This window comes from Orlajensenia leifsoniae (genome assembly GCF_004570845.1).
Lineage (GTDB): Bacteria > Actinomycetota > Actinomycetes > Actinomycetales > Microbacteriaceae > Orlajensenia > Orlajensenia leifsoniae.
In genome coordinates this window covers 618,271-674,231 of the sequence record NZ_SPQZ01000001.1, presented here as the reverse complement: position 1 = coordinate 674,231, position 55,961 = coordinate 618,271, and the positions used below count along the sequence as shown (strand labels likewise).

The following is a 55,961-nucleotide window of genomic DNA, read 5'->3' as shown; positions in this document are numbered from 1 at the left end:
CGGATGTAATCGCTCTCGCCTGCACGGGGGCCGGCGACGATCACGGTGTCAGCGCGCCACTCGGCAGCAGCCTGAGCGACACCGTTGACATCGGAGATGACGGGGATGTGGCGATCGCCGGCCACGAGGTCGGCGATGTTGTCTCCGTCGAGTGCTGCTCCGACCACGACGAACGTGGCACCGGACTTCTGCTCGACCTGCTGGGCGACGTACTCGGCGTCGGCGCGATCGCCGACGATGATGGCCCGTGCGAGGTAGTGACCGAAGCGACGCTGACGCAGCAGCCACTTTCGGCACAGCCAGCGCATCGCGACGACGCCACCGAGGCCGAGCGGCAACGCCACCAGGAAGTAGATGCGTGCGAAGTCGACCGTGAAGACGATGCATCCGATCGCGAAGAGGCCGAAGGCGAGTGCCGTGGCGTTCGTGACCCGCTTGTATTCGAGTGCGCCGACGCCGACGGTGTGCGAGCCCCGCGTGTGGAAGGCGGCCAACGAGGCCAGCCAGATCGCCGCGAGCGCGACCGGGCCGACGCTGTACGACAACAGGTTCCCGACGGGGGCCCCTGTGGTCAGCAGTCCGGTGATCAGGGCGGTGCCGATGGCGAGGATCACGATCACCGTGTCGGAGGTGCGCAGCAGGTCGCGGTAGCGACGTGCCCAGACCAGGCCGGACAGGTGGGTGTCGACGTGCTGGTGGACACCAGACGTCGGGGGCGTCTCGACGAGACGAAGGGTACGCGGCGACTGGGCCGCCGCAGCGGGTCTGGCTCGACTCTCGCTCATTCAGACACCGCGTTCCGGTGGCTGGACGGCGCGTAGGGGGCGCGTGGTCGTAGGGGTGGAGTGGTGGCTTCAGGTAGGCAGAAGCCAGCGCAAAGTGCTGACATGGCGGTTCGTTCCCTGCATTTCGGGTTTACAGGTACTGCATCGGGTTTGTGCAAGCTGAACTGTGCTCAGCTATGCATGGTTCGACACTATCGATCCACGGGGTCGGGGAATGACCCCAGAGTGGGGGTAAGTTCCGGTTCTGGTCAGGTGAATGATGTTGACAACCGGACGGCGGACGCCGGGGTGCGAAAAAGCCCCCGATCCGCGTGGACCAGGGGCTTGTGGTGGCTCCGACGGGCGTCGATCCCGTGACCTCACGATTTTCAGTCGTGCGCTCTACCAACTGAGCTACAGAGCCTAGGCATTCTCGATGCCGCTTAAAGGAGAAGCCCTCTCTTTCGAAAGGGCTTGTCGCCTTTGCGACCCTGACGGGACTTGAACCCGCGACCTCCGCCGTGACAGGGCGGCACGCTAACCAACTGCGCTACAGGGCCTCGATGTGAAACCATTCTATATTCAATTTTGAGATCCGATTTCTCGGTGACCCCAACGGGATTCGAACCCGTGTTAACGCCGTGAAAGGGCGCCGTCCTAGGCCTCTAAACGATGGGGCCGGATGAGCCACCAAGCGATGACCACCGACGCATAAGCATACGGTGTGGCGCGCGACGTGACAAATCGAGCAGGGAATCACGTCGACGAGCCCGGAAACATGCGGATGCATCCGATTCTGCGACTGGCGCAGGATGAGCCGGATTTCGACCTGCCATCGGGTTAGATTCCTCGCGGCGGTTCCCGTCGACGCGCTCGGCTGCCATCAGCCGGTCGTTTCGCCGCTGTTGTTAGTGTTAAAGAAGTGACCAGAGTGATCGCGCGTCCCCCCAGCGCGATCGAATGGGGATTCATGGAATACCGCGAGCGGAAGTACGGGCTTCGCCGGCGACGACCGGACGCGAGCTCGCGTCGGCCGCGCCTGCGCGTCGGTGCTCGAGTGGCTGCCATCGCCGTCGTCGTCGCGCTGGCCATGACGGGCGGCCTCGTGTCCCCGGCGGCCGCCGACGAGTACCCCACCTGGGATGACCTGCAGAAGGCGAAGTCGAACACGTCGGCCGCTGCAGACAAGGTCGCCCAGATCACAGACCTCATCGCGCAGATCGAGGTGCAGGTCGCCGAGACGCAGGCCGAGGCCGAGAAGCGCGGCGCCGAACTCCAGGTCGCGCAGGACGCCTACGACGAGGCGGTGCGGAAGGCCGCCGAGATCCAGGCGCAGGCCGACGCGAGCCAGAAGGAGGCCGACGCAGCCACGGCGCAGGCCGGCCAGCTCGCGGCCCAGCTCTATCGCACCGGAGGCACCGACCTCACCGCCAACCTCATGCTCGATCAGGATGCCGAGAAGTCCGACGCCCTGCTGTCGCAGCTCGGCAGCATGAGCAAGCTCGTCGAGCGCAGTTCGGAGATCTACGAGTCGGCCCGCACAGCGGCCAACACGGCCAAGTCGCTGGGCGAACAGGCCAAGGTCGCGCAGGGTGAGCGCGAGAAGCTGCGCATCGCCGCCGAGAACGCTCTCGCTGCCGCGATCGAAGCCCAGCAGGCGGCAGAGGCCGCCCTGGCCGAGTCGCAGGCCAAGAGTGCAGAACTCGCAGCCCAGCTCGCCTTCCTCCAGGACACTCAGGCCAAGGTCGCCACCGCGTACCAGAAGGGCGTCGAGGAACGAGCCCGCCTGGAGCGCGAGCGTCTGGCCCGCGAGGCCGCGGCTCGGGCGAAGGCCGCAGAAGAGGCCGCCGCTGCAGCTGCTGCCGGCGGTGGCGGAGGAGGAGGCGGCGGTGGTGGCGGCTGGAACGGTGCCGGACTGCCCGGCGGCTACGTCTCACCGCAGAGCCTGTGGGGCGTCCCGGCGGGAGGGCCGATCACCGACGGGTACGGCCCGCGTGCGTCGCTGTGCGGCAGTGGCGGCTGCAGCGGATCGTTCCACTACGGCGCCGACATCGGCGCCGGATGCGGCGCCCCCATCTTCGCCGCGGCCAGCGGAACCGTCGTCTACGCCGGCTACCTCGGCACCTACGGCAACTACGTCAAGATCGACCACGGCGACGGCATCTACACCGGCTACGCGCACATCGCCTACGGCGGAACGTATGTCGGCGTGGGCCAGCACGTCAACGTGGGGCAGAACATCGCCGGCGTCGGCACCACGGGTGCCTCGACCGGATGCCACCTCCACTTCGAGGTGTACCAGGGCGACTATCGCATCAACCCGTTCCCGTGGATGGCCGGACTCGGAGTACCGCTTGGCTGAGAAGGACCGCTCCCGCGGATCGCGACTGACACCGTTCTCGCTGTTCGCCGTGCTGACGGCCGGTGCTGTGACGGCATCCGTCGGCATCGTCGCCCCGGCGCTCGCCGACCCCGGGTACCCGTCGTGGGACGAGATCCAGACGGCGAAGAAGAACGAGGCCACGAAGAAGGCCGAGATCACCCGCGTCACCGAGCTGCTCGCCGGGCTGTCCGCGGCCGCCGAGGAGGCGTCGAAGCAGTCGCAGATCGCCGCAGAGGCCTACCGGAACGCCCTCGAGGCGCTGGCTACGGCGCAGGAGCGCGAGAAGGACCTGCGGTCGCAGGCGGATGCCGCAGCCAAGACGGCGAAGACCTCGAAGATGCGCGCCGGGCTGATCGCGGCGCACCTCGCGCGCTCGGGCGGGAAGGACCTCTCGGTCGACCTGTTCCTCAACGGCGACAAGGCCGAGGACCTGCTGCACCGACTGGGATCGGCGTCGAAGCTGAGTGAGCAGTCTCAGGAGATCTACACCGAGGCCCTGCAGGACGCCAACACCGCGACGGCGCTGGCCGCTGAGGCCGACTCCGCAGCAGCCGAGCGCAAGAAGCTCGCCGCAGACGCCGAGACGAAGCTCGCGAGCGCGCAGGTCGCCGCGAAGGCCGCCGAAGACGCCTATGCCGAGCAGGTCAAGTACTCCGACGAGCTGTACAGCCAGCTGGCCACGTTGAAGGACACGACGGCCGCGCTCGAGAAGGACCGCATCGAGGGGATCGCCGCAGCCGAGGCCGCAGCCGCCGCAGAGCGAGCGGCCGCTGAGAAGGCGGCTGCCGAGAAGGCGGCCGCCGACAAGGCCGCGGCCGACAAAGCCGCTGAGGACGCCGCCAACAACGGCGGCGGCGGTGGTGGAGGCGGCGGTGGCGGTGGTGGCGGTGCCCCGGCACCCGCGCCGGCCCCTGCACCGGCTCCAGCCCCCGCTCCGGCACCGGCTCCGAACGGCAACCTCGTGGAGACCGCCATCGGCTTCGCTTCAGCGCAGCTCGGCAAGCCGTACGCCTCGCCCGGCGACAGCTGGAACACCTGGGACTGCTCCGGGCTCACCAAGGCCGCCTACGCGGCGGCGGGCTCCTACATCGGCACGCACTCGGCCACCAACCAGTACTGGACGATGGCCGGACAGGGGCGCCTCGTGCCCTATTCGCAGCGCCAGCGCGGCGATCTCATCTTCTGGGGCAGCGGCGGCGACTACTACCACGTGGCCATCTACCTCGGCGGCGACCGCATCCTCGAGGCAGCCGACTGGGGCAAGCCCGTACGCGAGTGGTACATCTGGGGCGGCTACGACGTGGCCGGCATGGTCGGTCGTCCGGGCTAGTCCGACTCCGCTCCGGTGGGACGCAGGAGGGGCGAGCCGCAGCCCGCCCCTCCTGATGGATCCGTGTTCGAGAAGTTCTAGTGCTTCTCGTGTCCGGGGAACGCCTCGATCGACTTCTGGATGATCGCCTCGGCCTCAGCCGCGTTGCCCCATGCCTCGACCTTGACCCACTTGCCGGGCTCCAGGTCCTTGTAGTGCTCGAAGAAGTGCTTGAGCTCGTTCTTGGTCTGCTCGGGCACGTCGTCGATGTCCTGGATGTGCGCCCAGCGCGGGTCCTTGGCCGGCACGACGATGACCTTGGCGTCTCCGCCGGCCTCATCGCTCATGTCGAGGTAGCCGACGGGGCGGACCGAGACGCCGACGCCGGGGTAGACGGGGTACTCGAGGAGCAGGAGCGCGTCGAGGGGATCGCCGTCATCGGCCAGGGTGTTCTCGAAGAATCCGTAATCGGTCGGGTACGCGAAGCTCGTGAAGAGCACGCGGTCGAGGTAGACGCGCCCGGTCTCGTGGTCGACCTCGTACTTGTTGCGGCTCCCCTTGGGGATTTCGACGACGACGTCGTATGCGGCCATGTTCTGTTCTCCTTGAGTGTCGGGAAAGTCGGCTTAAGGTTACTGGATGGAGTCCGAGCGCCGTCCCCGGCTGACCCCCGCCATCGCCGACGTGCGCCGTGCAGTGCGCAGCTGCATCGATGACCTCGCCCCGGCGACGACGGATGCGCTGCTCCTCGTCGCGCTGAGCGGCGGCGCCGATTCCCTCGCCCTCGCCGCGGCGACAGCCTTCGAGGCGCCGCGGTCGGCGATGCGCGCCGGCGCAGTCGTCGTCGACCACGGGTTGCAGGCCGGCTCGGCCGCGGTGGCGGAGCGAGCTGCGGCCCAGGCCCGGGCACTCGGCCTCGACCCGGTGCTGGTGCGCCGGGTGGACGTCGCGGCGGCGACGGATGGCGGAGGTCCCGAGGCCGCAGCCCGGGACGCCCGCTACGAGGCCCTGAACGCCGCCGCCGCCGAGACCGGTGCTCTCGCCGTGCTGGTCGGCCACACCCTCGACGACCAGGCCGAGACCGTGCTGCTGGGGCTCGCTCGGGGCTCAGGGGGGTCGAGTCTGCAGGGCATGGCTGCGGCATCCGGGATCCTGCGGCGCCCGCTCCTCGGCATCCGTCGATCGACCACTCGCCAGTTCTGCACCGACGCCGGACTGGGCGCCTGGGACGACCCGCACAACGACAGCGACCTCTACGCGCGGGTGCGGGTGCGCGCGCGCGTGCTGCCCGTGCTCGAGACCGAGCTCGGTCCCGGCATCGCCGAGGCCCTCGCCCGCACGGCGGAGCAGTTGCGTGAGGACTCCGAGGCGCTCGACTCCATGGTCGAGGAGACCATCGAGGAGATCTGCGAGCCGGCCGAGGCCGGAATCGCGGTGTCGGTCGGCGCCCTGGCGGCGAACCCGGCCGCGCTGCGGCAGCGCATCATCCGTCACGTGGTGGACAGCGAGTTCGGCGTGAGTCTGAGCCGGGTTCAGACTCTGGCTGTCGCCAGGCTGGTCACGGACTGGCACGGCCAGAAACCGCTCGATCTGCCGGGTATTAGAGTGAAACGCGACGGCGGACTGATCGTGTTCACCGCAGCGTCGACTCCCCTCTGATCACACCCGGATCACCCTGATCACACCCTGATCGACCCAAGCGGAACGGAAACCCCAGGCCATGGAAGCCCACGACATCGACGGCCAGCTCACCGAGATGCTGCTGAGCGAAGAAGACATCCACGCGAAGCTCGCCGAGCTCGCCCGGGTGATCGAGGTCGACTACGCAGACAAGAACGTGCTCCTTGTCGGCGTGCTGAAGGGCGCCGTCATGGTCATGGCCGACCTCGCCCGTGAACTGCGCATCCACGCCAACATGGACTGGATGGCCGTCTCGTCGTACGGCAGCGGCACCCAGTCGAGTGGAGTCGTGCGCATCCTGAAGGACCTCGACACCGACGTCACCGGCCGTCACGTGCTCATCGTCGAGGACATCATCGACTCCGGGCTCACGCTGAGCTGGCTGCAGTCCAACCTGGTCACGCGCGGAGCGGCGTCGGTCGAGATCTGCGCCCTGCTGCGCAAGCCGGATGCCGCCAAGGTCGCCGTCGACGTCAAGTACCTCGGCTTCGACATCCCGAACCAGTTTGTCGTGGGCTACGGCCTCGACTACGCCGAGAAGTACCGCAACCTGCGCGGCGTCGGCATCCTCGCGCCGCACGTCTACAGCTGAGGTCGGATCTCGCCCGACCCGCAGCCCCGGACGCACGAGTTTCAGGCCGTTCATAGCCTTCGCGATGAGCTGAAGCTATATTGACGCCATGCGACTCCCGATCAGGCCGCTTTCCGGGCGTTGGCCCGCCCCGCTGCAGAAGGCATTCACCCGGTTCTTCTGGCGCGACCCCAGCGTCATCCTCGATCCGGATGTCTCCGCGGAGGACTTCCGCCGTGCGATGTCGGCGATCCACGTCGGCGAGACCATCAAGATCACCGAGGGGGACAGGCACCCGGCTGCCGACGCCCTCATCATCGACAACATCGACCTGACGGATGCCGTCATCGTCGACATCGGCGCATCGGACGGGTCGACCTCCGTCGACCTGATCGGCAAGCTCCCGACCTTCGGCGAGTACATCATCGCCGACCTGTACTTCCATCTCACCGCGCGACGGTCGGGCGGTCGCACCTTCCTGTTCGACCAGGCGGGGGAGTGCATCCTCGTCGTCGGTCCCCGTGCCGTCGCGTGGCCGAGCCTGTCCGGGTTGGTGCGGCGGCTGTACTCGCGCCGGATCGCCCGATCGCTCCAGCCCGACGTCCCGGTGGAGCAGGTGCTCCTGCTGAACCCCGATGCCCGAGCACTGATGGCCTCCGATCCCAGGGTCACCTTCCGCCAGCATGACGTCTTCACCCGCTGGGGCGAGCCGAGGCCGACCCTCATCAAGGTGGCCAACCTGCTCCGTCAGCTGTACTTCTCGGATGACATGCTGCGCGCCGGGGTCGCCTCGGTGCTCGACAGTCTCGACGAGGGCGGCTACTTCCTCATCGTCGACAACTCGCGCATCAAGGACATGCCACCGAGGGCGGGCCTGTACCGGAGAACCGGAGACCGCTTCGCCGTCGTCGAGGAGACTCCCAACCGGCCGGAGATCGGCGACCTCATCGAGAGCGTGAGACTCCCGTCAGCGGTGGCGCGGTCGGAGTGACGCTCGTCGCGCCCCGGCGCTGCGGCAAGCCGTGAGCGAACATGGAGCAAGTGCACAGCGCCCGGGCGATACCCTCAGAGCACCATGAACGTGAAGAAGCTCCTGCGCGGACCATTCCTGTACATCATTCTGGCCATCATCGCCGTCTGGATCGGGTCCAGCCTGATCACGATGTCGGGCTTCCGCGAGGTGTCGACCCAGCAGGGACTCGAGTTCCTGAACGACGGCAAAGTCGCGAGCGCGAAGATCGTCGACGGCGAGCAGCGCGTCGACCTCACTCTCACGAGCGCCGATCCCAAATACGGCGAGCAGGTGCAGTTCTACTACGTCACCCCGCGCGGTGAAGAGGTCGTCGACGCCGTGAATTCGGCCAAGCCCAAGGACGGCTTCACCGACGAGGTTCCGCAGCCGAACTGGTTCCTCTCCGCGCTCGGGTTCCTCCTTCCGCTCCTGCTCATCGGCGTCTTCTTCTGGATCATGCTGTCGGGCATGCAGGGCGGCGGCAACAAGGTCATGCAGTTCGGCAAGTCGAAGGCCAAGCTCGTCACGAAGGAGAGCCCGCAGGTCACCTTCGACGACGTCGCCGGAAGCGACGAGGCCCTCGAGGAACTGCAGGAGATCAAGGACTTCCTCAAGGAGCCCGCGAAGTTCCAGGCCGTCGGAGCCCGCATCCCCAAGGGCGTGCTGCTCTACGGCCCTCCCGGAACCGGTAAGACCCTCCTCGCCCGCGCCGTCGCCGGCGAGGCCGGAGTCCCCTTCTACTCGATCTCCGGTTCCGACTTCGTCGAGATGTTCGTCGGCGTCGGCGCGAGCCGCGTGCGCGACCTCTTCGAGCAGGCCCGCCAGAACGCACCGGCCATCATCTTCGTCGACGAGATCGACGCCGTCGGTCGCCACCGTGGCGCGGGCATGGGCGGCGGTCACGACGAGCGCGAGCAGACCCTCAACCAGCTCCTGGTCGAGATGGACGGCTTCGACCCGAAGACCAACGTCATCCTCATCGCAGCGACGAACCGTCCCGACATCCTCGACCCCGCGCTGCTGCGTCCCGGCCGCTTCGACCGCCAGATCGGTGTCGACGCCCCCGACCTGCAGGGCCGTAAGAAGATCCTCGAGGTGCACGGCAAGGGCAAGCCGCTCGCCAAGGGCGTCGACCTCGAGATCGTCGCCCGCAAGACCCCGGGCTTCACGGGAGCCGACCTCGCCAACGTTCTGAACGAGGCCGCCCTGCTCACGGCGCGCTCCAACGCCCAGCTCATCGACAACCGTGCGCTCGACGAGGCGATCGACCGCGTCATCGCCGGTCCGCAGCGCCGCACGCGTCTGATGAAGGACAAGGAGAAGCTCATCACGGCGTACCACGAGGGCGGCCACGCCCTCGCTGCCGCAGCGATGAACTACACCGACCCCGTGTCGAAGATCACGATCCTGCCGCGCGGTCGCGCCCTCGGCTACACGATGGTGCTCCCGCTCGAGGACAAGTACTCGATCACGCGCAACGAGCTCCTCGACCAGCTCGCCTACGCCATGGGCGGCCGCGTCGCCGAGGAGATCGTCTTCCACGACCCGACCACCGGTGCCTCGAACGACATCGAGAAGGCCACCGCCACCGCACGCAAGATGGTCACCGAGTTCGGCATGAGTGCCGACGTCGGAGCCGTCAAGCTCGGCCAGTCGCAGGGCGAGGTCTTCCTCGGCCGCGACATGGGCCACCAGCGCGACTACTCCGAGCGCATCGCAGAGCGCGTCGACGCCGAGGTGCGCGCGCTCATCGAGAAGGCGCACGACGAGGCGTGGGAGGTCATCAACGAGAACCGCGACATCCTCGACCACCTGGCCCGCGAGCTGCTCGAGAAGGAGACTCTCGACCACAACGAGATCGCCGAGATCTTCAAGGACATCAAGAAGCTCCCCGAGCGTCCGCTGTGGCTCTCGAGCCAGTCGCGTCCGTTGTCGGAGCGGCCTCCGATCGACTTCCCCACGCCTGCACCGATCGACGAGACGGTGACGGATGGCGGAGTCGGGTCCGACACCGAGGCTCCGGCCGCACCGGCCCCGGCGCGCACCCGCGCCGTGAAGCCGCGTCCGGCGACGGCGTAGACCGGGAGCGCGTGTGACGGGCGTCGATCGGCCACGCATCGAAGCCGCCGTGACCGAGCTGCTGCTCGCGATCGGCGAGGATCCCTCTCGGCCCGGGCTCGTGAAGACCCCGAAGCGCGTGGCGGACTCCTACGCGGAGTTCTTCGGCGGGCTCGAGGTCGACCCCGTGTCGCACCTGCTCGACGCCGTCCCGCTGGGCTCCAGCGACGACGGCCTGCCGCAGACCAGCGACGCCGTCATCGTGCGGGGGATCGACTTCAGGTCGATCTGCGAGCACCACCTGTTGCCGTTCGTCGGCATCGTGCACGTCGCCTACCTCCCCGGTGAGCGCATCGTCGGACTGGGCAAGCTGGCCGACGTGGTCGAGACCCTCTCCACGCGACCCCAGTTGCAGGAACGCCTGACCGAGGAGATCGCCGACGCGCTCGAGACCGGGCTCGCCGCCCGGGGCGTCCTCGTGGTGATGGATGCCGTTCACAGGTGCGTCGTCGCCCGCGGCTCGCGCCAGGCCGGCAGTTCGACCGTCACGGTGGCCAGCCGAGGCGAGCTGACGGACGCCGTCGCCCGGGCCGAGCTCATGGCGCTCATCGGCGAATCCCCGCGTGGCTGAGATGGCGGCATCCGTCGACACCGTCATCCTCGGTGTGCTGAACGTGACCCCTGATTCCTTCAGCGACGGCGGCCGCTGGGTCGACACCGACTCCGCCATCGCCCACGCTGAGGCGCTGGTGGCCGAGGGCGCCGACCTGATCGACGTGGGCGGGGAGTCCACACGCCCCGGCGCCGAGCGCGTCGACCCCGTCGCCGAGCAGGGGCGAGTGATCCCCGTGATCGCCGCCCTCAGCGCGGCGGGCATCGCCGTGAGCGTCGACACCATGAACGCGTCGACGGCGGTCGAGGCCGTCACCGCCGGCGCCGCAGTCGTCAACGATGTCTCGGGTGGTCTCGCCGACCCCGACATGGCGGCAGCCGTCGCCGACCTCGACGTGCACTACGTCGCGATGCACTGGCGCGGGCACTCCAAGCACATGAACGATCTCGCCCGCTACGGCGACGTCGTGACCGACGTGCGGTCGGAGCTCGCCGCCCGGGTCGACGCCCTGCTGGCTGCCGGCATCAGATCCGACCGCATCATCCTCGACCCCGGCCTGGGCTTCGCCAAGCGTGCCGAGCACGACTGGGAGCTGCTCGGCAACCTCGGCGAGCTCGCCAGTCTGGGGCATCCGCTCCTCATCGGGGCGTCGCGCAAGCGGTTCCTCGGACGTCTGCTGCCCGCCGACGCGCCGGTGGCCGACCGGGATCTCCCGACGGCCGTGGTGAGCGCCCTGAGCGCTCGCGCCGGGGTGTGGGGCGTGCGCGTGCACGACGTTCTCGGCACGCGCCGCGCCCTCGACGTCGTGCGCGCATGGCAAGGTGGAGAGCGTGGATAAGACGCTCGACAGCATCAGCATCACCGGACTGCGCATCGACGCGCACCACGGGGTGTTCGAACACGAGCGCCGCGACGGCCAGGAGTTCGTGATCGACGCGACCGTGTGGCTCGATTTCGCGGGGGCAGCGGCCGATGACGAACTGGCGCAGACCATCCACTACGGAGAACTGGCCGTCGAGATCGCCGAGGCCGTGCGCCGCGATCCCGTCGACCTCATCGAGACCCTGGCCGAGCGCATCGCCGCCACGGTACTGGCGCATCCCGCGGCCCATGAGGTGCGCGTCACAGTGCACAAGCCGCAGGCCCCCATCCCCGAGCGATTCGACGACGTGTCCGTCAGCATCACCCGGGGTCGCGCGTGAGCGCCGGGCCGCGCGAGGGCGACGCATCGGCGGAGACCCGCTCCGTCCTCGCTCTCGGCAGCAACCTCGGTGACCGCGCCGAGCAGATCGCCACGGCCATCGCCGAGATCGCCGACACCGACGGCATCCGTCTCACCGCCGCATCGAAGCTGGTGGAGTCGACGGCCGTGAAGCTCACCGGCACGGACGATCAGGCTCCCCGATACCTGAACGCCGTCGTCAGCATCGCCACGACGCTCGACGCCGACGCGCTGCTCCACGCGATCAACGCGATCGAGGCCGATCACGGTCGCACCCGCGACGAACGCTGGGGCGACCGCACCCTCGACATCGACATCATCACCTTCGGCGACGTCGGCTCGGACGACGCGCGACTGACTCTGCCGCATCCGCGTGCCGCCGAGCGCGCCTTCGTGCTGGCACCCTGGCTCGAGATCGAACCGGATGCCGTTCTGCCGGGCCTCGGTCGCATCGACGCCCTGCTCGCGGCCCTGCCGCCCACCGATGCCGTCGCCGTGTGGCCGGCCGACTCCGGATGGACGACACGATGACCCGCACGCATCCGACGACGCTCATAGCCCTCGCCCTCGTCGGCCTCGTGGTCGGCTATCTGGTCGAGCTCGGTACGGCCGCGACAGGACGAGCCGTGTTCGTGCCGCCCCTCTCCCTGCCGATCGCCCTCGTGGCAATCGCCGCTGTCGTGATCGGCTTCGCCGTGCCCATCCGCCGTGCCGTCACGGGCAGGTCGAAGGAGCGCATCAACCCGTTCCGCGCGATGAGGGTCGCGGCCCTCGCGAAGGCATCGTCCCTCGCCGGAGCCCTCCTCCTCGGCGGCGGTCTCGGGGTGCTGGTCTACCTGCTCACCCGCACGGCTATCCCTGGCCTCGGCTCGATCTGGATGGCCGTCGCCTCGGCCGTCACCGCCGCGCTCCTGCTGGCCGCCGGCCTCATCGCCGAGTACTTCTGCACCATCCCGCCGAGCGGCGACGATCCGGACGACGAAGTTGGAGCCCATGCCTGAGACCGACCATGACGACGATGTCGCGATGACGAGCGCCGGCCCGGAGGATCACGCACCCGACTCCGCGGCTCCCGCGGAGTCGACCGATCCGCGCATCGATCTGCCCGGAATCGCCTGGAAGCGCGTCTCCCCGAAGTACCTCGTCGCGGGACTCGTGCAGCTCGGCATCGCGGCCGTGATCGTCTGCGGCCTCGTCGCCGTCGCCTGGCTCGCGTGGGACTGGACGTGGGCCGGATGGGCACTGCCGTTCGTGGCCGTGTTCTTCATCATCAGCATCGTCGTCGAACCCCGTAGAGTGCGCTCGATCGGCTACGCCCTGCGGACGGACGACCTCGTGTTCCGCCGGGGCATCATGTTCCAGCGCTTCGTCGCCGTGCCGTACGGCCGGATGCAGCTCGTCGACATCACTCGCGGGCCGGTGTCGCGCGCCCTCGGCCTCGCCGACCTGCGCTTCGTGACCGCCGCGGCGGCGACGGCCGTCGCCATCCCCGGGCTGCCCGAGGCCGATGCCGAGGAGTTGCGCGATCAGCTCGTGACCCTGGCCGAGAGTCGCCGGGCCGGACTGTGAACCTCACCGACGGCGAGTGGCACCGCCTGCATCCTGCGTCGCCGCTTCTGCGCGGGGGCATCGCCTTCGTCGCCATCGCCGGCTTCGTGATCGCCAACCTGCGTGAGCGGCTCGTCGAGATCTTCTTCCATGTGCCGAGCTACGGCGACGATCCCCTCGACGACATCTACGCGCGCGGCCTCGTGGGCTGGGCACTCCTTGCGGTGCTCGGGGTCCTCATCGTGATCATCGCCGTGTTCTACCTGTCGTGGCGCATGCACAGCTTCCGGGTGACCGATGATCTCGTCGAGGTGCGCAGCGGCCTGCTGTTCCGCACGCACCGGCGGGCCCGTCTCGATCGGGTGCAGGGCGTGACCATCACCCGCTCGCTGCTTCCGCGACTCTTCGGCGCAGCCAAGCTCGACGTGGCCGTGGCGGGCAACGACGGCAATGTGCAGCTCGCCTATCTCGGATCGGCCGCGGCGGATGCGCTGCGTCGCGAGATCCTGCAGCTCGCCTCGGGGTTGCGGGCGAGCAGGGACGCTGCCGTGCTGCCCCCGCCCGCACCCGGTGGCGAGACCGCCACCAGCGCCAGCGCCGACGTCGACACCGCGACAGGAGCACCGGCATCCGTTGCCACAGGCATCATCAACCAACGCGTGAACGAGTTCCTCGCGCCGGAACTCGACGCCGATGTCGCCCCGCCCGAGTCCGTGGTGCGCATCCCCGTCGTGCGGCTGATCGGATCGGTGCTGCTCAGCGGATACACGGTCTTCCTCCTGGTGGCGGGGGTCGCGCTCATCGTGGGTGTCGCGAACGACGCCGTCTGGCCGGTCTTCGCCGTGCTCCCGATCCTCATCGGCAGCGTGAGTTACTACTGGAACCGGGTCACACGCATGCTGCGCTACAGCATCGCGGGCACGCCCGATGGTGTGCGCGTCGGCTACGGGCTCCTCTCCACCAACAACGAGACGCTGCCTCCGGGTCGCATCCACGCCATCGGCGTGAGCCAGCCGCTGCTCTGGCGGCCGTTCGGCTGGTGGCGCATCCAGGTCAACACGGCGAGCCGGGCGCGCAGCGACGGCCAGAACCGCGACCACACGACGGTCATGCCCGTCGGAAAAGCCGAGGACGTCTCGCGGGTGCTCGGCCTCATGCTGCCGGCCTTCGTCGGCGATGACGCTGCCCTCGTGATCCGCGCCGGGCTGGTTTCGCGGGGCGACGACGACTACTCGGGAGCCCCGCGCCGGGCTGCCTGGCTGCGACCGTTCTCCTGGCGTCGCACGGGCTTCAGGGCGGCATCCGGCGTGCTGCTGCTGCGCCACGGCCTCGTGTCCCGACACCTCGCGATCGTGCCGTACGCCCGGGTGCAGAGCGTGTCGCTCTCCCAGGGGCCGCTGCAGCGATCGTTGCGGCTGGCGGCCGTTCAGGTTCAGACGGTGTCCGGGCCCGTCATCGCATCACTCGACGTCGCCGACGCGGCCACGGCCGTCCGTCTGTTCGCCGAGGCCGGAGCCGACGCCGTCACCTACGCGGCCTCGGACACGAGTCACCACTGGAGCACGTCATGAGCCCGTCCGCGGCAGCATCGCCCTCGTCCAGGGCCGGTCGGCTCGGCGTCGGCATCATCGGGGCCGGTCGGGTCGGGCCCGTGCTCGGCGCAGCCCTCGCCGGAGCCGGTCATGCCCTCGTCGGCATCTCCGCCGTCTCGGAGGCGAGTCTCGAGCGAGCGGATGCGATGCTCCCCGGGGTTCCCGTCCTGACGGTTCCCGAGGTGGTCGAGCGCAGCGAGCTCGTCATCCTCGCGGTGCCCGCAGCCGAGCTGCCCGCCCTCGTCTCCGGCCTCGCGGCGACGGGCGCCTGGCAGCCCGGCCAGCTCGTGCTCCATACGGCGGCGCAGTACGGAACCGAGGTGCTCGCCCCGGCGCTTCAGCGCGGAGCCATCCCGCTCGCCGTGCATCCGGCGATGACGTTCACGGGCACCAGCCTCGACATCTCGCGACTCGGCGAGGCCTGGTTCGCCGTCACCGCCCCCGCCCCCGTGCTGCCGATCGGGCAGGCCCTCGTCGTGGAGATGGGCGGAGAGCCCCACATCGTGGCCGAGGCCGACCGCCCCGCGTACGCCGAGGCCGTCGAGACGGCGGTGTCGTTCTCGAGCGCGATCGTCGATCAGGCCGCCAGGCTGCTGCGCGGCATCGGCATCGAGAACGCCGGCACATTCATCGCCCCGCTCGTGCGCTCCTCGGTCGAGGCGGCTCTGGCCCGCAGCGGCGCGAGTACCATCGATGTGGCCGATCTGCTGGCCGACACCGGAGGCGGGTTCGACAACCCTCCCGCATCCGAGGAGTGAGATGAACCGCCCGTCCCCGACAGCCTCGACGATCGCCGTCGCCCCGACCGTCACGGTTCTCCCGACCGTCGACTCCGTACGCGAGAGCGTGCGCGCAGCCCGGGCATCCGGTGATCGCATCGTGCTCGTGCCGACCATGGGCGCTCTGCACGCCGGGCACCTGGCCCTCGTCGACAGGGCGCGCGAGCTCGGTGAGACCGTGATCGTGTCGATCTTCGTGAACCCGCTGCAGTTCGGCGCCGGCGAGGACCTCGACCGCTATCCGCGCACCCTCGACGCCGACCTCGAGGCGCTCGACGCCCACGGCGCCTCCTTCGTGTTCGCGCCGTCGGTCGACGAGATGTATCCCACCGGGGCCGTCGAGACCCGGGTGAGCGCCGGCCACGTCGGGTCGCTCTACGAGGGCGCAGCGCGGCCGGGCCACTTCGACGGCATGCTCACCGTCGTCGCGAAGCTGCTCGGCATCACGCAACCCGACGTCGCCGTGTTCGGCCGCAAGGACGCCCAGCAGGCGTTCCTCGTTCAGCAGATGGTCGCCGACCTCAACCTGGCGACGACGATCGAGGTCGTCCCCACGGTGCGTGAACTCGACGGGCTGGCGCTGTCGAGCCGCAATCGTTTCCTCTCCGACGAGGAGCGTCTCGCGGCGATCACCCTCTCCGAGGCCTTGCGCACAGCGGAGAACACGGCCTTCGAGGGCGTCGCCGAGGTGCTCGCCGAGGCGGCTGGGGCGTTCGGGGATCACGACGCCGTTAAACTGGACTATCTCGTCGTCGTCGATCCGGCGACCTTCCTTCCGGTCGACGACGATTTCCGCGGCCCGGCGACGGTCCTCGTGGCCGCACTGGTCGGGGAGACCCGACTCATCGACAACACCACCATCACCCTGAACTGACGCGGGCCACCAGGCTCGCACCCACGGAGACATTCATGGCCGACGACCAGACGACCACCGCCGAGCCGACCGCCGAGGAGATCTCGGAGCAGAAGGCCGTGCGCCTGGCCAAGCGCGAGCGCCTGATCGCCGAGGCGACGGATGCCGCAGGCGGGGCCTACCCGGTGAGCGTCCCCGTGACCGACACCATCCCCGCCGTGCGCGCGCGCCACGAGGGCCTCGAGGCCGACGTCGCCACCGGTGACATCGTGGGCGTCGCCGGCCGCGTCGTGCACCTGCGCAACACCGGCAAGCTCTGCTTCGCGGCGCTGCAGTCCGGTGACGGATCGCGCATCCAGGCCATGGTCTCGCTCGGCGAGGTGGGCGAGGAGAGCCTCGTGGCGTGGAAGGAGCTCGTCGACCTCGGCGACCACCTGTTCGTCTCGGGCGAGGTCATCACCAGCCGTCGCGGCGAGCTGTCGATCATGGTGCGCGACTGGACCGTCGCGTCCAAGGCGATCCTGCCGCTGCCGAACCTGCACAACGAGCTCTCCGAGGAGAACCGCGTGCGCAGTCGGTACCTCGACCTCATCTCGCGCGACCAGGCCCGCGCCAACGTCATCAACCGGGCCAAGACCGTGGCGAGCCTGCGCCGAACGTTCGACGACCTCGACTTCATCGAGGTCGAGACGCCGATGCTGCAGGTCATGCACGGAGGAGCATCCGCTCGCCCCTTCGTCACCCACTCGAACGCGTTCGACACCGAGCTGTTCCTGCGCATCGCCCCCGAGCTCTATCTGAAGCGCGCCGTCGTGGGCGGCATCGACCGGGTGTTCGAGATCAACCGCAACTTCCGCAACGAGGGTGCCGACTCCACGCACTCGCCCGAGTTCGCCATGCTCGAGGCCTACCAGGCCTACGGCGACTACAACTCGATCGCGGACCTCACGCAGAAGTTGATCCAGGATGCCGCCGTGGCCGTGTCGGGATCGCACGTGGTGACCTGGGCCGACGGCACCGAGTACGACCTCGGCGGCGAGTGGGACCGCATCTCCATGTACGGCAGCCTCTCCGAGGCGGTCGGCCGTGAGATCACGCCGGAGACGCCCATCGACGAGCTGCGCGCGATCGCGGCCTCCGAGGGTGTCGAGGTGGAGCATCCGCTGCACGGCAAGTACGTCGAGGAGCTGTGGGAGCACTTCGTCAAGGGCGACCTCGTGCGCCCGACCTTCGTGATGAACTTCCCCGTCGACACCTCTCCGCTCGTGCGTGCGCACCGCTCGCGCACCGGCGTTGTCGAGAAGTGGGACCTGTACATCCGCGGGTTCGAGCTGGCCACCGGCTACTCGGAGCTCGTCGACCCCGTCGTGCAGCGCGAGCGCTTCATCGAGCAGGCGAAGCTCGCCGCCGGCGGCGATCCCGAGGCTATGCGCCTCGACGAGGAGTTCCTCCGCGCCCTCGAATTCGGCATGCCTCCGACCGGCGGCATGGGCATGGGCATCGATCGTCTGCTCATGGCATTGTCCGGCCTCGGTATCCGCGAGACGATCCTGTTCCCCCTGGTGAAGTGATGAACGACTATCTCCCGAAGAGCGAGCTCGAACCCGACGACGGCGGCAAGAAGCCCGTCTCCAACACGCGCCTCGGCATCTGGCTCGCTGTCGGAGGCTTCGCCGTCTACATGATCGTCACGGGCATCATCGGCATCGTCTCCAACTAGCGCGCGAGGGCCCGTCTGGCCTGTTCTGGCGTGAACGGTGCGATCGGGCCTGTTCTCGTGACGCCAGGCCGGGCATCCGGAGGGCGGTGGGGGAGCGGCATCCGGGGCCGTAGAATGACAGGGCTATGGACAACTTCTGGGTCAACGCGCTCTGGTCGCTCACGCCGACGGTACTCGTCGGCGGCATCTTCTGGTTCATCATGCGTGCCCTCCTGCGTGCGGACCGCACCGAGCGCAAGGTCTACAGCGAGATCGAGGCCGAAGAGCGCGCCAAGCTCGGACTCGATGCGCCACACCGCGACAAGCCCGCGGTCTGAGCGCAGATGTCGTCGACGGACCTGTCGCTTCTCGTCATCGCGCTTCTCCTCATCATCGACTGGTCCATCCGCATCGCGGCGATCATCATCATCCCGCGGAATCGTCGCCCGACAGCTGCAACGGCCTGGCTGCTCGCCGTCTTCTTCATCCCGTACATCGGTGTGCTGCTGTTCCTGCTGATCGGCAATCCGAAGCTCCCGCGCAAGCGACGGGCGAAGCAGAAGGAGATGGATGCCTTCATCCGCGCGAACACGGATGTTCCCGAAGGGCGTCAGGCCAATGAGCAGTGGCCGGCCTGGTTCGGCTCCATCGTCGAGCTGAACTCCAACCTGAGCGCGATGCCCATGGTCGACGGCAATTCCGCACGTCTGATCGCCAGCTATCAGGGCTCGATCGACGCCATGACCGCCGAGATCGCGACGGCCCGCAAGTACGTGCACGTCGAGTTCTACATCCTCTCGTGCGACCAGACGACCGCCGGGTTCTTCGACGCCCTCGAGGCGGCGGTCGGGCGGGGCGTGAAGGTGCGCGTGCTGCTCGATCACTGGGCCTCGTCGCACACCCGCGACTACAAGTCGACGCTCAAGCGCCTCACGGCCATGGGCGCCGAGTGGTACTTGATGCTGCCGGTGCAGCCGCTCAAGGGCAACAACCAGCGGCTCGACCTGCGCAACCACCGCAAGATCCTGGTGGTCGACGGCCGCACGGCGTTCGTGGGGTCGCAGAACCTCATCGATCGCACCTACAACAAGAAGTCGAACATCAAGCGCGGCCTCAAGTGGCAGGAGCTCGTCGCCCGTGTCGACGGGCCCGTCGTCGACGCCCTCAACCTCATCTTCATCACCGACTGGTTCATCGAGTCCGACGTGCTTCTCGAGAAGGAGGCGGAGGTGCTCGAGTCCATCGACGATCCTCGCCTGCTCGAGTGCCAGGTGGTGCCGAGTGGTCCCGGATTCGCCGGTGAGAACAACCTCAGGCTCTTCCTGGCGCTGCTCTACAACGCGCAGGAGCGCATCGTCATCACGAGCCCGTACTTCGTGCCCGACGAGGCGATGCTCTACGCGATCACCACGGCGGTGCAGCGCGGCGTGGCCGTCGACCTGTTCGTCTCGGAGATCGGAGACCAGGCCCTGGTCTGGCACGCGCAGCGCTCGTACTACGAGGCGCTGCTGCGCAACGGCGTGCGCATCTACATGTACAAGGCACCGTACATCCTGCACGCGAAGCACTTCACCGTCGACGAGGACGTCGCCGTGATCGGCTCGAGTAACATGGACATGCGCTCCTTCGGCCTCAACATGGAGGTCTCGCTGATGGTGCGCGGCAAGAGCTTCGTTCAGGAGATGCGCGCCGTCGAGGACGACTACCGTGCCGCCAGCAAGGAGCTCACGCTCGAGGACTGGATGAAGCAGCCGCTGCGGTCCACGGTGCTCGACAACCTCGCACGGCTCACGAGCGCGCTGCAGTAAGCGCGCCCCTCGCGGAAGACCGGGCGGCGTCCGAGGCTGAAGCGCTCGAGCTGGTCGCTACGACCGCGGCTTCAGCCTGACCGTCGGCATCTCGGGCGCGGGGAGCGCACGGCCGTCGTAGTCGACGATGCCGAAGCGGCCTCCGGGGTCACCGTGGGTGATCGCATCCGTCTGCCAGTCGCTCCGGAACTGCTCGATCTCGTCGTGCGTGCGGCCGATGAAGTTCCACCACATGATGAAGCGCTCGCCGAAGGGCTCTCCGCCGAGCAGCAGAGCCCGGGCGCCGGCCTCGCCGGCGGTCACCGTCACCGACTCGCGCCCCGGGGTCAGGAACGCGAGCTCGGTGCGCGCGACGTCGACACCGTCGACGGTGAGGGGACCGACGTCGACGAGGAGGCCGTGCTCGAAGGCGGGGTCGAGGGGCAGTTCCGCGCGTCCGAACGGGGGGAGGTCGAGTTGAGCGCCGAGCAGCGGCGTGAACACCGAGGCGTCGGTGGAGACCCCGGCGATGGAGCCGACGAACACCTGCAGGGCGGCATCCGCCACCGAGGTTCTGACGGCCGTGTGCCTCTCGAAGAACGGCTCGCCATGGCGGGCTTCGTCGGGGAGCACGATCCAGAGCTGCACCCCGTGCAGTCGGGTGGCGTCGCCGAACGACACCTCGGAGTGCGAGATGCCGCGACCGGCCGTCATCAGGTTGAGCTCGCCGGGGTGGATGCGCCCGAGCGTCCCGACGCTGTCGCGGTGCTCGATCTCGCCGCCGAAGAGCCAGCTAGCGGTCTGGAGTCCGGTGTGCGGATGCGGCGGCACGACCATGCTGTCGGAGTCACCGGGTCCGTAATGGTCGGCGAAGCACCAAGCGCCGATGGTGGGGCGGCCGCGCTGCGGGAGGGTGCGGTGCACCTTCATGGCCCGCGGTCCGCCGAGAGGCACCTCGCGCGCCTCGAGGATCTGCACCCCGGACGTCACGGTTCCGATGGCAGCGGCGGAGGACTCGTCGAGGATGAGCTCGTCGGGGTGCTTCTCCAGGTTGCTCATGGGGGAATCCTATTGCCCGCTTCTTACACGCGATCGGACGCCGAGCGTAGGCTGGCCGCATGATCGGAGCCAGGAGGGTCCCGCGGCTCGCCGCATCCGTCGCCATCGTGGTCGCAGCAGGGCTCGCGCTCGCAGCCTGCAGTGGTGCTGGCGCACAATCGGGCAACGCGATCGAGAACTACGCGGGCGGTCCGAAGGGCGTCGCAGACCGCGGCGGAAGCGAGCTGCAGCCCTTCGCCTCGTGGCTCGACGGGGGCGAGCAGATCGCGCTCACGCTCTACGGCAGCTCGGGATGCCCGCCCGTGGGTGACACGATGCGCGTCGCGTCGTCGAACTCGCTCGTCGTCTCGGTCGTCCCCATCCCTCCCGACCAGGCGTGCACGGCCGACTACGCGCCCCACACCACGGTGTTCTCGACTCCCGACGACGTGACGACGTCGTCGGACGTGAGCATCCGGGTCGATGACCAGAGCATCACGCTCAAGGCGATGCGCTAGGACGCACCTCCGGTGAACGACCAGGCGGCCGGAGCCGCGGCATCCGTCACCGCCTGAGAACGAAGAGCTCGCCGATCTCGCACTCGAGCGCCCGGCAGACGGCCTCGAGGGTGGAGAAACGGATGGCGCGCGCGCGATCGTTCTTCATCACGCTGAGGTTCACGACGCTCACCCCCACGAGCTCACTCAACCGGGTGAGCGTCATGCCTCGAGCGGCGAGCAGTTCGTCGAGTCGGCAGTGCACCGCCCCGGACTCGGGAGCCTCGGCCGGCGCCATCAGACCAGGCCGTCGGTGTCGCGCTGGAGGCGTTCGCCCACCCCGAACACCGTCGCCACGAGGGCGACGACGAAGGCGATGATCACGAGGTCGAACGGTGCGACGGAGATGATCACATTGTCGAATGTGCGGTCGCTGACGCGGGCGAAGGCGCCGTTGGCGGCCATGTTGCCGAAGAACGGCACGAGGAAGTAACCGGCGAGCCCGAGGAAGCCGGCAGTGGTGACCAGCACGCTGTTCGTGCGGCTGAAGACCGTGCCGACGGCCATGTTGCGGATCAACCAGATCAGGCAGATGACGACTCCGACGACGGATGCCGCCAACACCAGCTGCTGGATCACGAGCGCCGCCAGAGACGCACCGGGCAGTGACGGTGCCGTGATGATGGCTCGGTCGAGCTCGACCGCGACCTCGGCACCGTCCGGTCCGATCGGAGCCAGCGCCTGCGTGCCGGAGAACGCGGCCAGAACCGCGACGTCCTTGTTGGGCAAGACCTCGATGATCCGGGCGATGGCAGTCCAGACCGCCCATCCGGCGATCGCCACTCCGGCGACGGCGAAGGCCCAGAGCCCGATGCGGTCCCCCCGGCTCGGCCTGTGCGTCTCGGTGATGCTCACGATCAGCTCCTAACGATTATCGATAACAACGATAAACGATACGTTAGGCGGAGGACTCGTGGATGTCAACGGTCGGGCACACAGCCATCCGTCAGGCTCCGTGCGCCGAGGGCGAACACCGCCATTTCGGCGCGGATCGCTGGTTACTCTCTTTTTATCGGCACCGCATCCGCGCGTGGCGCCGAGAGGAGTAGAGATGTTCGAGAGATTCACCGACCGAGCTCGTCGCGTCGTCGTCCTGGCCCAGGAAGAGGCCAAGATGCTCAACCACAACTACATCGGGACCGAGCACATCCTGCTCGGCCTGATCCACGAGGGTGAGGGCGTCGCTGCGAAGGCGCTCGAGTCGCTCGGCATCTCGCTCGACGCCGTGCGCGAGCAGGTGCAGGACATCATCGGCCAGGGCCAGCAGCAGCCGACGGGTCACATCCCGTTCACGCCGCGCGCCAAGAAGGTGCTGGAGCTGAGCCTCCGCGAGGCCCTCCAGCTCGGCCACAACTACATCGGAACCGAGCACATCCTGCTCGGCCTCATCCGCGAGGGCGAGGGCGTCGCAGCCCAGGTGCTCGTGAAGCTGGGCGCCGACCTCAACCGTGTGCGCCAGCAGGTTATCCAGCTGCTCTCGGGGTACCAGGGCAAGGAGCAGGTGCAGGTCGGAGCCAACGAGCAGCAGCAGGCGCAGGGCGGATCGCAGATCCTCGACCAGTTCGGCCGCAACCTCACCCAGGCAGCCCGCGACGGCAAGCTCGACCCCGTGATCGGGCGCGAGAAGGAGATCGAGCGCGTGATGCAGATCCTGTCGCGCCGCTCCAAGAACAACCCCGTCCTCATCGGTGAGCCCGGCGTCGGCAAGACCGCCGTCGTCGAGGGACTCGCGCAGGCCATCGTCAAGGGCGATGTCCCCGAGACGCTCAAGGACAAGCAGCTCTACTCGCTCGACCTCGGTTCCCTCATCGCCGGCAGCCGCTACCGCGGTGACTTCGAGGAGCGCCTGAAGAAGGTCACCAAGGAGATCCGCACCCGCGGCGACATCATCGTCTTCATCGACGAGATCCACACCCTCGTCGGCGCAGGTGCGGCAGAGGGCGCGATCGACGCCGCCAGCATCCTGAAGCCGCTCCTCGCCCGCGGTGAGCTGCAGACCATCGGTGCGACCACCCTCGACGAGTACCGCAAGCACTTCGAGAAGGATGCCGCTCTCGAGCGTCGCTTCCAGCCCATCCAGGTGGCCGAGCCGTCGCTGCCCCACACGATCAACATCCTCAAGGGACTCCGCGACAAGTACGAGGCGTTCCACAAGGTCTCCATCACCGATGGCGCCATCGTGTCGGCGGCGAACCTCGCCGACCGCTACGTGAGCGACCGCTTCCTCCCCGACAAAGCGATCGACCTGATCGACGAGGCCGGCGCTCGCCTGCGCCTCTCGATCCTCTCGAGCCCGCCCGAGCTGCGCGAGTTCGACGAGAAGATCGCCGTGGTGCGTGCCGCCAAGGAGACCGCTATCGAGGACCAGGACTTCGAGAAGGCAGCGTCGCTGCGTGACGAGGAGAAGAACCTCCTCGGCGAGCGTCTGCGTCTTGAGAAGCAGTGGAAGTCCGGCGACGTCAAGACCACGGCCGTGGTCGACGAGGGCCTGATCGCCGAGGTGCTCGCGCAGGCCACCGGCATCCCCGTGTTCAAGCTCACCGAGGAGGAGTCGAGCCGACTCGTCTTCATGGAGAAGGCGCTGCACCAGCGCGTCATCGGTCAGGAGGAGGCCATCTCGGCCCTCGCCAAGACCATCCGACGCACCCGTGCCGGGCTCAAGGACCCGAAGCGTCCCTCGGGCTCGTTCATCTTCGCCGGCCCCACGGGCGTCGGAAAGACCGAGCTGGCCAAGGCGCTCGCGGAGTTCCTGTTCGATGACGAGGCCGCCATGATCTCGCTCGACATGAGCGAGTACGGCGAGAAGCACACGGTCTCGCGCCTTTTCGGTGCGCCTCCCGGATTCGTCGGCTTCGAGGAGGGCGGCCAGCTCACCGAGAAGGTGCGCCGCAAGCCGTTCAGCGTCGTGCTCTTCGATGAGATCGAGAAGGCCCACCCCGACATCTTCAACTCGCTCCTCCAGATCCTGGAGGAGGGACGCCTGACGGATGGCCAGGGTCGTGTCGTCGACTTCAAGAACACCGTGATCATCATGACGACCAACCTCGGTACGAAGGACATCTCCGGCGGCCCAGTCGGATTCCTCCTCGAGGGCGACAGCGCCACCGACTACGACCGCATGCGCGGCAAGGTCAACGACGAGCTCAAGAAGCACTTCAAGCCCGAGTTCCTCAACCGTGTCGACGAGATCATCGTCTTCCCGCAGCTGAACAAGGCCGAGCTCCTCCAGATCGTCGACCTGTTCGTGAAGCGTCTGAGCGACCGGATGCTGGACCGCGACATGACCGTCGAGCTCACGGTGCCCGCCAAGGAGCGTCTCATCGAGGTCGGGTTCGACCCGGCTCTCGGTGCCAGGCCGCTGCGTCGGGCCGTGCAGCACGAGGTCGAGGACCGCCTGTCGGAGAAGATCCTGCACGGCGAGCTCGGCTCGGGCGACCACGTGCACGTCGACTTCATCGCCGGCGAGTTCGTGTTCACCACCACGCGCCGCGAGGTTCCCGCTGGAGTCGGCATCAACGCCGGCGCCACGCTCGGCACGGGCGGGGTCACCCCCGACCTGGCGATCACCGCGGACTAGGGACATCATCAGCGAGGGGTCGGGCGTTCGGGTCGCCCGGCCCCTCTTCTGTCTCCGCCGTCGGCGCGACGGGAGAGACGCGAGCGCTCTCCGCCGGCGGCGCGACGGGAGCGAAGCGCACCGCGAAGCCGAGACAGCTGCACAGGATCATTAGGCTGGAGAGGTGACCGACCTCCACGTGCGCCGTGCCCGCACGAGCGACATCCCCCACATCGTCCGGCTCGTCGAGCCGCTCGTGCAGAGCGGCATCCTGTTGGGCAAGGAACGTGTCGTGCTCTACGAGTCGGTGCAGGAATTCCGCATCGCGGAGTCGGCCGACGGCGAGGTCGTCGGCTGCGGTGCACTGCACGTCATGTGGGAGGACCTCGGCGAGGTGCGCACCCTCGCCGCCGCCCCCGAGTGGCTCCGCCGCGGTGTCGGCCACGCGCTGCTCGACGTGCTCGAGGCCGACGCCCGTGAGCTCGGTCTCTCCCGGCTGTTCTGCCTCACCTTCGAGGTGCCGTTCTTCGAACGCCACGGCTTCGAGGACATGGGCACCGAGACCGTCGATCCTGCCGTGTACGCCGAGCTCGTGCGCTCGCGCGACGATGGTGTTGCCGAGTTCCTCGACCTCGCCCGCGTGAAGCCGAACACCCTCGGCAACACGCGCATGCTCAAGCTCCTGCGCTGACGACGGGTGAACGGCATCCGTCGACGGGAACGGATGCCGCCGGTGCGAGTTCCTGAGAGGGTGGCGGCACGCCGCGGCGCCTCACCCTCGCTCGGGGTGCAGGTGCCTACCCTGTCGGTATGTCGACGCTCAAGCATCCAGTCGGCCCCCAGTCGAGCAAGGTGTACTGGCGCCGGCGCCTCATAGTCGGTCTCGGCCTGATCGCCGTCATCGTCGCCATCATCCTGATCGTGGTCCGCCCGGGCTCCAGCTCGGGAGAGCCGAACGAGCAGAAGACTCCAGCCCCGGCGTCGACGAGTTCCGAGAAGCCTGCCGCAGACGCCACGTCCATCCCGACGGATGCCGTCGATGCGAAGGGTGTCGCGTGCGCCGACGACGACCTCGCGGTGAAGGCGATCACCGACCTCGACTCCTACGCGGCCGACCAGAAGCCGCAGCTCTCGCTCAGCATCACGAACACGGGCTCGAAGCCGTGCGTCGTGAACGCGGGCAGCTCGCAGCAGGTGTTCACGATCACCAGCGGCGACGAGGTCTACTGGCTGTCGACCGACTGCCAGAAGGATGCCGTCGATGCTGATGTCACCCTCAAGCCGAACGTTCCGATCGGGTCGTCTGCGCCGCTCACCTGGGATCGCACGCGCTCCTCGGCCGACACGTGCGACGGCGACCGCGAGGTCGTTCCCGCGGGCGGTGCCTCCTACAAGCTGACGGTGACCGTCGGCAACGTGACCAGCGAGCCCACGCAGTTCCTGCTCAACTGAGGCCGGCTCGAGCAGCTACTACCCTTGAGGCATGCCCTCAGCGTCTCCGAAGAAGTCGAAGAAGTCCTCGAAGTCCGCGGCTCCCGCTGCGGCCGCCTTCCGCTCTCAGGCGCTCGCCGAGGCGCTCGAGCACCAGGACATGGCGGCCGTCGCACTGGCGTTGCGCAACGGCAACACCGTGGTGCCGCTGCTGAAGCCGGGTCCACGTGACAACCCGCTCGACGGCGGAGAGGTCTGGACCTATCGCTCGCCCGAGACCGGCGAGGTGGCGCTCCTGCTGTTCAGCGACGCGGCGAACAAGCCCGCGAACCTGCCGCCCGCCGTCGGCCTGCAATCCCCGGTGTGGCTCCGCGCCTTCCTCGGAGCGAACGCCGAGCTGATCACCACGGTGTTCTTCGACATCGCCGGACCGCATCCGATGCAGGCGACTCCGGCCGAGATCCTGCGCGTGCTCGACGTCGAGGCGTAGGCCGAGCCAACTCGAGGCCTCGACGGGTCGTCTCAGAAGGAACCGCTGAACTCGCGCTCCCATTCCTCGCGCTGCGCTGCCCGGCGCTCCGCGGCACGGGCGTCGGAGACGTCGGATGCCGACGGGCCGGCGAGCCGCAGTCGGTCGAGGGCAGCGTGGACGCTGCCCACCTCGGCGTCGAGCACGTGGGTGAAGCCGAGGCGGCGTGCCTCGGAGGCACGCTGAGCGGCCGCAGAGACCGGGCGCACCTCGCCCGCCAGGCTGATCTCGCCGAACGCCGTGAGTTCGTGCGGAACCGGGCGTTCGCTCAGCGCCGACGCTATGGCGACGGCGATGGCGAGATCGGCCCCGGGCTCGGTGAGACGCACACCGCCGACCGTGGAGATGTAGACGTCGTGCTCACCGACGCCCTTCAGACCGGCCCGCCGCTCAAGCACGGCGAGGATCATGGCGACGCGCGACGGATCGACGCCGTTCATGACGCGCCGAGGCTGCGGGCCCGTGGCCTTCACGACGAGTGCCTGCACCTCGACGGGCAGGGCGCGCCGACCCTCGAGGGCGACGGTGACGCAGGTTCCGCTGACGTTCGTCGAGCCGCGGCTCAGGAACAGCCCGCTCGGATCGGGCACCTCGGCGATGCCGTCTCCGGTCATCTCGAAGCAGCCCACCTCGTCGGTGGGGCCGAAGCGGTTCTTGAGTGCGCGCACGAAGCGCAGCGCGGTCTGGCGATCGCCCTCGAAGTGGCAGACCACGTCGACGAGGTGCTCGAGCAGACGAGGCCCGGCGATCGATCCGTCTTTCGTGACGTGGCCGACGAGCAGGATCGGCAGCTCACGCTCCTTCGCCAGGCGAACGAGTGCTGCAGCGACCTCGCGCACCTGCCCGGGCTGGCCGGCGAGGCCGTCGGAGAGGGAGCTCGACACGGTCTGCACGGAGTCGACGATGAGGAGCTGCGGCTCGACGGAGTCGACCTGGCCGAGGATGGTGCCGAGGTCGGTCTCAGACGCGAGGTAGAGGTTCGGAACGAGGGCTCCCGTGCGTGCGGCGCGCAGCCGCACCTGGCTCACGGACTCCTCGGCACTCACGTAGAGCACCCTCTTGCCGGTGGACGCAGCCCGCGCGGCGACCTCGAGCAGCAGCGTCGACTTGCCGACGCCGGGCTCACCGCTCAACAGGATGGCGGCTCCCGGAACGACGCCGCCGCCGAGCACACGGTCGAACTCGCCGATCCCGCTCGGCCAGCGGGTGATCTCCATCTCGGCGGTGAACTCGGTGATGGGGCGGGCGGCGCGGCTGGCGGAGACGGCGACGGGCTTCACGGCGCGGGCGTTTCCACCGGCCTGTTCAGCGGCATCCGTCACGGTTCCCCACTGCTGGCACTCGCCGCAGCGGCCGGCCCATTTCGCCGTCGTCCAGCCGCATTCGACGCAGCGGTACGCGTTGGTGGATCGGGCCATGGGGCCAGCCTAATCGGGCCCGACGACACTGCCGGATGCCGCTCCGTCGTCGGCGGCATCCGTGGGGCTGAGACGCATGTGGGGGAGCGGCGTCCGTCGCCGAAGCGCCGTGCGCCTCAGAGCGCGGGCAGGTACGGGTACTCGCTCGATCGGCCCTGGAACTCGAGGATGGCGCTGTTGCGGATGCGGCCCGCCTCGATCTCGGTCGCCCGACGGATGGTGTCGGACTCGGCCCACGAGGATGGGCCCTCCATGACCGTGCGGAGGAAGGGCATGAGCGCTTCGCTGATCTCCCACGTGGCCGAGTTCCAGAGGAACGACGGGCTGTGGTCGACGGCGTAGTAGTTGGTGGACTCGCCGACCGTGAACATCGGGTCGTCGAAGGTCGTGGGGCGCGCCCAGCTGAAGCCCATGCCGGCGTCGATCGACACGTCGACGATGAGGCTGCCGGGTCGGAACTCGCCGAGGTCCTCCTCGCGCAGGTAGGTGAGGGGAGCGTTCGGGTCCTGCAGGGTGCAGTTCACGACGATGTCGTGGGCGGCGAGGAAGGGTGCGAGGGCGACGGGGCCGTCCTCGGTGTTCACGGTGCTCTGGAACGGCGACTCCGGGTCGTGTTCGAACTGGATGATGTCGACCGAGGGGATGGGCGAGCCGACGGCGGCCGTGTCGCGGTTGGTGAGCACGCGCACGTCGTGGATGCCGTGGGCGTTCAGGACCGTGACGGCCCCGCGTGCCGTGGCCCCGAAGCCGATCACGACGGCGCTGAGGCGGCGGCCGTAGTCTCCGGTCGATCCGCACAGCTGCAGAGCGTGCAGCACTGAGCAGTAACCGGCGATCTCGTTGTTCTTGTGGAAGACGTGCAGGCCGAAGCCGCCGTCGCTCTTCCAATGGTTCATGGCCTCCCATGCGATCAGCGTGAGGCCCTTGTCGATGGCGAACTGGGTCATCTCGCGGTCCTGCACGCAGTGAGGCCAGCCCCACAGGGTCTGTCCGTCACGGAGATCGGCGAGGTCGGACGCCAGAGGCTTGGGCAGGGCGATCACGTCGGCGGTGGCGATGATCTCCTCGCGAGAGGCGATCGCTCCGACGAGAGGCGCGAGGTTCGCATCCGGAATGCCGAAGCGCTCGCCGTAGCCGGTCTCGAGAATCATGTTGGCGCGCAGGTCCTCGTCGATGCGCTCGAGATGCGACGGGTGCAGCGGCAGCCGTTTCTCGTCGAGCTTGCGCGAGGTGGCCATCACGCCGAGGCGGAGAAGAGGAGGGGTCGTCATGTCCGAAGGCTACGCCACCCCGTCACGAGCCGAATCAAGCTACGAGCGAGCGGATGCCGACGACCATGGGCCTCGATTCGCGCAGAAGCCCCCGCTCAACTAAACTCCTTCTCGGTACCGTGTCCGAGCGGCCGAAGGTGCAACTCTCGAAAAGTTGTGTGGGTGAAAGTCCACCGTGGGTTCAAATCCCACCGGTACCGCCATGGGGGCATCCGCCTTGGTAAGCCAGTTCATCCGTATTGGCTTGCGAGAGCGGGTGCCCTTGCGTCGTTAACGCCTGATTTCCCCGAGCCTTCGAGGAAATCAGGTGGAATCTGCCTTCGCAGTGGAATGCTCATGTCGATGCGGGCGGCGCGGGTACAAAAAAGCCCGGATGACTCGAATTGCGCCATTTTCAGGCGCACCGAATCGTCCGGGCGTAGGTGGAACATATGTGTGGGGGTGTGAGTGGACGCCTACATTCGCAGGACGAGCTCCTCCTTGTCGGCGAGGCTGGCACTGTCCTTCTCGCGGGCTGACTCCGTGTAGTTGTGGTAGCCGAGCCTGTCGCGTCTGCTCTGCTTCTTCGGCCGCTTCTTGGAGGCGTGCTCTTCGCCGCGATCGCGGGCTTCTTCCATTGCAGCGATGAAGGATCGGATTCGCCGGATGTTTGCGCTGGCACCCGAAGACGCCAATCGGTCGCGCTGAGATCCGCCGACGAGTATCGTGCTGGGCAAACAGCTACGTTGCGACAAAGAGGTGCAACATGCGTGAGAAACCACTCCGGTGCCGGCTCGGTCTGCACAAGTGGGTAGTTCGACGCGAACCCGACGTGGAACCCTACTTCGAATGCTCTCGTTGCTCGAAGGGGCAGGTGACGGAGCAGCGCCTGATCGATCTCGGAGGGGGCTGAAGCGCCGCTCTTATAGTCAGGCAACGCGCGGAGGAAAGATGGATCTCGGATTCTGGTCTCTCGCCGTTGTGGTGCTCGCGTTGGTCGCGGTCCTCGTCGTGCAAACGGTGAGGCGGCGTTCTCAAGCGCCAGCGGAAGACTCAACAGAAGAGCGCCTCGCAAGGCAGCGCGCGTCAGAGGAGCACCAGCGGGGCACGGCCGGCAACGGGCCTGGTCAGGGCAGTGCCGATTTCTGAATGTCGCTGCACCTTCACCGTTGCCCGCAAGCCGATGCGCTTGCGGTGCGCTCGCGCGGAAGGACCGGCACACTGCCGGCACGATTCGGTTTCCGACGATGGCACATGAGTTGCGAGGTGGCGATGAATCCGGCGCAGCAGCGCAGAGCAGGGCCGTCTGGACGCCTGACATTGAGCGCGTCGGAGATGGACCGCTGCGTCGAAGGACGATACGGGGATCGGTCGGGAACCTCGACTACGTCCGCCGCGTCGACGTACGCTGAGCACCGGCGCCAGCGGTCGCCGCGAGCGCACGATGTCAACTACAACCACGTGAAGGAGACTTGAACATGGCGATGTTCACGAAGAAGGGCGACGAGGCTGTTCTCGCCAAACTCAGTGAAGCCCCGGTGCAGTACCGGGAGATTGCAGAACGCCTGCACACCATCATCCGGGAGAGCGCACCCTCGTTAGAGCCGATCGTCCGCTGGGGACTCCCGTTCTACGTCAAGGACGGCAAAGACATCTGCTACATCAAACCGGATAAGGACTTCATCGCGTTCGGCTTCGGCGAAGTTGTGAACCCCGCACGTGAGGAGGGTGCCCACATGCACCCGGTCGCGTGGACCATCAGCTCGCTGGATGCTCCGACGGAGGCCAGGATTCGCGCACTCGTCGAGAAGGCGGCCGCCTGACGGACTCATCCCAGACGAGCATCTGCCGAGAACCACGACGTACAGGGAGTTGACCGAGCACAGCAACGGCTACCGGCGACGATTTCGGGGGCCACTGCGCGTCCTCGCGCCGGACCGAAAGATGGACCTCGAGCACATTGCGGTCGTCTATGTCGCTCGGGCAGCCCGAATGAGGATCGGTTGGCGCGACATTTCCGATCCGTATCAGTGCGGCGTCGATAACCATTCGTGCAGGAGTCGATGAAACTCCTCTGGCTGCTCAATCCATGGATAGTGGCCGCACTCTGCAATGAAGGACGCTTGAGCGTTGAGGACCGAGGCGTAGTCCCGCACCGGCTGGACACCGGTAAGCAGATCCTGTGTTCCTCCGATGACAAGTGTCGGGGGCGAGTGCATGGCTCGGATGCGATCGGGCGCATCGGCTGGAATCGAGTTGAACCAGGCCCTCGCCGACGCCAGACTCACCTCCCCTACGCGGCTGTGTGCCCACTCGACCTCGGTCCAACGTGCGTAGCATGCGGGCGCTTGACGGCGGAAGGATTCCACGAACTGCGACTCCGTGTGCGGGTCGTCTTGTTCCAGTGCGGCGAAGGCCGCCAGCACGGCGGGCTCCGTGCGTTCGGCGGCGATGGACTCGGCGTCGGAAGTTGTCCCAGTCAGCCACGTCGCCGGCGGCGTGACGAGCGCCAACGATCGGACTCGCTCTGGGAATCGTGCTGCGGTTGAGAGTGCTAGCCGTGTGCCCGCGGAGTGGCCGACGAGGTCGAACGTTGCCAACCCGAGAGAGTCGGCAAGAGCTACGACGTCATCGGCATCTGACCACCACCCACGGGACAGGCCGCCGCTCTGTGGGGCGCCGCGGGGATGCATGACGACGAGGGCGTGGGCGTCTCCCAGGCCAGCGAACTCACCCAGGTATTCGGCACCCCGGCACGGCCCACCCGGCAACACGATCGTCGGGGTCCCCGATGCGCTCCCCAATGAGGACACGGCGAATGGCAGCTCCCGCTCGTCTGGGCTCATACTGCCAGCATGGCAGTCGATCGGCAGGACGCATCACTGGCGCAGGCACGACCCAATCCCGCAAGGGGATGGTCTACTGGGACGGCGTTCAAATCTGGGGAGTGACGCGGTAGCCATCACATTTAATTTCGTCGGCAAGCGGTCAGACTGCCGGCTTGCCGTCTAGCGGTGAAGTTCCCGGCGCCACCCTGAGTTGACTGCCGACGTCACTTGATCGAACGCGTCCGTCGCCAGATCGTCGACCGTGTTCAGATCCGCCGCTGCAGCTCGCATGTCAGCGTCGAACTGACTGGTCTCCGAAGCGAACGACGAACCGACCCGGCCGAGCTCGCCAGCGAGTCCGGCGATTGCCCGGTCCAGTCGGAGGGTGGCGGGGAGCATCGCCAGATTCGCCGCGTCTGCTGGACTCCCGGCGGTACTGAGCTCGGCAGCAGCTAGTTCCCGGTCGACCACAGCCAACCGGTCGGCGTGCAGGGCGATACGGGTCATCGTTCAGTACTTCCCGTGCCGGCTGGAGCCTTCGGGGAGTTCGAAGCATGGTGAGTTCGAGTCGATCCGGATGCTGGTTCCGTCGCCTGCCTCTTCGGCGATGAGGGCGGTCGCTCCGTCTGTGGTGATGTAGGTGGCCAGGAGGTAGTCGTTGTCGACCTGCTCGATGGTGTTGCCAGCGTTCTCGGTCTTGTCCAGGTCGTCGTGGAGTTTCTGGACGATTGCGTCGGCGTCCTGCGGTTCGGTGAATGTGATGACGGTGGATCCGGGCCAGGTGACACCGCCGGTGCAGTTCATGAGCCGTGCTTTGTCGAGCTGGTCGGTGGTCTTGATGATGTCGGCGGGGATCAGGGCGACGATGTCGTCCTCGAGCTGCTGCGCCCTGGCTTTGGCTTCTGCGATGGTCATCCCTGCTCTGGAGGTTGTGGATGGGGTGGGTTCGGTTGCGCATCCGGTGAGGAGCAACGCGATGATGGCGACTGCGGGCAGCAGCGGTGGGAGCCGGCGTTTCATCCGAGATCCTTTCTCAGCTGCAGCAGCAGTTTTCGGTTGGCCAGGTCGTCAGATGCGACGAGGTTGTGGTTGTCCATCGCTGCACCGAAGTCTGTCACCGGCCCGTCCATCGTCTGGATCGTGATGGGCCGCGGACCTTCATAGTAGGGGTCGTGCTCGAACCCGGACCCCTCAGCTCGTGGGGTGTTCCCGTCGCCGACCAGCCCCGTGGATTGGCCGATTTGTAGGAGGTCGTTGTAGGAGTAGTCCTTGTAGTCGGTGCCGGGGTCAGGCTGCCATGTTTCCGGGGTCCATGCGCCGGAGAGGCTGACGACGTTGTCGTAGTGGGCGCCGAGGGTTTCGCTGCCGGTGATGTTTGTCAGCCCCCACGAATGTCCGATCCCTGCGGTTCGGGCGGCGGAAAGGTCTGAGTCTTGGAGGAGCCCGTTCTGCAGTGACACCAAACGGTCGCCGGTCACCTCGTACGAGTTCGGGTCGTTCGCTTCGCCGATGCGGATCAGGTTCGCGGCTCCGGTGTCGGCGTTCTCACCGGGGAACGGTCCGTCCTTCACGACGAATGCAATCGAGTTCGGTCGCTTGTCAACGAGGTAGCCGGCGACCTCCTCTTGAGCGGACACATCTGCGGCAGCGCTCTACCGAGCATGGCCGGCTGGTCGAGGACGTCGGCGCCACCGCGAGGCCGAATGTCGCCGCCAGTCGAAGAGGTGAAGCGAGCAGCCCTGCCGAGACCAACGTTCCGTTAGCGGAAGCCGAGGAGCCGTATGACTCGCTGAGGGATCCCTGAATGCACGTAGTGGCGGAGGCTAGCTTCGAGTCATGAACGCCAGCTCGACGACCCAACGCGTCTTTCGCTGCTCCGTGCGCGGGTCGGTCAGATAGATCTCGCATCGAGAGGCGAACGCCTCGCCTCTCGGATGCGGACGTGTGTCGAGCACCAGTCCTTCCTCGCGCACCCAGTCGTGTAGGCGTCGGTTGGCCGTCATCGACTTCGCTCGGTACGCCAGCACCGCGTAGTCGCCGGCGGGGAGCGATCCTGCTTGCACTCGCCCTTCGCCGGCATCCGTCACCCCGGATGCTCCGACCTCGATCTCCATAAGGTGGGACATGTTGACGACGTGGAGCCGAAGGAAGAAGTGCCCGGCGGGTTCTACGCCATGGTCAGCGAGCCACCCGATTAGCTCCGCGAGCAATCTGTCCCGGTTGGCGAGCATCGTGCGGAACGGGACGGTCTCTCGAATACCGAGGGTCGGGACTGCCTGACGATGCTCCAATCGCGGGCCGCTCACGATGTCCAGTTCGCCCGTGCTCACGTCAGTAGTGTGCCAGCTAACGCTGACCAGCTGCGCTACTCATCGAAAGAACTGGCGTCGGGCGCATTCGCGCCAAGTACTGTTGATTGAAAGCACTAGGGGGAAACATGTCCGGCGTCGTTCTTGGTTTCATCTGGACGGGAGCCGTCCTCGCGGCTGTCGCCTTCATCGTGATTATTGCGCTCGCGAGTCGTCGGCGCCGGCTCGCCACCAACACCTATGACCCGGAGATGCAGCAGTCTCTCGACGCGATCCAGGGCCAGATCGACAGCGGTCGCGGCAGGCTCTTCTAAGCCAGCGGGCGGACATCCATGGCTGAGTTCGGGTGGTTGTGGGTCCTGTTAGCCGTGATCAACGCGAACATCGCAGCGTCCAACCGCCGCTCCCCGATCGCTCGGTTCCTGCTCTCCCTGGCAATCGGACCCATCGCAACGGTGATCTTGCTGCTTCGCCCCGCTCCACCACTCGAGGCGAAAAGCCCTGCTCAGTTGCCTGGAACCACGGACTAAGCGCTCTCGCTGCCTCGCGGCTTGTGATCTAGGTGCTGGGCGCCGACCTGATGCAGGGTGGAGTCATGGGTCTGGACGTTTCAACGAAAGCCGAGCTCGCGCCGGCCACCAACTATTGGGCAGCGGCGTTGACGGTGGCCGGTTTCCTCGTGGCCCTGGTCGTGTACGCGATTGCCGCGCTCTCCATTTGGCGTGACGCCCGAGACGTTTGCGGGTTCTCGACCATCCCTGCGGGCGTACTACCAGTAGAAGACAACATGCACGCTCCCAGCCCCGTAGCCTTCCCCGTCGGCGTCGTGTGCAATTGGCGTTCCGCCGACGGCGTGATCACCAGCACCATCTACGACACCGGACTGACCGTCGCCGTCTGCATCGCAGGATTGCTTCTGATCGCCGCCGTCGTCGCGGTGGCATCGCGTCACCTCCGCGCTCCAACCGGTAGAGTCCGCCGCATGGACACGTACACCGCCAGGCTCCTCGGCCCCGACGGCGTGCTCTTCGCTGAGATCGAGGGCATTTCCCTCGTCGCTGGTGCACCGGCCGTGACTCTCCGCCACGCTGTTCAGGACGGCGACGTAGTCACCCGCTACGAGTTCGACAGGACACCCACGCACTGGCAGCCCGGCTGGATCGCCGAGTACATCTACATCACCGCCACCAGCGACCCGGCTGCGCCTAGCGCCGTCGATTGAAAGCCCGGGGGGGAAGAATGAGCAGCGTTCCAACGGCAGACAACGTGACCGAAACCGAGCCCACACAGTTGCCCACGAAGCGCTACCTGGGGGCTCTCGCCGCGATCTTCAACACGCTGCTGATCCTCGGTGTGGGGTTCGTGCTGTGCGCTTTCACTGGTGGGATGTTCGTCGCTCTCTACGTCGGGTTCATCGCCGCTTACGTCGCGATCCCGTACACGGTGGTGGCGATCACCGCGCGCGAGCTCTCCGCGCGACGCTGGCGCCGACGCGCCGCACGGAACGATGGTGAGCCTGAACAGACGCATGTGGCCGTGAGGTTCGGCATGTTCCGCCAGCGTGCATCGATGACGACCGCAATCGTCATGCTCGCAGCCCTCGTCGCGGTGGCGGTCTGGGGCCTGCGCTGGGACGAAATACTCAGCTCTGGCTTTTCCTCAGCCTCGGCCGAGGGATTCAGCATGATGGCGTTCGGCGCCTTCGCTGTCGTCGCCGCCCTCCTCGCGATCGTCGTGAACGTCCCCTCGATCTACTCGGCATCCGTCGTCGGATCGGAGCGCTACGCCGTCCGGGAACGCGTCGGAGCATGGAAGCTCATCATCGCGAACACGATCCTCACCACGGCATCGTGGATCGGATACTGCGTGTTCGCGATTTATTACCTCGCCGTACAGATCTAGCCTCAGCGGCCTGAAGCGTCAGCCTCCGACCGGAGGGACCGACTCGTCGATGAGTGTTTGCAAGGCGCGCCGCCAATCATCGGTCGACGGTTCACCCACCCGTCCTTCCTCGCCCGGCAGGTCGATGGTGTACTCCGGACCATTCCGCCCAGGCCCGGCCAGCGCGACGAGCACGCCGACGTCCTGCCCGTCATCAGCGGTCACCGTCCACCGTTCGGAGTCACGCTCCTCGAGCCTGTAGACCCGGCCGCCGTATTCGTAGACACCCTCTGCTTCTTCCGGTCCGTCCATGGAGAACACCGTACCGAGAGAAGCGCCGCTGGCAACGGCGCTTGACTAGGTTGCCTCGTTGCCCGAGTTCGGGTTACGTGACTGATCGAGCAGCCGCCTCGAGCGCGGCGATCCCTGCGGCCTTGACTGCTGCGAGGTCAGATCCATCTGGTCGTCCGCGTGTACGTCCCTGGAGTAGGTCGACCTGCTGCCGGTACTCGTGCCACGCGCGCCAGACGCGTTCGACCTCCGTATCGTGACCGGCGCCGACCCAGTCCAACGCCACGATCCCGACGGACGTCAGGTCGACGTCAAGATCCTCTGGGTCGCTCAGACGGAGGGGGATGCCATTAGCGCGCGCCCATGCGAGCACCGCGAGGCGCATCGGCCGGAGGTCGTTCCATGACGCGTGAGCGTCTGCACGCGCGATCATCACCCCATCCGAGTAGCCGCGCTCGACTCCGAACCGGACGATCATCTGACCCCGCTGTACGCGGAGCTCCCAGACATCCATCTGTTGGGGCCCCCAGAAGACGCGAACAGTTCCGCCCGCGTCGACCAATCGACGAGCAAACCAGGCTGCCACGGCATCCCTCTGTTCCAAGTGCTCGAGGAATCGGGGCAGATTGGTGAGGTCAGGGTCCGCATCCGTCATGATCATTCACGCTAGTACGCCGGACCATCCATGCTCGGCTGACACTGTTAGGGCTCTGCCCGCAGCTGGGCCTTCACGGGCGCGCAAGTGGATCCCTGCACGGGCGTCGAAAAGCTGGAAGACGCTGAATCAGGACACTTCGAGGTTTGGCTCATGATGTACGTCGACAGGAGAGCCGACGTCAGTGGGGGCCGTGAGTTCCAGTCGGCGGATCACCAAGCCGGCTCCGACGAGGGACGCGCCGAACACGACGGCGAGTAACTGGACCGCGTTGACGAGTTGGATCCACAGAAGAGAGCTCTGAGTCTGGGAGTAGAAGATCTCAGGAGCAAGGGCAGTCAGGATGGCTAGGAGTATCCATATTCCGGTGAGAGAACCCCCGACCCAGAACAACAGTTTCGACGTTGGCATTTGACCCCCTTCGCTGGTTTCGTCAGCATAGCGACAGGTCGATTTGCGGACAGTGTTTCGCGTGCTTCAGCCCGGGCTAGGGTCGCACTGCGCCAAGGGATCCGCCTACGGGCTCAACTGTCGCGATGACAGACCGTCTACGACCAGCTATGTCCAAGAGATAGGCCAACTACCACGCCCGGCAAAAGAGGTCAGAAGGGCTGACCCATGACCGTTCTTTGCACTGAGGCAGCACCTACCTATGGCTGAATCGTCCTTGGGTGCTACTGAGTGGGCGACCGTCCACTCGGCGATGCGCCTTCGGTCTCTTCCAGAAGGCCCGCTCTGGCGTATGCAACGATGGCGGCCTGCCTCGTGCCCTCCCGTCAACTGACGTGCACTTGGGGACGGCGCTTGAGATCTGTCTCGGACTCCCGCAGCACCTCGCGTGTGACGGGTGCGACCTCTCCGCTACCGGTGACGAGGAATCGGAACATGTTGGAGATCGGGTTGCCTTCCGTCCATTCGAAGTAGATGGTCGGCACGACGCCCGTGATATCCCGGATCCCCAACAGAACGGCGGCGAGAGTGTTCGGGACGTTGCCGCTGGCGACCCGCATGACGCGGTACTTGTCGACGTCGACGCCCTCCACGCGCAGGTCTTCCTCGAAGTCGGAAGAATCTGTTAAGTGGACCTCGAGAATGATCGTGGACGAGGTCGATGGGATGTGGCTGAGTCGGCGCTCGTCGTCGGTCTTCTTGCGGTACTCCTCGCCGGACCGATCGTCGGGTTCGTTCGCGATGATCAGCACCTCTCCGAGCTGTGCGTCTTCGGTGATGAAACGGCGGGCGGTCGCGTCGAACGTGACCGATGTGGCTCGCACTTGGAAGGAACGCTGCACTCTCGAGACGAGTGACACGACGAGGATCCCGGCTATGAAAAGGGCTGCGATTCGGATGCCGTCGGGCCGTTCGAAGATGTTGGCGACGGTGGTGTAGATGAACACGACCGAGACGGTGGCGAAGGCGACGGTCTGTCGGCGCTGCTGTTTGCGGTGAGATGACAAGGTCACGGCGATCGCCGCGGAGCTGATCAGGACCAGCACACCGGTTGCGTAGGCGCCGCCCTGGGCGTCGACATCGGCCTGGAAGATGATCGTGATCAGGAACGCGATGGCGGTGAACACCAGTACGAGAGGGCGCACTGCGCGCACCCAGTTGGGCGCCATGCCGTAGTGCGGCAGATAGCGGGGGACTAGGTTGAGCAGCCCAGCCATCGCCGACGCCCCGGCGAACCAAAGAATAAGGATGGTGCTGATGGCGTAGACGGTGCCGAAGGCCGGCCCTAAGTACTCATGCGCGAGGTAAGCGAGGGCGCGTCCGTTCGCTGCTCCGCCGGCCTGAAACTCGGCCTGCGGGATCAGGAAGGTGGTCACGACGCTGGAGGTGATGAGGAAGACGCTCATGATGATGGCTGCCGTCGTCAGCAGGCGCTTCGCTCCGACGATGCGGCCCTGAGGGCGGTCCTCTGTGTCGTCATGCTTTCCTGTGATCTGTGGCATGAGAGCGACACCGGTTTCGAAGCCCGACAGGCCAAGGGCGAGCTTCGGGAAGACCAACAAGGCGATTCCAACAATGATCCACGGATTGCCGTGTTCGGCGTTCAACGCAGCCCACCAATCGGTCACGTCGAGCGGGTGCAGAAAGACCTCGACGATCGAAACTGAGACGACTATCACGTTCTGAGCCAGGTAGACGGCCACCAGCAGGACCGCGATGCCGATGGCTTCACGGAACCCCATGAGGAACACGGCCCCGAGCAGGCCGACGAGCAATAGGGTGATGAAAACCTCATTGCCATGGAACCAGGCCGGGGCGAACGGGTTCTCGATCGCATGGGCACTGGCATCCGCAGCGGACAGTGTGATCGTGATGATGAAATCGGTCGCGGCGAACCCCAACAGCACGAGCACGAGCAACTTTCCCGCCCACCATGGCAGTAGCCGCTCAAGCATCGCGATCGACCCTGAGCCACGGAAGCTTTCCTCCGCGACCCGACGGTAGATCGGTAGGGCGCCCGCCAGGGTGAGGACGACGAGCACGACGGTGGCGAATGGTGAGATGAGCCCGGCTGCCAGAGCGGCGATGGCCGGTTGGTAACCCAGCGTGGAGAAGTAGTCCACACCGGTCAGGCACATCACTCGCCACCAGGAATGTGTACGCTCCACGCGCACCGCATGCGGCCCCTGGTGGGTGCCGGTCGAATCCGACAGCCCAGTCAGGAGCCAAGTCCTGAACCGTTGGCGACCAGCCAGTGTGCCATCTTCAACTGAATCGGCACTTGTTCGAACACCTGCTCGTTCAATCGACATGACATCTCCCGAGTTGTTGCTGGTTTGGTCCGTGGCCGGCACAAACCGACCTACGTTCAGGGGCCAGTTGCCAGCGTGCTGCGCGCCGAGGGTGGTCAGTCACCAAAGCCGATGTGCGCGTTCAAGATGGTTTCTATGGACACATGGCCTGGCGGAAGCCGGTCCCCGGGTGGGCCACCCGCCGTGTCCCTCGTCTCCCGAGTTTCCTTGAAGCCCATGAGTTGCACAGTCGTGCGCGCAGCCCGTTCGACGAGCACCGGCAAGTACCCGCGCACTCGCGCGCCGGTGAACGAACGCTCGGCGGCCAGGACTGCATTCTCGACTACTGGCCGTGGCGCGCCAGGAAACCGTGAGAGCAGACGCTCAACCACTTCAGGCGTCGAGCCCAGCTCGCTCACCACCGATCGCTCTTCTCGACTTCGGTGATGATTCTTTGGTGCTGGTGCTGGTGCTGGTGCTGGTGTGGTGAGTGCATGGCTCATGGTCGCTCCTCGCCCGGGCCCGGGGCGCCCGTGTGGTTCCCCGGGTTCCACACCGGTTCAGGCGAGACCGGGGTTCGACCGGGGACACCCACTGGTGCGTACTTATCTGCGCTGCTGAGACCGTTGCCAGAACAGAACGAAGTGAGGTCGGAGTGTCGAACACCATCGCAGCGCTCATTGTCGAAACCCTGGCGGAATCAGGAGTGAGACGCATATACGGTCTCCCGGGAGACTCGCTGAACGGCCTCACCGAAGCGATACGTCGCCACGGCGGCATCTCCTGGATGCACGTGCGCCACGAAGAGGCCGCAGCATTCGCTGCGGCCGGAGAATCGGCGGTGACCGGTGACCTGGCCGTCGCTGCAGCGAGTTGCGGTCCAGGAAACCTGCACTTGATCAACGGGCTGTTCGATGCTCAACGTTCTCGAGTACCGGTCCTCGTCATCGCGGCGCACATACCGTCGAGCGAGATCGGCACGAACTACTTTCAGGAAACCCATCCGCAAGAACTGTTCCGAGAATGCAGCGTGTACAGCGAGCTGGCGACCACGATCGACCAATTCCCGTATGTGTTGGAGATCGCAATGCGCACCGCGCTGGAGAAGCGCGGTGTGGCGGTTGTCGTCATCCCAGGAGACCTCCTCCTCGCCGACATCCCGTGGACGAGATCCATCACCCCGATTCGCGCCACTGCCTCGATCACGGTTCCTAGCGAAGAGCAACTCGCCGAAGCTGTCCGAGTCCTCGATACTGCGGAACGGGTGACGATCCTGGCCGGCGCCGGGTGCGCCGGTGAGGGGGCACACCGCCAGCTAATCGCCGTCGCGCAGCGACTACAAGCCCCGGTCGTCCACACTCTGAGAGGCAAGGAGTCCGTTGAACCGGCGAACCCCTACGACGTGGGGATGACTGGACTCCTGGGCCTGGCCCCTGGATTCCACGCAATAAACGACTGCGACGTCCTGCTCATGATCGGCACCGACTTCCCCTACCGTGACTTCTACCCGGAGCATGCGATCGTGATCCAGATCGACATTCGCGGTGAACAGATCGGGCGGCGGACCGCGGTCGACATTCCTCTCGTGGGAACTACCGAGGCCACACTCGCGGCGCTCGCGATGCGTCTACGCGCTCACAGCGGGCGCACGCATCTCGATAAGGCGCTCCGCGGCTATGCAAAGGCTCGACATGAACTCGACCACCTGGCGCGCGAGGAGCACAACCACTCGCCACTCCATCCGCAGTTCGTAGCTCGTATGGTCGACGAGATCGCAGACGACGACGCCGTGTTCATCCCCGATGTCGGAACGCCGGTCATCTGGGCGGCTCGTTACCTGAGGATGAATGGGCGTCGCCGGCTGATCGGTTCGTTCAATCACGGCAGCATGGCTAACGCGTTGCCTCACGCGATCGGCGTCCAGGCATCCCACCCCGGGCGACAGGTAGTTACTCTCTCCGGGGATGGCGGCTTGGCCATGATGCTGGGTGATCTGCTCACGTTGCAGCAGCTGCATCTGCCCGTGAAGATGGTCGTCTTCAACAACGGTGCGCTCGGATTCGTCGAGCTGGAGATGAAGGCTTCGGGCTTCGTCAACTTCGGAACCGAACTGACGAATCCGGACTTCTCTGCGATAGCGCGGGCCTTGGGCATGCATGCGGAGCGAGTCGACCAACCCGCCCAATTGGGAACGGCTCTGCGCGCCGCATTCAGTCACGACGGGAGCGCGCTCGTCGAGGTCATGACAGCACGACAGGAACTTGCGTTTCCTCCGCGCATCGGAAAATCCCAAGTCGAAGGGGTTGCGCTGTACGCGACCCGCAGCGTGCTCTCTGGCCGCGCGGATGAGCTGATCGAGCTCGTCCGAACCAACGTCACTCGAAGGGTTCTCTCATGACTATCGTTCGCGCTCTCACCGCCGGGCTAGTCGCAGGCGTGCTCGGCACCGCTGCCATGGACGCAGTTTGGTACCTGCGGTACCGGCGCCAGGCTGGTACCGCGCGGCTTCTTGAATGGGAGTTTGCCGAGGCCGTCAACGATTGGGAGTCCGCTTCCGCGCCCGGTCAGGTGGGCCGCAGAGCCGCGGAGTTCGTCCTCGGTGAGACGCCGCCCGATACTTGGGCGCGGCCCGCGACGAATCTGGTGCACTGGGCCACCGGCGTCGGCTGGGGCCTCAGTTACACCGTTGCGAAGAAAGTGTTCCCGCATGCCCGACTCCTTGCAGTGGCCCTCGGCCCCGCCGCCTGGCTCACGAGTTACGCGATCCTCCCGCTGCTGAAGGTCTACCGGCCGATCTGGAAGTACGACGCTCGCACCCTCCGCGATGACTTGTCTGCTCACCTCGTATTCGGGCTGACCGCGGCATCGGCGTTTGCCGTGATCGCCCCTTCGCGCCGCCGTCGCTGACCTCGCGGCGAATGGCCGCCCGGTCTTTGACCAGCGTGCTTGACGCAGCGGCGTTGCCGCGTACGCGGACGATCTGAACGAGCCCCAGTTGCCGCGTCGGCCGGGAACCCGGGTGTCGCCTAGGGACACCTACGGGCGCCGAGAGGCACCCGACATGGGCACGGTAGTTATGAGCACCTCGGGGCCTCCAGCGGGTCGCACCTACTCAGGCCCCGCGACCATCGATGAAACCTCCTCAACAGAAGCTGGGTGACACCATGTCAAACACCGATCAGACCTTCGCGTACGCAGACCTCGCAACCTTCCCCGATTACAACTCCGCGCAAGGACTCGTCGACGACCTCTCCGACTCCGGATTCGAGATGGAGCAGGTGCGGATAGTCGGCAACAACCTTCACTCGGTCGAGCAGGTAACCGGCAGATTGACGGTGCCCAAAGCAGCCGCGAAAGGCGCCGCCAGCGGGGCGTGGTTCGGCTTGTTCGTCGGCGGGTTCCTGACCATCTTCTCCTCCGGAGTCGTATGGATCGTCGGCCTCCTCGCAGGCCTCGCGGTCGGTGCCGTCGCTGGAGCTCTGTACGGGGCCATCGCCCACGGTGTCACCCACGGCCGCCGCGACTTCTCCAGCTTCAAGACACTCGAAGCGTCGAACTACACGGTCATGGTCGTGGCAGCACGTGCCGAAGAGGCCTCCAAGCTAACTCGCCCATAGGGGTGCGAAGGAACCGACGTGTCTGACGGCGATCGAGCGAGAGCTACGAGATCAGGCGACGCGCAGCGTGTTGACAGTTGCTACATCGCGGACCGCACTCTGGCGGCCGCTCAAAAAGAGATTGGACAAGGATCATGAGCAAGACATGGTTGATCACCGGAAGTTCACGCGGGTTCGGTAAGGAGCTCGCCCGAGCGGTTCTCGAGCGGGGCGATCATCTTGTCGCCACCGCACGGCGACGCGAACAGCTCCAGTACCTGGTTGACCAGTACGGCGAACAGGTGCGCACCTTCCCTCTGGACGTGACAGACGCCCATGCCGCTGCCGCCGCCATCGACTTCGCCGTTCGAGAGTTCGGATCCCTCGACGTCGTCGTGAACAACGCCGGGTTCGCGAACAGCTCACCCATCGAGGAGATGACCGACGTTGACTTCAGGGCCCAGGTCGAGGCGAACCTCTTCGGCACTGTCAACGTGACGAAGGCGGCGTTGCCCGTCATGCGGTCGCAGCGTTCGGGCGTCATCGTGCAGTTCTCATCCGTCGGCGGTCGCGTCGGCGGTACGCCAGGCATGGGCGCTTATCAAACCGCAAAGTTCGCCGTCGAAGGCTTCTCTGAAGTGCTCGCGAACGAAGTCAAACCGCTCGGCATCCGAGTCATGATCGTGGAACCGGGTGCGTTCCGCACGGACTGGCAAGGCGCATCAATGAAGTTGGCGCCCGTCGGCCCCGACTATGAGCAGACGGTCGGCGCGATGAACACCTACCGGGCCGCCAATTCCGCGAAAGAACCTGGGGACCCCGCCCGCGCCGCCCAGATCATCGTCGATACCGTGCATGGCGGCGATCTCCCTATGCGGCTGGTACTGGGGGCCGGCGCCCTCGGGTTGATCCGCAAGGCCGCCGAAGTGCGAGCAGCGGAGACCGAGAAGTGGGCCACGGTGAGTGCGTCCGCCGATTTCCCGGCAGACGCCTGACCTCAGCCCCGAAGAACCCACCATCCATCAAGAAGGAGAACCACCATGAGCACCACACCCACCTGGCTGATCACCGGAGCGTCCAGCGGACTCGGCCACGACCTGGCATCGCATGTGCTGAACGAAGGTCACGAGGTCGTCCTCGCTGCCAGGAACGAGCAATCGATGCAGCAACTCGCGGCCCAGTACCCCGAGAGCGCCCTCGTCGTGGGCGTCGATGTCACCAACCCTGAGCAGCGCAAGAGCCTCATCTCCCGCGCCGAGCAGCGCTTCGGGAAGATCGACTTCCTCGTCAACAACGCGGGCATCGACTATCTCGGAGCGATCGAAGAGCAGCGCGAGGAAGACTACCGACAGGTCTTCGAGGTCAACTTCTTCGCCGCCGTGGAATTGCTGCGGCTCGCCCTTCCTGGCATGCGAGCGCGTCGATCGGGGATGATCGTCAACATGTCCTCGATGGACGGCATCGCCAGCCTTCCCGGCAACGCGTTCTACTCCGCCAGCAAGTTCGCGCTCGAGGGTCTCACCGAGTCGTTGTGGCAGGAGATCGAACCCGTCGGCTTGAAGGCCGTGCTCGTCGAGCCCGGCTCCTTCCTCACAGGCATCGACGCTCGTACGCACTTCTCCGGCGAGCTGATCCCGGACTACGACGATTCGTCCGGCAACTTCTTCCGTGCGATGCAGAACGTCGAGATGCTGAGAGACGTCATCTTCCCTGGCGACCCGAAGCGAGCCGCTGAGGTGCTCTTCGAACAGCTCACGAGTCACCCGACCATGCACCGCATCATCCTCGGGAGCGATGCCATGCGACGCATCCAAACGAAGATGGATGACCTGCAGGCTGACTTCGACGCCTCCCGTTTGTTCGCGGCCAAGACCGACTTCGCGAAAGCCTCCTAGATCTCAAACCGACATGGACGCTTCGCACGGGTATCGAGCCCGCGGCAGAGCCGACATCGCACGAGATAGGTGGGCCGCCGGGCCGCCGGGCAGGCAAGAGTCCGGCGGCTCGCTCCTGCCGCATCCGCCAACACAGGCACGCCGATCGCGACCAGCCACACGAATCCCTTAGATGGTGAGGAGAACCACCACCATGCAACGCTCGGTACGCACCGACGGCAACAAGACATTCGCACTCGTGCTGATCCTCGGGTGTCAGCTCATGATGGTGCTTGATGCATCCATTACGACCACAGCGCTGCCGCATATTCAGCGTGAGTTCGCGTTTTCTGCTGCCGGATTGTCGTGGGTCCAGAATGCTTACGCTCTGGCTTTCGGGGGCCTTCTACTCGTCGGCGCACGCGCCGGAGACCTGCTGGGCCGTAAGCGGGTCTTTCTGCTCGGCGTGGGGCTCTTCACGGTGGCATCTCTCGCAGCCGGCGTCGCCGTCGGCGCACCTTGGTTGATCGCCGCACGAGCCGTTCAAGGTGCAGCGGCCGCGTTCGCAGTTCCGTCGACCCTGGCGTTGCTGGTCGATCTCTATACAGACCCTCTCGCGCGGGGGCGGGCTATCGCCCTGTACAGTGCGGTCATCGGCGCCGGCGCCAGCGTCGGTATCATCGTCGGCGGCCTGTTCACGGATCTGCTCTCGTGGCGATGGGGGTTGCTGATAAACGTTCCCATCGGCATCGTGATTCTCATCCTGGCGCCCAGAGTCCTTCACGAATCAGTGAAAGCTCGTGGTCGACTGGATATTTGGGGTGCGCTCACGTCCACGGCCGGCATGTCGGCTCTGGTCTTCGGGTTCGTTCAGGCCGCCGAAGTCGGGTGGAGTGATATCTATTCGTGGGCGAGTTTCGCACTTGCTGCGGTGATGCTCCTCGCTTTCATCCTGATCGAGCGCCACGCGAAGCAGCCCATCACCCCTCTTCGATTGTTCGCCAGCTTGGAGCGATCCGGGGCGTACGCCGGACGTGTTCTGGTTGTGGGGGCAACATCGGCAATCTTCTACTTCCTGAGTCAGTATCTGCAGGAGGTTCTCGGGCTTTCCGCGTTGGAAACGGGAATTGCATATGTGCCCATCACGGGAATGTTCTTCGCGATGGCTTACGTCGTCGGGCCGCTGCAACACCGGTTCGGGCGCCCCGTCGTTCTCGTTGCGGCGCTGCTTGTCGCCCTCGTGGGTGTTGTGTGGCTGTCGCGGATCGGCCCGGGCACGCACTACTACCCCGACGTGGTCCTTCCTCTCCTCCTTCTCGGCATCGGTCAGGGCATCGCGATCATCCTGCTCACACAGTCCGGAGTCGCCGGTGTTGCACCCGAGGACGCAGGTGCAGCCTCGGGGCTTGTAAACGTTGCTCATCAGGTAGGTGGGTCGATCGGAATTGCAATCCTCACGGTCGTCTTCGTTGCCGCGGCGCCATCACCAAGTCCCCAGAGGCTGGAGCTCATCGCAGGCTTTCATGGGGTCTTCACCGGTGCGGCTGTGCTCTATTCGCTCGCTGTTGTGCTCGGCATCGTGATTCTGTTCGCCGGCAGGGTTGCCGCGTCGCGACTCGCTCGCGCTGAGCTCAGAGACGCCATTGCCACTGCGCCCTAAATCTGGAACGTGTCAGGGTGCGTTTGTCAGCAGCCGCGCATTCACTGGTCGTTGGGTGACCGGGCTGTCTTCGAGCGCCTTGTTCAACCCCTGGCGCGACTTGATGTCGAGCTTCACGAAGACTTTCCGAAGGTGCCACTCGACCGTGCGAGCGCTGATGAAGAGCCGCGTGGCTATCTGTGGATTGGTGAGGCCGCTAGCGGCGAGGTGAGCAATCTGCAACTCTTGCTCTGTCAGCTGGACGTGATTTCCTGAGCTCAGCCGGTGGACGTTCTCGCCGGTTGCGAGGAGTTCGCCTCGTGCACGGTCCACGAAGCCCTCTGCTCCGATTTCTGTGAACGCGTCGTGGGCTTGCCGGAGGTGCTTCCGGGATTCTGTTCGTCGGTCTTGGCGTCGGAGCCATTCCCCGTAAAGAAGTTGCGCCCGTGCCCAGTCCGTCCGCATTTGCGTGCGCTCAAGATGCTCGATCGCGGTTCGGTGAAGCACTTCAGCGTCCTCCTCTTCTGCCAGGAGTGCTTCCGACCGTGCCGCAACGCCAAGGATCCAGTCGGTTGAGCAGGCTTTAGCCATCTCGGTCAGACGCCGCATCGGCTCCACCGCCCGCTCGGGATGGCCGGAGCAGGCAGCTGCCTCCACTTGCTCCACCATCGACCAGGAGGCCAAGCCCAGTTCGTTTGGGTTGCGACTGCCGCGCTCGGCAGCAGCCAAAGCTCGGTCGAAGCGGCCGAGGCCGTTGTACAGGACGGCTTCGGCCCAGGCCGTGGCTGTAAGCCATTGCCCTCCTTTCATGGCCATCGCGACCGGGGTGACCCGGTCGACGAGGGACACCACTTCTAATTCCTGCCCTCGCACCGCCGCTACCACCAGTCGCCCGAAAGGCAATGTGGGGATAGTGATGTTGTCGCCGATCATCTCGCACTCGTCAGCGAACATTGAGGCGGTTGCGAGGTCTCCAGCGAACAGCAGATACCCGATGCCGCCCAGCAACGCTGTGGGCAACGTGCTGAAATCGCCGCGACGGCGGGCCGACTCGATGATCGTCGTGGAGAAGTCCAACGCGCTGTCCGGATCCCAAACATCGAGCGCGAGGCGGCCAGCGAAGGGCATCCATCGAAGATCAGAGTCCGACAGTTCTCTGCTGCTGCGTGCGGCCGCCAGAGCCGATTTCACCTGCGGTGCTCCGTCGGCGTATCCATCTTCAATGATCTTGGCCAACCCGTCGAGTGCGACCTCGAAGGCGTTCTCGGCGGGCGCTTGCTTCGTTGAGGTTCGTGCTGCCGCTGCTACCTGGGCAATCGATTCTGGGTGGCCTAGAGGACCCGCGGTCAGGGCGGCGTAAAACGCATCTCGGTAGGTCTCGCGGGCCTGAGCGAGGTCGATCGGTTCTAGTCGCGCCGCTGCATGCAGAAGGGGTGTGCCATCTCCTGGATGGAGACGGCTGGAGATCTGGGCTTGCAGCAGCTCGATTTGGGCTTTGAGGTGCTCCGACGATGCGCCAATCTCCGCGATCGCCAGTAGACGGTGAGCCCTCTCCGGGGAGCCGGCGTCGTATTTCGATCTGGCAGCCACCAGAGCCCGTTCTGCTCGGCGGGCCGGATCGGGCGTCAGTTCTGCTGCTCGTTCGTGGAATGCGGCCGCTGCCGCTTGCCCACCGCGCGCCTGAGCCGAGTCAGCGGACCGCTCGAGCTCGGCTGCCACGGCTTCGTCCAGCCCGGAGCTCGCTTGGGCGAGATGCCATGCTCTTCGCTCAGGTTCTGCCGTGGGGTCGGTAGCGTCAGCCAGAGCGCGGTGCGCCGCCTGTCGCTCTTCCGGCAGGGCCGCCTTGTACACGGTTGATCGCGCGAGGGGGTGGCAGAAGCGCACGTAGCCGGAAAAGGTTGCGTACCCGTCATCCACGGCCGGCTCGGCGTCCTTCACATCAACGCCGAGACGGTCTGCCGCCCGCCAGATGAGTGCCTCGTCTTGACCGGGCTCGGCGGCCGCGATCGTCAGCAAGCGCAATGTAGCTGCAGGCATCGTCGCTAACCGTCGACGGAAACTCTGCTCGATGCGGTTCGTGAGTGCACCGAGACCAGAAAGCCCGAATCCTCCAGCAATCTGTTCCATGGTCAGACCTGACGGCAGCTGTAGCAGCGCCAAAGGGTTGCCGTGCGTTTCCGCCACGATTCGCTCGCGAACAGTTGCATCGAGCGGTCCCGCAATGGCCGTGGTAAGCAATTGTCGTGATGCCGCTTCAGAGAGGCCGGTCACGCTGATTCTCGGTAGGGGGCTCAGCGCCTCATCAACGTCCAGTTCTCGTACGGCAAAGAGCATCCCCACTGCTTCGGCCCGCAGCCGCCGCGCTACGAACGCGATCGTGAGCAAGGACGCTTGGTCGAGCCAGTGGGCGTCATCAATGATGCACACCAAAGGGCGCTCACGTGACGCCTCAGCCAAAAGGCTGAGCACAGCCAGGCCCACGAGGAACCGGTCGGGCGCGTTCCCGTTGGACAGTCCGAGCGCGGTACTGAGCGCTTCACGTTGGGGTTGTGGGATGGTCGCGAGGTGGCCCAGCAACGGCGCACACAGCTGATGCAGTCCTGCGTATGCGAGTTCCATTTCGGATTGCACGCCTGCAGCTTCCAGCACTGCACACCCTTTTGCCTGCTCCCTGACGTAGGAGAGGAGTGCCGTTTTGCCGATTCCCGCCTCACCACTCAATACGAGGGCCTGGCTGGTGCCGGAACGAACGTGGTCGAGGAGCCCAGCCAGCTTCGCGCACTCACGGCGCCGTCCGATCAATGCGGCAGGGCGACCTTGTTCACCGCTCGTCACACCGGCGGTCGTAGTCAGTATCCCCATCCCGGCATATAAGCACATCCCTCTGTCAAGGACTAGACCATCGCGAGTTCAGCGTGCGACGCGTGCGTCATTATCGTTGGTGGGGCCATTCGGATCGGTAATCAGCAAATGGTCTCAACTACGACCTATGACGGCAGCCAGACCGGCAGAGTCGAGCGCTCCGGGCAAATCTCGTCGCGATGTCACACCGAGCTTGCTGAAGATCTTGCGCATATGCCACTCGACAGTTCGCGGGCTGACGAACATCTGCGTAGCGATCTGCGGGTTGGTTTGACCGCTCGCAGCCAGTCGGGCGATCTGAACCTCCTGAGAGGTCATGTCTGCCTGCGAGCCCCGCGCCTTGCTGTGCACTTTCTCGCCGGTAGCTGCCAGCTCGCGGCGGGCTCGCGCGGCGAAGCCGTGGGCTCCAATCTCATCCAGCACGGTGTGCGCAGACCGGAGTTGCTCCCGGGCGTCGACTCGTCGGTTCTGGCGACGAAGCCATTCTCCGTACACCAACCGTGCGCGCGCGAGTTCCATACGCAAGCTGGTGCGCTCAAGGTGCTCGATCGCCAGTCGGTAGTCGTCCTCCGCGGCCGAGCCGTCGGCCAGGAGCGCTCGGGAGCGTGCGGCGACGCCGCCGATCCAATCTGTCCTGCTAGCCTGCGCCATCTCGGAGAGGCGTCGTGCAGCCTCAATCCCTCGTTCCGGCTGGCCGCTCCGCGCGGCTGCTTCGACGAGTTCGACCATCGACCAGTTCGCGATTCCGAGTTCGTTCGGGTAGCGGCTGCCTTCTTCGGCCGCCAGTAATGCCCGGTCGTATCGGCCGAGTCCGTTGTTGAGCACGGACTCCACCCATCCGCTCTGGGTGAGCCATTGGCCCTCTCCACGTTCGATGGCGGTTGGTGTCGCGTTCGCGATCATGGAGGTCACCTGTTCCTCCTGTCCGCGCCAGGCCGCGAGCATGACCTGGTTGTAGGCGGGCTTGGGGAGGTTGGTCGCCTCGGCGATGAGCGCACTCTCATCAGTCAGAGCCTGCGCGGCGGCCAGATCCCCAGCGAACACCAGGTGGCCGACGGAGACGATCAACCCGATCTGAAGCGAGCTGAGTTCCCCACGTTCTCGAGCAAATGCAGTCATCTGTGCTGCCAGCGCCCGCCCGCTTTCGTCGTCCCACACGTCCAGAGCCGCTTTAGAGGCGAACGGGAACCACGGCAGGGTGGCCTCCGTGCACGGCTCGTTGTCGCGAAGCTCGACCAGTGCGCGCATCACCAACTGAGCACCTGCGGAATGGCCCTCCACGATCACCGTTGCCAGCCCGTCAAGGATCCCGTCGCACGCGTTCGCGGGACCCGTGGCTGGGCTCGCGAGGATCGCTCGTGCTACTTCGGCGGTCGCTCCTGATCGGCCCAGGCGTCCGACGACCTGAGCCGAACGGAACGCATCGCGGTAGGTCTCTCGGGCGAGGCGATGATCCACCGGCGCCAGCCTCTTGGCTGCGGCGAGAAGCAGGTCCTCGTCACCAGGAGTGAGCTTGGTCAGAGCCTGAGCACGCAGCAACTCGACGCGGGCGAGAAGCGTCTCATTGGTCGAGCCGGACTCGGCGATCGCGAGGAGTCGCAGAGCGCGTTCCGGGGAACCTGCCTCGTATTTCGACTTCGCAGCAACCAGCGCACGTTCCGCGCGCCTTTCCGGGTTGGGCGTCAGCTCCGCGGCGCGCTCCTGGAACGCCGCAGCGGCCGCGCGACCTCCGCGGGCCTGCGCGTACTCAGCGGACCTCTCGAGTTCGGCGGCGACGTCTTCATCCGGTCCAGACGATGCGTGGGCGCGATGCCAGGCGCGCCGTTCGGGGTTTGCGGCCGGGTCGGTCGCATCCGCCAATGCCTGATGTGCCGCTCTTCGCTCGTCGGGGAACGCGCTTTTGTACACGGTTGATCGCGCGAGAGGGTGGCAGAACCGCACCTGGCCACTGAAACTGACGAACTCGTCGGCGACGGCGGGATCAGCATCTGCCGGCACCACGCCGAGCTGCTCAGCCGCACGCCAGATCAAGACGGCGTCCTGCCCAGGATCAGCGGCAGCCACGAGCAGCAATCGGCGGGTTGCCGCCGGCATCGGCTCGAGGCGTCGCCGGAAGCTCTGCTCAATCCGCGCGCTCAGTGCGCCGAGCCCCGAGAGTCCGAAGCCGCCGGCCATCTCGTCTGACTTGAGCCCGAGAGGCAGCTGACGAATTGCCAGCGGATTCCCGCCCGTTTCGGCAACGATCCGCTCGCGCACACTCTCGTCGAGTGGTCCCGTAACAACCGAGGTGAGCAACGCGCGCGCATCCACATCGGAGAGGCCGCGGATCGGAAGTCGAGGCAGGCCGGTGAGATCTGCTTGGACAGCCGTGTCACGCTGAGCGAGAACGATGCCAACGGCGTCCGCCCGCAACCGACGTGCGACGAACGCAATGGTCTGGATGCTGGCTTCGTCGAGCCACTGTATGTCATCCACGAGACAGATGACGGGGAGCTGTTGCGCGGCTTCCGAGAGGAGGCTCAGCACAGCCAGCCCCACCAGGAAACGATCCGGAGTTCGACCGCTGGAGATCCCGAATGCGGTGGTGAGAGCCTCGCGTTGGGGCTCGGGAATGCCATCTACATGCTCCAACAGAGGGGCGCAGAGCTGATGCACACCGGCGTACGCCAGTTCCATCTCCGATTCGACACCGACGACTCCGATGACGGAGAGGCCGCGCGCACGGTCACCCACGTAGTCGAGGAGGGCGGACTTGCCGATACCGGCTTCGCCGATGAGCGTGAGGGTTTCGCTGTTGCCTCCGCGGACGCGGGCAACGAGATCGGCCAGCCGGGCACACTCTTGCTCCCGCCCGATCAGATCATGCCCCACGCTTCCAGCCCGGGGCGGGGAATCTGAGTAAACCGACATGGGCGTCATTCAAGCATGCGGGACGCGGTCAGCTGCGGAGAAGATCCGTGCTGTGTTCTCCTGAAGTAGCCATCCGTTGCCGTCGGGATCGGCGAAGGACGCGAACGACGTATTGTTCCGACGCAGCGAGTCGAGCCCCGGAACCCGGTATAGCGGGTCCGCATGAGTGAATACGCCGCCATCGTCGTGGAAGATCTCGCTGATGTCGATGCCGCGGGCACGCAAGTCGGCACGGGCCGCCTCGATGTCGGTGACGCTCAGCATCAGTCCTTGTGCGCTTCCCGGAGCGGCGGAGCTGACGCCCACACCGAACACGATCGAGCAGCGCGACCCAGGCGGAGTCATCTGAATGACGCGTAGGTCCTCGCTCGTGGTGTCGGAATCGATGCGCCAGCCCAACGCCACATAGAACGACTTCGCGCGACTGGCATCCGACACCGGCAGAACCACGATCTCGAGTCTCATTTCCATCAACAATTCACTCCTAGCTACGCGGACTCCAACACGGCCCGAACCAGCCCTACTCTTCCGGAACGCCAAACCGGTCGCGCCAGTGACTGTCACTGGTCTTTCCTGCGCAGGAAGCGGGCGTGAAGGGGGCTGTTCTCGTCGACTTCCCCGCGAGTCGACCGGAGGACACGTGTGTCGCCCGGGGGTAGACACGGGTGCGACGACCTCGCCAGTACCGAGAGCCTCAGTGACATGAATCCCATCGATTACTCACCCGGCCCATCGTCCCCCCAGGCGTCAGCGGCAGCTAGCCGCTCGACCGTCTCACGCAGCTCACGTCTGCGTGCCCTCACTGCGCTCGCAGCTCTCACCTTCATCATCGCCGGCGGGGCGTTCGCCCCTGGCTCCGCGCGAGCGGCCGAACAGTCTCCTGCCGGCCCAGCCGTCGTCGACACGGATGGCGGCCAGCTGAAGGGCATCATCGGCGATGGCGTGACCGAGTTCCGCGGCATTCCCTACGCTGCACCGCCCACCGCGAACCTGCGGTGGCGCGCCCCGCAGCCCGCGGCGAAGTGGACCGGTGCACGGGACGCCTCGACGTTCTCGCCGGTGTGCCCGCAGCAGCCGCCGAGCCCGAACGGGCAGAGCGAGGACTGCCTCTACCTCAACGTCACGACACCGGACGGCGCCCGCTCGAAGGGCGGCCCTCTGCCCGTCATCTTCTTCATCCACGGTGGCGGATTCGAACTCGGTGAGGGAGCGGACTACGACGCCACCAAGCTCGCGAAAGCGGGCGCAGTCGTGGTCACGATCAACTACCGGCTGGGGCTGCTCGGGTTCCTTGCGCACCCGGCGCTGGCAGACAAGCCCGGCGGTCCGGCCGGAAACTACGGTCTCATGGACCAGCAGGCAGCACTCCGCTGGGTCCAGGCCAACATCGCCCAGTTCGGCGGTGACGCACACAACGTGACCATCGACGGGCAGTCCGCAGGCGGTCTGTCGGTGCTCGCGCAGCTGGCTTCGCCGAGCGCCAAGGGCCTGTTCCAGCGGGCGATCATCGAGAGCGGTGCATTCGCGCCGAAGCAGCTTTCGCTGGCAACAGCCGAGGCCGCCGGTCAGGCGAGCGCAACCGCAGTTGGCTGCGCCGACCAGAGCGCTGACTGCCTCAGGCAGGTTCCCGTGGCGACGCTGGTGGCAAACCAGCCGCTGTCGGTGACCCCCGGAATCATCGACGGGGCGGTTCTCAAGCAGTCCGTGCTGGGCGCCATCGCCAAGGGCCAGTTCAACCGGGTCCCGATCATCAATGGCTCGAACACCGAAGAAGAGCGACTCTTTACCGGGATCGGCCTGAGCGTCACGAACGGGGCGACCAGCGTGCTGCCGGCTGGGGGAATCACAGCCGCCAACTACAAGGCGACTCTCGCGTCCAACTTCGGTGTCTCCTCGGCCACCGCGGCGGCGATCGCGGCCCAGTACCCGCTCTCGAAGTACGCACAGCCGGCTCTCGCGTTCAGCGCGGCGAACTCCGACGCGAACTTCTCGTGCCCAGCCCTCGCGGTCGACTCCGCAGCGTCACTGTACGTGCCTACCTACGCGTACGACTTCAACGACAACACTGCACCCGAGCGCTTCATCCCGTCCCCGCCGCTCCCCACGACGGCAACCCACCAGTCGGAGCTGCAGTACCTCTTCGACCTGCCCAACGCACTGCCCGCCACCCTCAACACCGACCAGGAGGCGCTCGCAACCACCATGCGGGCGGCGTGGACCAAGTTCGCCGCGACCGGGTCGCCCGCAACAGCAGGGCAGGACTGGCCGAAGTTCGACGTCCTCCACCAGCGGGTGCTCTCGCTCCAGGCGCCCACGTCGAAGGTCGAGACCAACTTCTCCGCTCAGCACCACTGCCTGTTCTGGGGCGGGGTCGCGCTGACCAACCTCCGATGAACTACGGGGCCGCTGATCCGTTTGGGGTCAGCGGCCCCATCCGACCGCCCGAAACAGTACCTGCCGACGATGAGGACACCATGACCGTCATACGATTCCAGCTCACCTCCACCCTTTCCCCCGATGCAGCACTGGCCGTGCTGACCGACTTCAGTTCGGACCGCCCGAAGAACTGGCCCTCGATCGACGCCGAACACTTCACAGTGCACGAGCTCGGTGACACCTGGGCGGAGGTGACCGAAGGGACCGCCGCCGCATGGGAACGCGCCCGCTACGAATGGGATCCCGCTAAGCGTCGGGTCGAAATCACCACGCACGACTCCAAAGTGTTC

The 55,961-nt window shown here is 66.4% G+C and carries 57 protein-coding genes and 4 tRNA genes (2 of these 61 only partly in view); 38 read left to right on the top strand and 23 right to left on the bottom strand.

Features of this window, described 5'->3' with window-relative positions; all coding sequences use genetic code 11:
• The 4 genes from E4M00_RS03330 to E4M00_RS03315 all read right to left on the bottom strand — a co-directional run.
• Positions 1-785, bottom strand: the 5' portion of a protein-coding gene (locus tag E4M00_RS03330) for a sugar transferase (RefSeq protein WP_135119052.1). The gene continues 742 nt to the left of window position 1, outside the view; 785 of the gene's 1,527 nt are visible here — the first part of the coding sequence; the start codon lies at positions 783-785; its stop codon lies off the left edge, out of view.
• A 327-nt stretch (positions 786-1,112) separates the two neighbouring features.
• Positions 1,113-1,188: transfer RNA gene (locus tag E4M00_RS03325), tRNA-Phe, on the bottom strand.
• Positions 1,189-1,250: 62 nt separating this feature from the next.
• Positions 1,251-1,324: transfer RNA gene (locus tag E4M00_RS03320), tRNA-Asp, on the bottom strand.
• Positions 1,325-1,371: 47 nt separating this feature from the next.
• Positions 1,372-1,444, bottom strand: a tRNA-Glu gene (locus tag E4M00_RS03315).
• Between the two features lie 242 nt (positions 1,445-1,686).
• On the opposite strand from E4M00_RS03315, the gene E4M00_RS03310 reads away from it, so the two are divergent.
• Together E4M00_RS03310 and E4M00_RS17945 are read left to right on the top strand one after the other, a co-directional pair.
• Complete coding sequence (locus E4M00_RS03310) at positions 1,687-3,126, top strand: M23 family metallopeptidase (RefSeq protein ID WP_135119051.1); 1,440 nt, start codon at positions 1,687-1,689, stop codon at positions 3,124-3,126.
• Positions 3,119-4,477: a C40 family peptidase gene (locus tag E4M00_RS17945; protein ID WP_135119050.1), complete on the top strand. Its 1,359-nt coding sequence runs from the start codon at positions 3,119-3,121 to the stop codon at positions 4,475-4,477. Before E4M00_RS03310 ends, E4M00_RS17945 begins: the two co-directional genes overlap by 8 nt.
• A 77-nt stretch (positions 4,478-4,554) precedes the next feature.
• On the opposite strand, the gene E4M00_RS03300 is transcribed toward E4M00_RS17945, so the two are convergent.
• A complete protein-coding gene (locus E4M00_RS03300) occupies positions 4,555-5,049 on the bottom strand; it encodes an inorganic diphosphatase (RefSeq protein ID WP_056165533.1) in 495 nt (164 codons plus the stop codon).
• Positions 5,050-5,095: 46 nt separating this feature from the next.
• Between E4M00_RS03300 and tilS the strand changes: the two genes are divergently transcribed.
• The 17 genes from tilS (at position 5,096) to cls (ending at position 19,891) form a co-directional block, all read left to right on the top strand.
• Positions 5,096-6,115, top strand: a complete 1,020-nt coding sequence (tilS, locus tag E4M00_RS03295) for a tRNA lysidine(34) synthetase TilS (protein ID WP_135119049.1) — start codon at positions 5,096-5,098, stop codon at positions 6,113-6,115.
• Positions 6,116-6,176: 61 nt separating this feature from the next.
• Positions 6,177-6,728, top strand: coding sequence for a hypoxanthine phosphoribosyltransferase (hpt, locus tag E4M00_RS03290; RefSeq protein ID WP_056165536.1), 552 nt, complete (start codon positions 6,177-6,179; stop codon positions 6,726-6,728).
• An 88-nt stretch (positions 6,729-6,816) separates the two neighbouring features.
• Positions 6,817-7,698 carry a hypothetical protein gene (locus tag E4M00_RS03285; protein ID WP_135119048.1) on the top strand — a complete coding sequence of 294 codons (882 nt, stop codon included), beginning with the start codon at positions 6,817-6,819 and terminating at the stop codon, positions 7,696-7,698.
• Positions 7,699-7,782: 84 nt separating this feature from the next.
• Complete coding sequence (ftsH, locus tag E4M00_RS03280; RefSeq protein ID WP_135119047.1) at positions 7,783-9,798, top strand: ATP-dependent zinc metalloprotease FtsH; 2,016 nt, start codon at positions 7,783-7,785, stop codon at positions 9,796-9,798.
• Between the two features lie 13 nt (positions 9,799-9,811).
• Positions 9,812-10,408 carry a GTP cyclohydrolase I gene (folE, locus tag E4M00_RS03275; protein WP_135119046.1) on the top strand — a complete coding sequence of 199 codons (597 nt, stop codon included), beginning with the start codon at positions 9,812-9,814 and terminating at the stop codon, positions 10,406-10,408.
• A 1-nt stretch (position 10,409) separates the two neighbouring features.
• Positions 10,410-11,228, top strand: a complete 819-nt coding sequence (gene folP / locus E4M00_RS03270; RefSeq protein WP_135119219.1) for a dihydropteroate synthase — start codon at positions 10,410-10,412, stop codon at positions 11,226-11,228.
• Positions 11,221-11,592, top strand: coding sequence for a dihydroneopterin aldolase (gene folB, locus E4M00_RS03265; RefSeq protein ID WP_135119045.1), 372 nt, complete (start codon positions 11,221-11,223; stop codon positions 11,590-11,592). The genes folP and folB overlap by 8 nt, the downstream gene beginning before the upstream one ends.
• Positions 11,589-12,143: a 2-amino-4-hydroxy-6-hydroxymethyldihydropteridine diphosphokinase gene (gene folK / locus E4M00_RS03260; protein WP_135119044.1), complete on the top strand. Its 555-nt coding sequence runs from the start codon at positions 11,589-11,591 to the stop codon at positions 12,141-12,143. The genes folB and folK overlap by 4 nt, the downstream gene beginning before the upstream one ends.
• Positions 12,140-12,613: a DUF3180 family protein gene (locus tag E4M00_RS03255; protein ID WP_135119043.1), complete on the top strand. Its 474-nt coding sequence runs from the start codon at positions 12,140-12,142 to the stop codon at positions 12,611-12,613. The genes folK and E4M00_RS03255 overlap by 4 nt, the downstream gene beginning before the upstream one ends.
• Complete coding sequence (locus E4M00_RS03250; RefSeq protein ID WP_240036808.1) at positions 12,606-13,181, top strand: PH domain-containing protein; 576 nt, start codon at positions 12,606-12,608, stop codon at positions 13,179-13,181. The genes E4M00_RS03255 and E4M00_RS03250 overlap by 8 nt, the downstream gene beginning before the upstream one ends.
• Positions 13,178-14,731 carry a PH domain-containing protein gene (locus E4M00_RS03245; protein ID WP_135119042.1) on the top strand — a complete coding sequence of 518 codons (1,554 nt, stop codon included), beginning with the start codon at positions 13,178-13,180 and terminating at the stop codon, positions 14,729-14,731. The genes E4M00_RS03250 and E4M00_RS03245 overlap by 4 nt, the downstream gene beginning before the upstream one ends.
• The gene (locus E4M00_RS03240; RefSeq protein WP_135119041.1) at positions 14,728-15,510 is read left to right on the top strand and encodes a Rossmann-like and DUF2520 domain-containing protein; all 783 of its coding nucleotides are present in this window, start codon (positions 14,728-14,730) and stop codon (positions 15,508-15,510) included. Before E4M00_RS03245 ends, E4M00_RS03240 begins: the two co-directional genes overlap by 4 nt.
• A gap of 1 nt (position 15,511) precedes the next feature.
• A complete protein-coding gene (gene panC / locus E4M00_RS03235) occupies positions 15,512-16,405 on the top strand; it encodes a pantoate--beta-alanine ligase (protein ID WP_135119040.1) in 894 nt (297 codons plus the stop codon).
• A 35-nt stretch (positions 16,406-16,440) separates the two neighbouring features.
• Positions 16,441-17,955, top strand: a complete 1,515-nt coding sequence (lysS, locus tag E4M00_RS03230; protein ID WP_135119039.1) for a lysine--tRNA ligase — start codon at positions 16,441-16,443, stop codon at positions 17,953-17,955.
• Positions 17,955-18,104, top strand: a complete 150-nt coding sequence (locus E4M00_RS17800) for a hypothetical protein (protein WP_157497775.1) — start codon at positions 17,955-17,957, stop codon at positions 18,102-18,104. The genes lysS and E4M00_RS17800 overlap by 1 nt, the downstream gene beginning before the upstream one ends.
• A 125-nt stretch (positions 18,105-18,229) precedes the next feature.
• Positions 18,230-18,421 carry a hypothetical protein gene (locus E4M00_RS03225; RefSeq protein ID WP_055821619.1) on the top strand — a complete coding sequence of 64 codons (192 nt, stop codon included), beginning with the start codon at positions 18,230-18,232 and terminating at the stop codon, positions 18,419-18,421.
• A 6-nt stretch (positions 18,422-18,427) separates the two neighbouring features.
• Entirely contained in the window at positions 18,428-19,891 is a 1,464-nt protein-coding gene (cls, locus tag E4M00_RS03220; RefSeq protein ID WP_135119038.1) for a cardiolipin synthase, read from the top strand.
• A gap of 57 nt (positions 19,892-19,948) precedes the next feature.
• Here the strand turns inward: cls and E4M00_RS03215 are convergent, their stop codons facing one another.
• Complete coding sequence (locus tag E4M00_RS03215; protein ID WP_135119037.1) at positions 19,949-20,929, bottom strand: pirin family protein; 981 nt, start codon at positions 20,927-20,929, stop codon at positions 19,949-19,951.
• A gap of 59 nt (positions 20,930-20,988) precedes the next feature.
• Here E4M00_RS03215 and E4M00_RS03210 point away from each other — a divergent pair, with 59 nt between their 5' ends.
• Positions 20,989-21,426 (top strand): hypothetical protein, encoded by a 438-nt coding sequence (locus E4M00_RS03210; RefSeq protein WP_135119036.1) that lies wholly within the window; start codon positions 20,989-20,991, stop codon positions 21,424-21,426.
• A gap of 46 nt (positions 21,427-21,472) precedes the next feature.
• Here the strand turns inward: E4M00_RS03210 and E4M00_RS03205 are convergent, their stop codons facing one another.
• Both E4M00_RS03205 and E4M00_RS03200 read right to left on the bottom strand, forming a co-directional pair.
• Positions 21,473-21,703, bottom strand: coding sequence for a helix-turn-helix domain-containing protein (locus tag E4M00_RS03205; RefSeq protein ID WP_135119035.1), 231 nt, complete (start codon positions 21,701-21,703; stop codon positions 21,473-21,475).
• Positions 21,703-22,320: a DUF2975 domain-containing protein gene (locus tag E4M00_RS03200; RefSeq protein ID WP_167756804.1), complete on the bottom strand. Its 618-nt coding sequence runs from the start codon at positions 22,318-22,320 to the stop codon at positions 21,703-21,705. The genes E4M00_RS03205 and E4M00_RS03200 overlap by 1 nt, the downstream gene beginning before the upstream one ends.
• 196 nt (positions 22,321-22,516) lie before the next feature.
• Between E4M00_RS03200 and E4M00_RS03195 the strand changes: the two genes are divergently transcribed.
• The 4 genes from E4M00_RS03195 (at position 22,517) to E4M00_RS03180 (ending at position 26,942) form a co-directional block, all read left to right on the top strand.
• Positions 22,517-25,042 (top strand): ATP-dependent Clp protease ATP-binding subunit, encoded by a 2,526-nt coding sequence (locus E4M00_RS03195; protein WP_056165571.1) that lies wholly within the window; start codon positions 22,517-22,519, stop codon positions 25,040-25,042.
• A gap of 163 nt (positions 25,043-25,205) precedes the next feature.
• A complete protein-coding gene (locus tag E4M00_RS03190) occupies positions 25,206-25,712 on the top strand; it encodes an amino-acid N-acetyltransferase (RefSeq protein ID WP_135119033.1) in 507 nt (168 codons plus the stop codon).
• Positions 25,713-25,831: 119 nt separating this feature from the next.
• Positions 25,832-26,473: a hypothetical protein gene (locus tag E4M00_RS03185; RefSeq protein WP_135119032.1), complete on the top strand. Its 642-nt coding sequence runs from the start codon at positions 25,832-25,834 to the stop codon at positions 26,471-26,473.
• Between the two features lie 31 nt (positions 26,474-26,504).
• The gene (locus tag E4M00_RS03180) at positions 26,505-26,942 is read left to right on the top strand and encodes a hypothetical protein (RefSeq protein WP_056165577.1); all 438 of its coding nucleotides are present in this window, start codon (positions 26,505-26,507) and stop codon (positions 26,940-26,942) included.
• A gap of 32 nt (positions 26,943-26,974) precedes the next feature.
• Here E4M00_RS03180 and radA read toward each other — a convergent pair whose 3' ends face one another.
• On the bottom strand, positions 26,975-28,399 hold the full coding sequence (gene radA / locus E4M00_RS03175; RefSeq protein WP_135119031.1) for a DNA repair protein RadA: 1,425 nt from the start codon (positions 28,397-28,399) through the stop codon (positions 26,975-26,977).
• 116 nt (positions 28,400-28,515) lie between these two features.
• Positions 28,516-29,670 (bottom strand): N(5)-(carboxyethyl)ornithine synthase, encoded by a 1,155-nt coding sequence (locus E4M00_RS03170; RefSeq protein ID WP_135119030.1) that lies wholly within the window; start codon positions 29,668-29,670, stop codon positions 28,516-28,518.
• Between the two features lie 113 nt (positions 29,671-29,783).
• Here E4M00_RS03170 and E4M00_RS03165 point away from each other — a divergent pair.
• Positions 29,784-29,873: transfer RNA gene (locus E4M00_RS03165), tRNA-Ser, on the top strand.
• A 252-nt stretch (positions 29,874-30,125) separates the two neighbouring features.
• On the opposite strand, the gene E4M00_RS17795 is transcribed toward E4M00_RS03165, so the two are convergent.
• The gene (locus E4M00_RS17795) at positions 30,126-30,287 is read right to left on the bottom strand and encodes a hypothetical protein (protein ID WP_167756803.1); all 162 of its coding nucleotides are present in this window, start codon (positions 30,285-30,287) and stop codon (positions 30,126-30,128) included.
• 840 nt (positions 30,288-31,127) lie between these two features.
• On the opposite strand from E4M00_RS17795, the gene E4M00_RS03160 reads away from it, so the two are divergent.
• Positions 31,128-31,472 (top strand): DUF1801 domain-containing protein, encoded by a 345-nt coding sequence (locus tag E4M00_RS03160; protein ID WP_240036807.1) that lies wholly within the window; start codon positions 31,128-31,130, stop codon positions 31,470-31,472.
• A gap of 204 nt (positions 31,473-31,676) precedes the next feature.
• On the opposite strand, the gene E4M00_RS03155 is transcribed toward E4M00_RS03160, so the two are convergent.
• The 5 genes from E4M00_RS03155 to E4M00_RS03135 form a co-directional block, all read right to left on the bottom strand.
• Positions 31,677-32,495, bottom strand: coding sequence for an alpha/beta fold hydrolase (locus tag E4M00_RS03155; protein WP_135119029.1), 819 nt, complete (start codon positions 32,493-32,495; stop codon positions 31,677-31,679).
• Between the two features lie 162 nt (positions 32,496-32,657).
• Positions 32,658-32,984, bottom strand: a complete 327-nt coding sequence (locus tag E4M00_RS03150) for a hypothetical protein (RefSeq protein WP_135119028.1) — start codon at positions 32,982-32,984, stop codon at positions 32,658-32,660.
• Positions 32,985-32,987: 3 nt separating this feature from the next.
• A complete protein-coding gene (locus tag E4M00_RS03145) occupies positions 32,988-33,392 on the bottom strand; it encodes a hypothetical protein (protein ID WP_135119027.1) in 405 nt (134 codons plus the stop codon).
• A 101-nt stretch (positions 33,393-33,493) separates the two neighbouring features.
• Positions 33,494-34,048 (bottom strand): hypothetical protein, encoded by a 555-nt coding sequence (locus tag E4M00_RS03140; RefSeq protein ID WP_135119026.1) that lies wholly within the window; start codon positions 34,046-34,048, stop codon positions 33,494-33,496.
• Between the two features lie 252 nt (positions 34,049-34,300).
• Entirely contained in the window at positions 34,301-34,807 is a 507-nt protein-coding gene (locus tag E4M00_RS03135) for a GyrI-like domain-containing protein (protein ID WP_135119025.1), read from the bottom strand.
• A 107-nt stretch (positions 34,808-34,914) separates the two neighbouring features.
• Here E4M00_RS03135 and E4M00_RS03130 point away from each other — a divergent pair, with 107 nt between their 5' ends.
• From E4M00_RS03130 to E4M00_RS03115, 3 genes are all read left to right on the top strand, one after another.
• Positions 34,915-35,100: a hypothetical protein gene (locus E4M00_RS03130; protein WP_135119024.1), complete on the top strand. Its 186-nt coding sequence runs from the start codon at positions 34,915-34,917 to the stop codon at positions 35,098-35,100.
• Positions 35,101-35,573: 473 nt separating this feature from the next.
• Positions 35,574-36,008: a hypothetical protein gene (locus E4M00_RS03120; RefSeq protein WP_135119022.1), complete on the top strand. Its 435-nt coding sequence runs from the start codon at positions 35,574-35,576 to the stop codon at positions 36,006-36,008.
• A 17-nt stretch (positions 36,009-36,025) separates the two neighbouring features.
• Positions 36,026-36,688, top strand: a complete 663-nt coding sequence (locus E4M00_RS03115; RefSeq protein WP_167756802.1) for a hypothetical protein — start codon at positions 36,026-36,028, stop codon at positions 36,686-36,688.
• Between the two features lie 18 nt (positions 36,689-36,706).
• Here the strand turns inward: E4M00_RS03115 and E4M00_RS03110 are convergent, their stop codons facing one another.
• The 4 genes from E4M00_RS03110 to E4M00_RS18245 form a co-directional block, all read right to left on the bottom strand.
• Positions 36,707-36,979, bottom strand: coding sequence for a hypothetical protein (locus E4M00_RS03110; protein ID WP_135119020.1), 273 nt, complete (start codon positions 36,977-36,979; stop codon positions 36,707-36,709).
• A gap of 73 nt (positions 36,980-37,052) precedes the next feature.
• Complete coding sequence (locus E4M00_RS03105; RefSeq protein ID WP_135119019.1) at positions 37,053-37,613, bottom strand: hypothetical protein; 561 nt, start codon at positions 37,611-37,613, stop codon at positions 37,053-37,055.
• Positions 37,614-38,389: 776 nt separating this feature from the next.
• Positions 38,390-40,201 carry an APC family permease gene (locus E4M00_RS03100; protein ID WP_240036832.1) on the bottom strand — a complete coding sequence of 604 codons (1,812 nt, stop codon included), beginning with the start codon at positions 40,199-40,201 and terminating at the stop codon, positions 38,390-38,392.
• 269 nt (positions 40,202-40,470) lie between these two features.
• Positions 40,471-40,746 carry a three-helix bundle dimerization domain-containing protein gene (locus E4M00_RS18245; protein ID WP_420813410.1) on the bottom strand — a complete coding sequence of 92 codons (276 nt, stop codon included), beginning with the start codon at positions 40,744-40,746 and terminating at the stop codon, positions 40,471-40,473.
• On the opposite strand from E4M00_RS18245, the gene E4M00_RS17790 reads away from it, so the two are divergent.
• From E4M00_RS17790 to E4M00_RS03070, 7 genes are all read left to right on the top strand, one after another.
• A complete protein-coding gene (locus E4M00_RS17790) occupies positions 40,707-40,844 on the top strand; it encodes a hypothetical protein (RefSeq protein ID WP_167756801.1) in 138 nt (45 codons plus the stop codon). The genes E4M00_RS18245 and E4M00_RS17790 overlap by 40 nt on opposite strands.
• A 165-nt stretch (positions 40,845-41,009) precedes the next feature.
• Positions 41,010-42,752 (top strand): ubiquinone-dependent pyruvate dehydrogenase, encoded by a 1,743-nt coding sequence (poxB, locus tag E4M00_RS03095; protein WP_135119018.1) that lies wholly within the window; start codon positions 41,010-41,012, stop codon positions 42,750-42,752.
• Complete coding sequence (locus E4M00_RS03090) at positions 42,749-43,261, top strand: hypothetical protein (protein ID WP_135119017.1); 513 nt, start codon at positions 42,749-42,751, stop codon at positions 43,259-43,261. The genes poxB and E4M00_RS03090 overlap by 4 nt, the downstream gene beginning before the upstream one ends.
• Positions 43,262-43,518: 257 nt before the next feature.
• Positions 43,519-43,971, top strand: coding sequence for a YflT domain-containing protein (locus E4M00_RS03085; RefSeq protein ID WP_135119016.1), 453 nt, complete (start codon positions 43,519-43,521; stop codon positions 43,969-43,971).
• Between the two features lie 134 nt (positions 43,972-44,105).
• Complete coding sequence (locus E4M00_RS03080) at positions 44,106-44,945, top strand: oxidoreductase (protein ID WP_135119015.1); 840 nt, start codon at positions 44,106-44,108, stop codon at positions 44,943-44,945.
• 45 nt (positions 44,946-44,990) lie between these two features.
• Positions 44,991-45,845, top strand: a complete 855-nt coding sequence (locus E4M00_RS03075) for an SDR family NAD(P)-dependent oxidoreductase (RefSeq protein ID WP_135119014.1) — start codon at positions 44,991-44,993, stop codon at positions 45,843-45,845.
• Between the two features lie 172 nt (positions 45,846-46,017).
• A complete protein-coding gene (locus E4M00_RS03070) occupies positions 46,018-47,484 on the top strand; it encodes an MFS transporter (protein ID WP_240036806.1) in 1,467 nt (488 codons plus the stop codon).
• Positions 47,485-47,496: 12 nt separating this feature from the next.
• Here the strand turns inward: E4M00_RS03070 and E4M00_RS03065 are convergent, their stop codons facing one another.
• The 3 genes from E4M00_RS03065 to E4M00_RS03055 all read right to left on the bottom strand — a co-directional run bounded on the left by E4M00_RS03065 (position 47,497) and on the right by E4M00_RS03055 (position 53,706).
• A complete protein-coding gene (locus E4M00_RS03065) occupies positions 47,497-50,298 on the bottom strand; it encodes a helix-turn-helix transcriptional regulator (RefSeq protein WP_204772954.1) in 2,802 nt (933 codons plus the stop codon).
• A gap of 141 nt (positions 50,299-50,439) precedes the next feature.
• Complete coding sequence (locus E4M00_RS03060; RefSeq protein WP_204772953.1) at positions 50,440-53,196, bottom strand: helix-turn-helix transcriptional regulator; 2,757 nt, start codon at positions 53,194-53,196, stop codon at positions 50,440-50,442.
• A 48-nt stretch (positions 53,197-53,244) separates the two neighbouring features.
• On the bottom strand, positions 53,245-53,706 hold the full coding sequence (locus tag E4M00_RS03055) for a VOC family protein (protein ID WP_135119011.1): 462 nt from the start codon (positions 53,704-53,706) through the stop codon (positions 53,245-53,247).
• A 231-nt stretch (positions 53,707-53,937) separates the two neighbouring features.
• Between E4M00_RS03055 and E4M00_RS03050 the strand changes: the two genes are divergently transcribed.
• Together E4M00_RS03050 and E4M00_RS03045 are read left to right on the top strand one after the other, a co-directional pair.
• Entirely contained in the window at positions 53,938-55,629 is a 1,692-nt protein-coding gene (locus E4M00_RS03050; RefSeq protein WP_135119010.1) for a carboxylesterase/lipase family protein, read from the top strand.
• A gap of 80 nt (positions 55,630-55,709) precedes the next feature.
• Positions 55,710-55,961, top strand: partial view of a hypothetical protein gene (locus E4M00_RS03045; RefSeq protein ID WP_135119009.1) — the 5' portion only. 177 nt of this gene lie beyond the right edge of the window; only the first 252 of its 429 coding nucleotides appear in the window; the start codon lies at positions 55,710-55,712; its stop codon lies beyond the right edge, outside the window.

Bases quoted from the DNA above. Each gene is read 5' to 3' on its own strand.
- E4M00_RS03300 (WP_056165533.1), bottom strand. From the start codon at position 5,049: ATGGCCGCATACGACGTCGTCGTCGAAATCCCCAAGGGGAGCCGCAAC.
- tilS (WP_135119049.1), top strand. From the start codon at position 5,096: ATGGAGTCCGAGCGCCGTCCCCGGCTGACCCCCGCCATCGCCGACGTG.
- hpt (WP_056165536.1), top strand. From the start codon at position 6,177: ATGGAAGCCCACGACATCGACGGCCAGCTCACCGAGATGCTGCTGAGC.
- E4M00_RS03285 (WP_135119048.1), top strand. From the start codon at position 6,817: ATGCGACTCCCGATCAGGCCGCTTTCCGGGCGTTGGCCCGCCCCGCTG.
- ftsH (WP_135119047.1), top strand. From the start codon at position 7,783: ATGAACGTGAAGAAGCTCCTGCGCGGACCATTCCTGTACATCATTCTG.
- folP (WP_135119219.1), top strand. From the start codon at position 10,410: ATGGCGGCATCCGTCGACACCGTCATCCTCGGTGTGCTGAACGTGACC.
- E4M00_RS03255 (WP_135119043.1), top strand. From the start codon at position 12,140: ATGACCCGCACGCATCCGACGACGCTCATAGCCCTCGCCCTCGTCGGC.
- E4M00_RS03250 (WP_240036808.1), top strand. From the start codon at position 12,606: ATGCCTGAGACCGACCATGACGACGATGTCGCGATGACGAGCGCCGGC.
- E4M00_RS03240 (WP_135119041.1), top strand. From the start codon at position 14,728: ATGAGCCCGTCCGCGGCAGCATCGCCCTCGTCCAGGGCCGGTCGGCTC.
- panC (WP_135119040.1), top strand. From the start codon at position 15,512: ATGAACCGCCCGTCCCCGACAGCCTCGACGATCGCCGTCGCCCCGACC.
- lysS (WP_135119039.1), top strand. From the start codon at position 16,441: ATGGCCGACGACCAGACGACCACCGCCGAGCCGACCGCCGAGGAGATC.
- E4M00_RS17800 (WP_157497775.1), top strand. From the start codon at position 17,955: ATGAACGACTATCTCCCGAAGAGCGAGCTCGAACCCGACGACGGCGGC.
- E4M00_RS03225 (WP_055821619.1), top strand. From the start codon at position 18,230: ATGGACAACTTCTGGGTCAACGCGCTCTGGTCGCTCACGCCGACGGTA.
- cls (WP_135119038.1), top strand. From the start codon at position 18,428: ATGTCGTCGACGGACCTGTCGCTTCTCGTCATCGCGCTTCTCCTCATC.
- E4M00_RS03215 (WP_135119037.1), bottom strand. From the start codon at position 20,929: ATGAGCAACCTGGAGAAGCACCCCGACGAGCTCATCCTCGACGAGTCC.
- E4M00_RS03210 (WP_135119036.1), top strand. From the start codon at position 20,989: ATGATCGGAGCCAGGAGGGTCCCGCGGCTCGCCGCATCCGTCGCCATC.
- E4M00_RS03205 (WP_135119035.1), bottom strand. From the start codon at position 21,703: ATGGCGCCGGCCGAGGCTCCCGAGTCCGGGGCGGTGCACTGCCGACTC.
- E4M00_RS03195 (WP_056165571.1), top strand. From the start codon at position 22,517: ATGTTCGAGAGATTCACCGACCGAGCTCGTCGCGTCGTCGTCCTGGCC.
- E4M00_RS03185 (WP_135119032.1), top strand. From the start codon at position 25,832: ATGTCGACGCTCAAGCATCCAGTCGGCCCCCAGTCGAGCAAGGTGTAC.
- E4M00_RS03180 (WP_056165577.1), top strand. From the start codon at position 26,505: ATGCCCTCAGCGTCTCCGAAGAAGTCGAAGAAGTCCTCGAAGTCCGCG.
- radA (WP_135119031.1), bottom strand. From the start codon at position 28,399: ATGGCCCGATCCACCAACGCGTACCGCTGCGTCGAATGCGGCTGGACG.
- E4M00_RS03170 (WP_135119030.1), bottom strand. From the start codon at position 29,670: ATGACGACCCCTCCTCTTCTCCGCCTCGGCGTGATGGCCACCTCGCGC.
- E4M00_RS17795 (WP_167756803.1), bottom strand. From the start codon at position 30,287: ATGGAAGAAGCCCGCGATCGCGGCGAAGAGCACGCCTCCAAGAAGCGG.
- E4M00_RS03160 (WP_240036807.1), top strand. From the start codon at position 31,128: ATGGCGATGTTCACGAAGAAGGGCGACGAGGCTGTTCTCGCCAAACTC.
- E4M00_RS03155 (WP_135119029.1), bottom strand. From the start codon at position 32,495: ATGAGCCCAGACGAGCGGGAGCTGCCATTCGCCGTGTCCTCATTGGGG.
- E4M00_RS03150 (WP_135119028.1), bottom strand. From the start codon at position 32,984: ATGACCCGTATCGCCCTGCACGCCGACCGGTTGGCTGTGGTCGACCGG.
- E4M00_RS03145 (WP_135119027.1), bottom strand. From the start codon at position 33,392: ATGACCATCGCAGAAGCCAAAGCCAGGGCGCAGCAGCTCGAGGACGAC.
- E4M00_RS03130 (WP_135119024.1), top strand. From the start codon at position 34,915: ATGTCCGGCGTCGTTCTTGGTTTCATCTGGACGGGAGCCGTCCTCGCG.
- E4M00_RS03120 (WP_135119022.1), top strand. From the start codon at position 35,574: ATGCACGCTCCCAGCCCCGTAGCCTTCCCCGTCGGCGTCGTGTGCAAT.
- E4M00_RS03115 (WP_167756802.1), top strand. From the start codon at position 36,026: ATGAGCAGCGTTCCAACGGCAGACAACGTGACCGAAACCGAGCCCACA.
- E4M00_RS03110 (WP_135119020.1), bottom strand. From the start codon at position 36,979: ATGGACGGACCGGAAGAAGCAGAGGGTGTCTACGAATACGGCGGCCGG.
- E4M00_RS03105 (WP_135119019.1), bottom strand. From the start codon at position 37,613: ATGACGGATGCGGACCCTGACCTCACCAATCTGCCCCGATTCCTCGAG.
- E4M00_RS03100 (WP_240036832.1), bottom strand. From the start codon at position 40,201: ATGTGCCTGACCGGTGTGGACTACTTCTCCACGCTGGGTTACCAACCG.
- E4M00_RS03090 (WP_135119017.1), top strand. From the start codon at position 42,749: ATGACTATCGTTCGCGCTCTCACCGCCGGGCTAGTCGCAGGCGTGCTC.
- E4M00_RS03085 (WP_135119016.1), top strand. From the start codon at position 43,519: ATGTCAAACACCGATCAGACCTTCGCGTACGCAGACCTCGCAACCTTC.
- E4M00_RS03080 (WP_135119015.1), top strand. From the start codon at position 44,106: ATGAGCAAGACATGGTTGATCACCGGAAGTTCACGCGGGTTCGGTAAG.
- E4M00_RS03075 (WP_135119014.1), top strand. From the start codon at position 44,991: ATGAGCACCACACCCACCTGGCTGATCACCGGAGCGTCCAGCGGACTC.
- E4M00_RS03070 (WP_240036806.1), top strand. From the start codon at position 46,018: ATGGTGAGGAGAACCACCACCATGCAACGCTCGGTACGCACCGACGGC.
- E4M00_RS03055 (WP_135119011.1), bottom strand. From the start codon at position 53,706: ATGGAAATGAGACTCGAGATCGTGGTTCTGCCGGTGTCGGATGCCAGT.
- E4M00_RS03050 (WP_135119010.1), top strand. From the start codon at position 53,938: ATGAATCCCATCGATTACTCACCCGGCCCATCGTCCCCCCAGGCGTCA.